This is a genomic window from Microcoleus sp. Pol8_D6 (assembly GCF_036700965.1).
Lineage (GTDB): Bacteria > Cyanobacteriota > Cyanobacteriia > Cyanobacteriales > Microcoleaceae > Microcoleus.
In genome coordinates this window covers 1-57,671 of the sequence record NZ_JAUBPW010000007.1, presented here as the reverse complement: position 1 = coordinate 57,671, position 57,671 = coordinate 1, and the positions used below count along the sequence as shown (strand labels likewise).

Here is a 57,671-nt window from a genome sequence, read left to right as displayed (position 1 = left end):
ACATATATCTCATTCAGTGCAGATGAGGCAGAATGCCACAGACGCGAAAGCCTCCCGAAGACGAGACTTTGTGCCAGATACTAGGAGTAATTGTGAGCAAAAAGTTGACGGTTATGATACCCATTTCAAACAAGAATGCAACTGTCGGTGTGTGATCCACACCATAAAATTCTCAGTGATTCCCCTTAGTAAAATATAAAAGATACCAGATAAAAAGGAATGAGCCACCAGCCGACGATCGGCTAGACATGAAAAAATCAGTCCTCAGATTGACAAACTTTAGCCAACTATAAACAAAAATTAAGGTGACTCCCGAGTGGATGTAGTGCCTGCCAATTTTTCAGGAAGATGAAGAGATACAAAATATTACACCCGCCGGTGCGGGAAAGAAAATTGTGATAATGAATCAGGATGCGAGTAGATTAGGTGTCAGCCGTCAGGGGAAGATAGAAGCAATGGAAATCCAACAACGGAGTAAGGATAAGCCCGATCGCCAGCAACAAAACGCGTCTGATCGGCTCGGTCAATTTTCTACGACAAAAGAACTAGATTCGTCGCTACAAGAATGTTTAGATTTTAAAAGAGTGATCGACCGATCGGCAGTGGCGGTGAGGACGGACGCGCGAGGAATTATCAACTATGTCAGCGATCAACTTTGCTGCATCTCCAACTATTCCCGTGCTGAACTAATCGGCAGCCACTTCGGCATCCTCCATTCGGAATATAAATCTTCGGAATTAATCAAAAATTTGCTGTCAACTGTTGCCAAAGGTGAAGTTTGGCAAGGAGACATTCAGAATAAAGCCAAGAATGGAAGTGATTATTGGGTGTACGCAGCAGTAGTTCCACTGTTGAACTGTAAGGGAAAACCCTGTCAGTATTTGGCGATGGGATTCGACATCACCGATCGCAAAGCCGTTGAAGCAGCCCAAACCGAAGCCAACCGGGCAAAAGACGAATTTCTGGCGATCGCCTCCCACGAACTGCGATCGCCCCTGAGTGCGATTTTGGGATGGGCACAGCTAGCTCGATCGCGCAATTTAAACGAAGCCACCACCAGCCACGCTTTGGAAATCATCGAGCGCAACGCCAAATTACAAAACCGACAAATAGACAATCTCCTCGACCTCTCGCGGTTGCTGCGAGGAAAAATGTGCCTGAACATCGGCCAAGTTCACCTCCCGTCTATCATAGAATCTGCGATTGACACCCTCCGTCCCGCCGCCGATGCTAAAAACCTCCGCGTAGAAAAACATTTCGACCCCGCCATCAGCCATGTTTTGGCAGATGCAGAACGCTTGCAGCAAGTAGTCTGGAACCTCCTTGCAAACGCCATAAAATTCACCCCAGAAGCGACACCATACCCAATTCAAGTGCGAATCGAGCCTACTCCGTCGGGCGTCTTGATTCAGGTCAGCGACAGCGGTTGCGGCATCGATCCGAAATTTCTGCCGCACATCTTTGACTACTTCCGCCCCGCAGACAACTTCCAGACCAAGGAACAAAATCGGCTGGGGCTGGGGCTCTCAATTGTGCAGCAGTTGGTGGAACTGCACGGGGGAAGTGTTTGGGCTTCGAGTCCCGGTATCGGTCAGGGGGCGACCTTTGGGGTGCTGCTACCGATTGCCAACAAAAATGCACCCGACGATCACACTGCTGCGATCACCCAAAGGGAAAGCAGACCCGGATCGGTTTCCAAACCCCTAGCGGGAAAGCAAGTCCTGGTGGTGGAAAGTAGCGCCGAGATCCGGCAATTTCTCAAAACTGGCCTCGAAGCATTTGGAGCCAAGGTAACAGCGGTGGGTAGCGCCGGCGAAGCGATGGCGGAGTTGCAACAGTCGCGCCCCGACGTGTTGGTCAGCGATATGACGGTATCGGGAGCCGACGGCTGCGATTTAATCCGCCGCATCAGAGCAATGGAAATGTCCGAGCACAGGGAACTGCTGCCGGCCGTGGCGCTGACGGGAGGCATTGAGGAAGAAGATTCGGCATCGGCGCTGGAGGCGGGGTTTCAGAGGCATTTGTCGAAGCCGGTGGAAGCGAATCAGTTGGTGAGTGCGATCGCCCAATTGGCTGGACTGACTGGATTCAGCTCCGGAGAGTGGGGTTCGGGAAATATCCGGGCGACCACACCCCAGGCCACGCTGCCGGAACCTAACAGTTTTGACGACAAAAATTATCTGGAACAATTAACAAGTGACAGTAGAGAATTACCGCTGTTGCTGGTAGTAGAAGACAACAATTTTCTGCTGGCTTACCTCCAAACTTTATTAACTCCGTACTATCGAGTCGCTGTGGCGATGGACGGGGTTGAAGGTTTAGAAAAAGCAAAAACTTTGCAGCCAAATTTGATTGTGAGCGACCAAATCATGCCCAGACAAAACGGACTGGATTTGCTCAAGGAGATTCGGAATACGCCAGAATTGAAATCTACTCCGGTAATCTTTTTGACAGCGCGATCGGGGATGGAAGCTCGGATCGAAAGTTTGGATGCAGGTGCTGACGATTATATTTCAAAGCCTTTTGACGAGAGGGAATTGCTCGCTAGGGTGAGAAATTTGTTGCGATCGCACTCAGCAGAACAGCAGTTGGCGGAGCTCAACCGTCAGTTGCAGCAGCAGAAACAGCAGTTAGAAACAGTGAATCGAGCCTTGCAGTATTTGGCAAATTACGACAGTTTGACTGAGGTAAGAAACCGCCACTCTTTTAATGAATACCTCGATACGGAATGGCGACGTTTGGCAAGGGAAGAAGCACCACTGTCTTTGATTATGTGCGACATTGATTATTTCAAACTTTACAACGACACTTATGGTCACCAAGCGGGGGATGAATGTTTGCGGCAAGTGGCGACGGTGATCCAGCAGTCGGTAAAGCGAGCTGCAGATTTAGTGGCGCGTTACGGTGGAGAGGAATTTGTAGTAGTTTTGCCGAATACCGATATTGAAGGTGCGGCTTGCGTAGCTGAAATGATCGCACGACAGGTGCGGGGTTTGCAAATACCTCATGCTAAGTCTGCTGTCAGCGAATATGTGACGCTGAGTTTGGGTGTAGCTTGCTGCATTCCAGAGGCGAGATCGCAGCCGGGGGAGCTAATTGCGATGGCCGATGAGTCGCTTTATCGGGCGAAAGAAGCAGGGCGCGATCGAGTTTCGGTTGCCGCATTTCAAGGATAATATAATAGTTAAATAAACTTGTATGGTGTGTCACAGGGCGATCGTTTCGATTTAAACAGGTTTTTGGGATCGGACGCACCATACAAATGTTCTTGCAAACTTGTGCGAATTAAAATTGCTATAAAATAGTTAAATTAAGTCGTGCCATGACAGCAACCTTAGACAAACCAAAAGACCCGCGCCTAATTCATTCCGGGATTGATTGGCAACAATTCAAGCTAATCGAGCAGGGGTTTTCTGATTCCCCCGGCATCCGACTTTTTTATTTCAAAGGTGAGGTAGAAATTTTGGCAGTTTCGCAAGAACATGAATCTTTCAGCAGGAAAATTGCAGGTTTGCTGATGGACTACTTTGTGGAAAAAGACATCGAGTTTAACCCCTTGGGTAGCTTTACCCAAGAGAAGGGACAGGAAGTCTCAGTACAAACTGATGAATCTTTTTTAATTGGCAAGTCAACAGGTATTACCCCCGATCTTGCCATCGAAGTAGTGTTTGCCAGTGGGGGAGAAAGCAAGTTGAATCGCTACCAACCATTAGGAGTCCCCGAAGTTTGGTTTTGGGAAGACGGGGTGTTTGGTTTGTATCATTTGCGATCGCACGGATATGAAAAAATTGACCAAAGCGAAGTTTTGCCCGGTTTAGACATCAACCTGCTGTCTTGCTGCTTGCTGATGGCTTCTAGGGTGGAAGCAGTTAAGGAGTTTCGGCGCGGGATTACTGCGGTTTAGAGGAAAAGTGGAATTTGGTTTGTAGCTCTTGACAGCTATGTAGTACAACCGTAGTATTAAATAACGGTAGAAAAGCTCGATCGAGCGATACCAGTAAACAAAATTTAGAAAAAACCTATGCAACCCATCCGACAAGGCGACGTAATTCTCACTCCCGTACCGAAAATCGAAGGAGAAAAAAAACCTCACCTAACTCTCGCCGAAGGTGAAGTCACCGGACATTCTCACCAGATTATTGAGGGACAAGCTGAACTTTACGAAAAAGACGGTACTCTGTACTTGCGGGTGCTTTCACCGACAGCTTTATTGAGTCACGAAGAACACCAGGCGATCGCAATTCCCGAAGGTAATTGGATGGTGCGAATTCAGCGGGAATATGAGCCACAAGGTTGGAGGTATGTCGCAGACTAAGGTTAAAAAACTAACGCCAGAACAAGCTGCTTTAATTCCAGTTTATCGGGAAAAGTGGAGAGCGAGATCGCTTTCCACTGGCCCGATAAATCGATCGCAAGCTGCGGAAACAGTTAAATCGGCTTACAGTGCGATCGGCCTCAAAGCACCGGAAATCATTTTTGTCGATCGCCCCTACGAAGCTGCGGATCTAATCGTCAGTCGATTTGACAATCCCAGCAGCGAACTGCGGAGCCAATTCGAGACAAAACTTCGCAGCCCGCTAGAAAAACAACTGCGGGGTTATTTGGGAAGCCAACTAGAAACCGAACTGCAAAACCAACTGCCAACTCAACTGGAACAACGACTTTATACTCAACTGAAAACGCAATTGTGGGAGCCGGAGCGAAATTATTTAGCTGGCGAAATATCAAGCCAATTGCCACCGCAACAGGTGATCGATGAGCGGAGTGGAGAAATCCGGCCAACATTAGGAAAACACCTCAGTAATTGCATTCAACCAGAATTGTGGGCTGCTTATGGGAGTTTGTTGGATTTTTGCATTTCGGTCATAAATTTACCACATTCTTACGGCAGAAATTGGATTGTTTTTCAATCGATTGTCCGGGATTGCGGCTGGATTTATCCCTATGACAAAGTTTGCATTGTCTGCGAAAAGCCGATCGCACTTTCCGTTGACAGCAACCACCGCTTGCACGCCGAAGGAAAACCAGCGGTACAATTTGCCGACGGTGTTTCGATTTACGCCTATCACGGCGTGATTTTACCCGAATGGTACGGCAGGCTGCACCCGCACCAGTGGCAGTCTAAGTGGGTGTTGAAGGAACAGAATGCAGAAGTTCGGCGCGCGTTAATTCAGGGAATTACTTACGATCGCATTTGTCAAGAACTAGCGGTGACAGAATTAGACAGTTGGCAGGAATACACTTTATTAAGCATCGAGTTTGACGATGATTTTGATGACGTGGGTAATCGCAAGCCAGTTTATTTGTTAAAAATGACCTGTCCGAGTACGGGATTTATTCATGCGTTGCGAGTGCCGCCTGATATAGAATCAGCTAAAGAAGCAATTCGCTGGGTAAATTGGGATATTGGCCCAGAGGAGTTTTCCGTACAAACCTGAGTAATACAAATTTAAAAAAGTCTTGCTACAATCCTCACTCTTATACCAATTGTTAAAAGTCACAGAACCCCGCGCCGGACTTAGGCTCAGCCGTTTCCCTAGCCGAGCATCTGTAGTTCACTCAACTGAAAACCTTTATATTGACAACAGCCTTAACCCATGAAACACCGATAAACGTTCCCGCAGTGTGCCAGTTCCCAGGGTGGAATGCACCAACCACCCATCGCCCAAAAACTGTTAATAACATGAAGAAGAAGCCCACCCTCGAATAGAAGGTGGGCTCAGTTCATGCCAGCTTACCGACAGCTAGGCAATCGGGTCTCTTCGCTGGTAGACGTAAAATATCGGAAAAAGATCCGAACGTCCGAAAAAACTTCTCGTCCACCATTAAGCTTCAGTTTACCCAACCGGATCGGGAAAATTGCGCCCGCAGCGATGTGCCCCGGACATCGGGGAAGACTGGGGCTTAAACTTTTCAATAGACTTCTGCAAAAAAGCTCGTCTTGGGGCGGCAGGATGCCTAACCCCTACTTCGCAAAAGAATTCAAATTTTTCGAGAAGTCTCCTAATTCTCCTCTTTAACTTTGATTTGCCAACCGATTAGGCATCGTGATCGTGTGCAAAACGACGGAACAGGAAATCTAGGGCGTAGTTCCGCAAATTGTAGTATTCCGGATCTTCCATCATTTGAACCCGATCGCGCGGACGCGGAAAAGGAATCTCCAAAACTTCGCCAATTGTCGCCGACGGGCCGTTAGTCATCATCACCAGTCGATCGGCCAAAAACAACGCTTCATCAATATCGTGAGTAATCATCAACACCGTACAGCGGTGATCGTTCCAGATTTTCAGCAACTCTTCTTGCAATTCCTCCTTAGTAATTGCGTCCAGAGCACCAAAAGGTTCGTCTAAAATCAGCACTTTTGGGCGAATTGCCAAAGCGCGGGCAATAGAAACCCGCTGCTTCATCCCCCCCGAAATTTGTGGCGGTCTTTTCTCAGCAGCTTCTGTCAATCCCACCATCGCCAAATGCTCTTTGACGATCGCATTTTTTTCCACCTTCGACTTCTCAGGAAATACAGCATTAACCGCCAGATAAACATTTTCAAACACCGTGCGCCAAGGTAGCAAAGCATAACCCTGAAACACCACCATGCGATCGGGGCCCGGCTTCGTAATCCGCTCTCCGTTAATCGACACCGTGCCCTGGCTCGGATGGCTAAAACCCGACACCATATTTAACAGTGTTGATTTGCCACAGCCCGAGTGTCCAATCAGAGTAATAAACTCTCCCTCAGCTACATTCAGATTGACGTTTTCTAAAGCCCTGTAACCGTTTGGGTATACTTTATAAACATTATCCATCACCAAAAAAGGTTGGCGGCGGCCTTTTCCCGGCTGGATTTGAGTTTTGGTGTTCGTCTGGTTTTTAGTGGTGTTGAGCATGGGTTTAGGAAATTGTGATTGGGTGATTTGCGAGGAAAGAAGGAAGAGGCGAGAGGGAAGAACGAAGAGGGAATTACTAACTAGCAATTAGCAGTTAACAATTAACAATTAACAACTAACAACTAACAACTAACAATTAGCAATTACCCTGTTTTTATCTAACTAAAAACCGCTCTAAGCAGCTCGGCGGCCGGAATCGAGTACAACTTCCGCCATCGTGAAATCGCGTTTAATCGCCAGATTGTTGAGATAGCCGATCGGGTCGTCAGCATTAAACACCGAGCCGTCAAACAAGCTGAGAGAACCGCGAGTGTAAGTAATATCAGCCATCCCCAGCTCTCGCGCCGCCGTGCTGAACGCACCGACTCGCACCACCCGCTCCAGAATTTCCACCCAGTTGCGCGGGAACACAGTATCGCCCCAGCGCGCCATCTGCACCATGTGCCAGAGTTGTTCGGTGCGGCTTGGGCGATTCACCCCATCTCCAGAAAACAAGTGGTGGGCGTATTCCCGCATCGGAGTATCGAGGTTGCAAGCAACAGATCTCGGGTCGCCTAGTTGGATGTAACTCTTATCAGTAGCGACGTACTCCCTTCCCGCGACAATTTCCGAAACCTCGGCGGCGTGATTTGGATCGGCGCAGTAGTGACAAGCTTCGAGCAAAGCTTTGACTAGAGCAATGTGAGTGTTGGGATAAGCATTTGCCCAGTCTTCCCGAACTCCGAGAATTTTGCCGGGGTGTCCGGGCCAAAGTTCCAAATCTGTAGCCACTGTAAAGCCGACTCCTTCCATCGATGCCCGCAAGTTCCAAGGTTCGCCGACGCAGAAACCGTCAATAGTGCCGCCCTGCAAGTCAACGATCATTTGAGCTGGTGGGATATTTTTCAGCAACACATCGCGATCCGGGTCAATGCCACCGGAAGCCAGCCAGTAACGCAGCAACAGGTTGTGCATCGAAGAAGGGTGAACGATGCCCATACGGTGGGTTTGCGCGGGCGTTCTCTGGAGCATTTTTTTAAAGTCTGCCAGAGTGTAGATCCCTTGGTCGTAAAAGCGCCTCGCGAGGGTAATTCCATTACCATTGCGGCTCATGGTGAGGGCTGTTACCGTCGGAATCGGCTGCTCTTGGTGGCCCCCCAAGCTCAACCACATCGCCATCCCAGAGGGCATTTGGGCTGCGTCTAAGTAACCTGCGGCGATGCCGTCTACGATGCCACGCCAGCTTGTTTCCCGCACGAGGTGGACTTCATCGAGCCCGTGCTTGGCAAAAAAGCCTTTTTCTTTGGCGACAGCGAGGGGAGCGCAGGCTGCCAGCGGAATAAAGCCGAGTTCGAGGTTGACTTTTTCTAGGCCGTGGCGGGCGATCGCGGGTACTTTCCGCGCCCGCAGTTTTTTGACCCGCTTCTGCTGATTGAGGAAGTAAATCATTTCGCTACGTAGAGCGTAGTAGCTAGGGTGTGAGACGACTTCCATCCGTTTGCGGGGGCGGGGGATGTCTACTTCGAGAATGCCGCCAATCTTCGATTCTGGGCCGTTCGTGAGCATGACAATGCGATCGCTCAGCAACACGGCCTCATCCACATCGTGCGTTACCATCAGAGCGCTAATTTCGTACTCTTGGCAAATTTCCATCAACTTTTCTTGCAAGTTGCCGCGAGTCAAAGCATCCAAAGCGCCGAAGGGTTCGTCTAAGAGTAACAGTTTCGGGCGCAGGGCCAGAGCACGGGCGATCGCCACCCGCTGTTTTTGTCCGCCTGATAGCAGTGCGGGTTGCTTCTCGGCGTGGGGCGTCAAGCCCACCATATCGATGTGTTTTTGAATGATTTCGAGGCGTTCGGCTTTGGGTAAGCCGCTCATTACCGAGTCTACGGCTAGGGTAATATTTTCTCTGACCGTCCGCCAAGGTAGCAGCGAATAGTTTTGGAATACTACCATGCGATCGGGACCAGGCTGGGTGATTCTTTGCCCTTCAATTGTCACCAATCCTTCTGTCGGCATATCCAAACCTGCGACCATATTGAGCAGCGTAGATTTGCCGCAGCCGGAGTGTCCGATTAAGGAGATAAATTCGCCTTTTTTAATTTCTAGATCGATGCCTTTGAGGGCGATGTATGTCCCCCCATCAGAGAGATTAAAGACTTTTTCTAGTTGTTCTACTGCAATCAAAACAGACATGATTTTCTTGCCTTTTTTGTAAGTTTGTTATTTGACTGTTGACTGTTGACTGTTGACTGTTGACTGTTCGCTGTTCGCTGTTCGCTGTTGATATATAACAGCTAATAGTTAATATATTATGACTGGATACAGCAACCTGTTTCTTAAATCAACCAAAAAACTTTTTTTAATCCATTAACAAGAGTTTAAAAAAAAGGTTTCTCAGCCAGGGAGTTCGTAATTGCTGTAACCGTGAACCGTCAAAAGTCAACCGTCAAAAGTCAACCGTGAACAGTCAACATATCTAATTAGCTACTTTCCTTGAGAAGGAGCAATCTTTTGCTGCAACCAAGCCATCATGCGATCGAGCAACAAACCAACAGCCCCAATGTAGAACACCGCTAACAGAATTTCGCTGATGTAGTTTTGCTGGTAAGCATTCCAAATAAAGAAGCCGATACCCGTAATCCCAGACATCACGATTTCCGCAGCAATAATCGCCAGCCAAGCCAAACCGATCGCAATTCTCAATCCTGTGAAGATATAAGGAAGTGCCGACGGAAACAAGATGTTGATGTAATATTCCTGACGAGAAAGTTGCAGCACTTTCGCCACGTTGTTGTAATCGTCGGGAATTTGGCGAACACCTTCAGCCGTGTTGATTAAAATCGGCCAAACTGAAGTGATAAAAATCACGAACAAAGCAGCAGGTTCGTTTTGTTGCAGTGCAGCCAGGGCAATGGGAACCCAAGCCAAAGGGGCCACCATCCGCAAAAACTGAAAAAGCGGATCTAAAGCGCGGTTTAGAAAAGGATTTGTACCTACCAAAACACCCGTACCAATTCCCACAACTGCCGCGAGAGTGTAGCCTTTTGCCACCCGTTCCAAACTCGCCAAAGTCTGCCAAAATAATCCAATTCCGTAGGTTTTGGAGTTCATGAAAGGATACAGCAACAAAATCCGCGTCCGTTCGTCAGTCCAAATGCTGATCGGCCCCGGCAGTTTTATCAGTCCCGTACTTGACAAGAATTGCCAAACCAACAGAAAGCCCAAAACTCCTAAAATTGGCGGCAAGATATTTGGGGAATTCTTCTTCCAAAACTCGCCAAAAGCTCCTTGTGCATTGCCGCCTCTCCGACTTGTACTTACAGCCATGCTGCTAATCTCCTATGTCTGGTGCTGTGTATTTTCGAGACTAAATTTTGAGACTAAATTATGGGAAGCTAAGACCCCATCACACTTTTTTAATTGCCAAACTCTTGAGATAAGCTTCTGGCTTTTCCGGGTTGAATTCTGTGCCGTCAAAGAACTTCTCAACGCCCCGAGACGTACTTTTTGGAATGTCAGCATCAGCAACTCCGGCTAATTTTGCTGCGGCTTTCCACAAATCTTCTCGGTTGACTTTATCGATGATTGTCTTAGAATCTGCCAAGGTGTTAGTTGGCAAGAAACCCCAGCGCACGCTTTCGGTTAAGAACCACAAATCGTGACTCTTGTAGGGATAAGAAACGTTGCCGAGGTCGTCTTTCCAGTACAGCGGACTCATCTTGAAATCGTCGATCGCTGGTTGGCCGTCACCCATGAGGTACTTGCCCTGGTAGGGAGGTGTCAAAACTGCCGGAGCTACGTCAAAGTAGTTTCTGCCAGAAGTAATGGCTACTAATTCTGGGCGATTTTCTGGTTTGTCGCACCACTGCTGCGCTTCGATCAGTCCTGCTAGCAGGGCTTCTGTGGCCTTGGGGTGTTTGTCTACCCAGTCGCCACGAATTGCTAGATACTCTTCGGGGTGATCTTTCCAGATTTGGCCAGTCAGGGCGGACATGAAGCCGATGTTCTCTGTGACGATCCGCAGGGGCCAGGGGTCGCCGGTACTGAAACCGTCCATGCTGCCGGTTTTCATGTTGGCTACGGTTTGCGCTGACGGTACTGTTAGCAACTCGGCTTCTGTGTCGGGATCGATGCCGTTAGCTGCTAGCCAGTAGCGAATCCAAAAGTCTTGGTTGGCTTTGGGGAAGGTGTAGGCTGCTTTGAAGGGCGTGCCTGCTTGTTTGAGGCCTTTCATGTAGTCTTGGGCAGCTTGGTCTAGTTTGAGCCCGATGCCTTTGCCTTGGTGTTTGCTCGCGATCGCAATTCCATTTCCCTGAGTGTTCAACTGGGCTAGAACATACATGGGGATTTGGACGCTGTTTTTGGTAATCAACCCTTTACTAATTTGATAAGGCATGGGCATTTGCCACTGGCCACCGTCAATGCCGCCGCCTGCAGAACCAATTTCTAGGTTATCTCTGGCAGAACCCCAGTTGGCTTGCTTAGCAACTGTTACCTCAGTCATGCCGTATTTGGCAAAAAAGCCTTTTTCTTGGGCAATGATTAAAGGTGCTGCTTCGACGATCGGGATGTATCCCAATGTGATTTTAGTGCTTTCAATTCCTTCGACTCTTTTCTCGTTGGCAACAGCCATTACTGAGGTAGCTGCGGGTATCGCGCCGTCAGCACCGGCAGTGGCACCGGGTTCTGGAGGATTTCCCAAACAGCCTTTGAGCAGTATTGAACTGACGGCAGATGCACCTGCTGTAACGATAAATTTACGCCGAGAAAATTGCTCTGAAAATTTTGTCATAGTCTAGCCTCGCTGCAATTCATAATCTTCTGTAACGACATCACTGAAGTTTATCAATGCGCTTTTTTTCTGTTCGTTAATGGAATTTAGCGAACTGTTTTGAGCGCTGGTTCGCAGGAGGGAGCAAAAGATTTATCGCTAGCATAAGTCTTTAAACTATCCCTGCTGATTTTACACTTTTGATTAACTCAATATCTCGACGATCGGCCGAGCTGTGCGATCTCCCAAAAAGCGAGCAGCACATTTTCTTGGCTTGATAATTAACTCTACCGTACTATTGCAGAAATTCTAAAACAATTATTAAATTTGATTGATAAGTAAATCTTTTAGGATCACGCTATCGATAACGAACCGTTGGAAAGGGCGATCGGGTTTGCTTATCAAAACTGGTTCATACCAAGACTTGCTGAGTAAAGGTTGTAGCGAATGGCGATCGGGGGTCATTCAAACCTATTGTCAATAAGCAGCAAATACCGCCACCAGTGTACATTTACTTTGTTAATATATGTTTACTTTTTTTACGTTAATTGTAGTAAATTATACAGAAATAATTCCTATTATACGATTTTGCTGTTTTCAAAGGGTTAACTCGTTTTCATTGGTGTCCTAAAATTGGCGCTTAATCGTAAGTGATTTACCGGATACAGCAGATTCCATATTTATGAAGTACACCCGCCTCTAGTTAGCTCCTCGTAGGAAGACCGCAGTGCTGTGTCCCTACACTTCACAAACTTGGAATACGCTGTATGATATGGCGTGGGCTTTCAGGTTCGATTTCCGTAAAACAGAGAAACCGGGTTTCTTCAAGAAACCCGGTTTCTAAACACCCGAAATTACTAAGGGATCGCAGTACCTACAAGTTCGATTAGTTGGGCGGGTCAAAGCGGTTGACGGAGAGAGCAACACCGATCATGGGCAGAGCGACACCGAAGCAAATCAACCACTGATCCAGGTTCATCGGAGCCGTCTCAAATATGCGATTGACAAACGGAGAATTAGCAAAGATAATCTGCAAAATTATCGCCAGGACAATTCCCACACCGAGGGCAGGAGCGCCGCTAACTTCTTCCTTAGAACCGCTAAATTTAGCAATCAAAGAAGGCAACAACTGGCTGAGACTCAACAGGTAAAAAATTCTTCCCATTACCAAAGCTTGAATCGCCATTGTCCGGGCCAGTTCCAAGGTGCCCCAAGGAGCTTGGCGTACCCATTCAAACATCCCGAAAATCAGAGTCCAGTTGTAAAGAGAAATAGCGATGATCCGCTTGATCCGATTTCCGGTGAGGAAAGGTTCGTTTACTGGTCGGGGCTGCTGTTTCATGACTCCCGCTGACTTGGGCTCGAAAGCCAGGGGCACAGTCATGGTGATCGAGTTGAGCATATTCAGCCAGAGAATTTGTAGCGACAAAATCGGCAATTCTCGACCGAGGAGGGTGCTGAGCAAAATTGTCATCGATTCTCCGCCGTTGACTGGGAGAATGAAGCTGATTGCTTTGAGCAGGTTTTTGTAAACCGATCGCCCTTCTTCGACAGCAGATTCGATCGACGCAAAGTTATCATCAGTCAAAATCATGTCGGCGGCTTCCTTAGAAACCTCCGTACCGCTGCCCATCGCAATCCCGATATCCGCTTGTTTCAGCGCCGGCGCGTCGTTAACGCCGTCTCCCGTCATCGCCACAATTTCCCCTTTTTGCTGCAAAGCTTCTACCAGGCGGAGTTTTTGTTCTGGGGCGACGCGGGCAAAAACTGAGCCGGCTTCTACAGCTTCGCCGAGTTCCTGCTTGCTCATGGAGGCGAGCTCGGCGCCGGTGTAGGCTACAAGTTCTCTGTGGTGTTTAGTTTTGCGGAATCCCATGCGGCGGGCGATCGCCTTGGCTGTAGCGATGTGGTCGCCGGTAATCATTTTGACTTGGATGCCGGCGGTTTGACAAGCTTGGACGGCTGCGATCGCTTCTGCCCGCGGCGGGTCAATCATGCCTTGCAGTCCCAAGAAAACCAGGCCTGACTCCAAATCCGAGTGATCGACGGAATTTTGGCTTTCGGGTACTGGCTTTTTCGCTAAAGCCAAGACGCGCAAGCCTTGCTTTGCCATTTCATCGACAGAAAGGTGAATTTGTTCGCGATCGACTTCTACCGGATTTCCTTGAGTATCAAGACTGGAACCGCAGCGGCCGAGAATTGATTCTACGGAACCTTTGACGTACAAAATTTTGCCAGTGGGAGTTCGGTGCAGCGTCGCCATGTATTGAAACTGAGATTCAAAGGGAATTGAATCCAGCCGCTGCATTGACTTGGACAAAATTTGCTGGCTCAAATCAGCTTTTTTGCCCGCAGCAATTAACGCTCCTTCTGTCGGATCTCCGACGACTATCCAATTATCGTCTTTAAATTCCAGGTGAGAGTCGTTGCAAAGGAGTCCAGCTTGTAAACATTCTTGCAAAGTTGGAGCTTGGCTGACAGTAATTGGCAGTTGGTTGAGTTGAATTTCACCTTCGGGGCTGTATCCCGTACCCGTAACAGAGTAGGATTCGCCGCCAGAATAGATTTCTTGCACCGTCATTTGGTTTTCCGTCAAAGTTCCGGTTTTGTCGGAACAGATGACTGTAGCGCCGCCGAGGGTTTCCACTGCGGGCAATTTGCGGACGATCGCGTGGCGATTTGCCATCCGGGAAACGCCTACGGCTAGGGTGACGGTAATGACGGCGGGTAAGCCTTCGGGAATTGCACCGACAATCAGGGCGACTGCGGGTTCGACTGCTTCTTTAAAGGCTGAAACTCCCGCAGGGACTGGCCGCCCCAATCTGACTGCGAAGGTCAAGGTTGCCATCCCCAACACGAATAACAGCCAGTTTTGACTGAATTGGTTGAATTTGCGGGTTAAGGGGGTGGTGAGGTCGATGTGCCGATCTAATAGCTGGGAGATTTTGCCGGTTTCGGTTTTATTGGCGATCGCAATTACGATGCCGCTACCTTGACCAAAAGTGACAAAACTGCCGGCATAGGCCATGTTATCCCGTTCTGCTAGCGGCGTTTCTTTTGGCAGAACTATGTCTCCAGATTGTCCTAATTCTTTTTCGACAGCGACTGATTCCCCGGTGAGTCCCGATTCGTCGATTTGCAAGTCGCGGACTTTCACTAAGCGCAAGTCTGCCGGTACTTTGTCGCCGGAAGTCAGGATTACTAAGTCGCCGACAACGAGTTCTTTGGAGGGAATTCTTAATTTTTTGCCGCCCCGAATGACTGTGGCTTCTGTGGTGACAGCTTGGGCTAGGGCTTCAATTTTTTTCTCGGCTCCAGCTTCTTGGATGAAGCTAATAGTAGCGTTGGTGGTTGTTACGCCCCAAATTACGCTAGCGTTTAGCCATTCTCCGATCACTGCTTTGATTAAACCTGCACTCAGCAAGATGATCAGGAGGGGTTGGTTAAATTGCAGGATAAATTTTAACCAGGCTGGTTTCCCTGCTTTAACCGTTAGTTCGTTGGGCCCGAATTTCTGTTGGCGATGGTTGGCTTCTGTCGGTTCTAAACCGCTTTCCAGGTTGGTTTGTAAGATAGTTGCAACCTTGGATATTTCTAGGTAGTGCCAATATTGCTCTGCTACGTCTACATCGTTGGCGGATCTTGATGGCATGATTCTTCCTGAATATTTGGGGTGTCTGACGAGCTTCGATCGCTCCTTAATAGGCACGCTCAATACAACTCATCGCTCGTTGGAGCGTGAATATATTGAGCGGTCTAATTGTTTGTTGATTGCTTTAACAGGCTGTGAGTTATATCTATATTACAATGGATGTGACCGTTTGTGACCAGAGATTTTGGGGATTTTTTCCGGTGCTAAATCTTGTTTGGGACTTGGTGGCTAAGGTGGGGGAAAGTCGATAAAATCCCTTGACATTTTGCCAATTTTAGGTGTGGTTGAAGAAAGAGGGAAGAAGGCAGGAGGCAAAAGAAAAATGCTCCCACTCCCTCTCTCTCCTCCTCCTCCGCTGTCCCACGGACGATCGCATAAATGTTACAACCGAGTTAAGCGACCATATTCGGAACCTATGGAAATAGTAGTGACGCTGGTGCTGGGTTAGGTGCTGTTGGTCTGGGGAATGCGGTTCAGGCGGGTGTTAATTCGATCGTCCGTTACAGAAGAGGATTTGTTTAAGGGCAGAAATTTCCTCGCCCTGGCTTTGGCGATGCACTCGCGTGCGATCGTTTTGACTTGGATGCCGACTGTTTGACAACCTACGAGGGCTGCCCGATCAATTCATGGCTCAAGGCTATCAATTGCTAGTCTGCTCGCCCAAAAGACTAAGCACCCTTTAGACAATTGAATTGAGATTTTGGGCTGCATCGTTCAATTGTTGAGTGCCTACTTTGGTTTGAGTAATACCACTAGCAGTTTCTTTGGCAGATAGGTTGAGGCTGTTCATCGCCTCCACTACTTGTTGAATGGCCACTGCTTGTTGTTGAGCAGTTAGAGAAATTTGTTGATTGTTCAATACCACATTGTTAACAGCATTTGCTATTTCCGAGAAAGCTGCTGCCGTTTCTTGACTAATTTTGGTTCCTTCTTCTACTGTTTTAGTACCTTCCTTGGTCACCGTTACGGTAGAATTTATCGCATTCTTGATATCATCTACTAGGCGGTTAATTTTCGCGGCTGATTTCTTACTTTGGTCTGCTAGTTTGCGGATTTCTGTGGCTATGACAGTAAAACCTTTGGCGTTTTCGCCCGCCCGGACTGCTTCTACTGAGGCATTCAGTGCCAGGATATTTGTTTGATTGGCTAAATCTGTGACATCAGTAGAGATATCGCCAATCTGATGGGTTTGTTCGCTCAATTGCAGAATTTGTGCTGCTATCGCCCCGACATTTTCTTTCAATATTGTCATCGATTCCAGGGTTTGCTCCACTGCTAGGGTTCCCCTTTCAGTGATTTTTAAAGCTTGCCGTGCAGATTCCGCACCAGCGTGGGCTTGCTGGGCTGATTGTTGGGAAGCAGCGCCCAACTCATCCATTGTGGTTGTAGTTTGATTTACAGAGCTCGATTGGTGTGCGGCTGTGCGTTCCTGTTGTTCAACTGTGGCCGCAATTTCTGTGGAAGAACTGGCGATCGTATTTGCTACCTGATTGATTGGTCGGATAATTTTATCAGAAATAAATAATACAATAAATGAACCCAATACTACAGCAACAACCGTACCTCCTATAGAAACAATCGTCGCTAATTGCTCGGACTGTTTTGCTAATTTTGTTCGTTGAACCAGTAAAGCATCTTCTACCTTAAGCATTTCTGCCAGCTTATCCCTAATTTCATCCATAAATATCTTGCCTTTACCTGAAATCACCAAGGCTCTTAGCTTTGGTTCTTTGCCAGCCCTTTTCAGGGATATAGTTTCCGCTAATTCATCTAGTTTTTGCTGAGCCAATTTTTCAATTTCCTCTAATCTTTTAACTTGTTCTGGATTATCTTGTATTAACTTTTTTGTCTCACTTGCTGTTTGATTAAAGGCGATTGTCCCCTTTTTGTAAGGTTCTAAAAATTCCTCCTTACCAGTGAATATAAAACCGCGCTGTCCTGTTTCAGCATCCACTAATTTTTTTTCTATGGCTTGCAAATTTGTCTTGACTACATAAGTGTGCGTTTGCCACTCAATAGCTTCGGCTAAATTATCCATACTCAATTTAGTGGCAAATCCGATGATCATCATTAAGAAAAAAATGGAGCCGAAGCCCAACGGGACTACTTTACTAAGCCGAATAATATTTTGCGACATTTCACTTTTTACTCCTTGATTAGTTATTTACTTTTGGGGGTAAGTTGTAGCCTCAATAATTTCCGGCTCTTTTTCACCAAAGTAGTTATTTAATTCCTAATACTCATTCAGAATTAATGCCCCTTGTTTGGTAGAAAAAACTTCCAGCGCTTCTTTTTGCTTTGTTTGCTTTACCAACTAAACCATTGACTCAGACTTATCAATAAAAATCTGGCAAAACTTAATGTTGAGCAAGCGATGCAGGTCAAGCATTTAGGATTAAGGGTTGTTTTGCCGGCTTCGATTTTGGATAAATCCTGTTTATTCGATTGTAGCTGGAAATTCAGGAACCAAACCCAAACATCGTCAAATTCTCTCCCCCACTCTTGTTATCTCCTACTATTGATTGGGGTTCAAGTCGATCGCATAAATGTTACAACCTAGTTAAGCGACCATATTCTGAACTTATGGAAATATTTGTGACGCTGGTGCTGGGTTCGGTGCTGTTTGTCTGGGGAATGCGCTTCGGGCGGGTGTTAGTTCGATCGTCCGTTACAGAAGAGGATGTGTTTAAGGACAGAAATTCGATCGCCCTGGCTTTCGCGATGCGATTGCCTGCAAACATTTTGACTTGGATGTCGACTGTTGGACAAGCTGGCAGATCAATTAATGACTCAATGCTATAGCAATCCTAAATGATTGGCGTAATTATTGTAGGGGCAATCCCCCGTGGTTGCCCCGATAGATAGGGGGTAGGCACGGGGGCACTACCCCTACAAATTTATCTGAATGATTTAGGATTGCTATATTAATTGCTAGTCTGATAGCCCAAAATACTGAACACTAGACAATTGAATTGAGATTTTGGGCTGCATCGTTCAATTGTTGAGTGACTACTTTGGTTTGAGTAATACCACTAGCAGTTTCTTTGGCAGATAGGTTGAGGCTGTTCATCGCCTCCACTACTTGTTGAATGGCCACTGCTTGTTGTTGAGCAGTTAGAGAAATTTGTTGATTGTTCAATACCACATTGTTAACAGCATTTGCTATTTCCGAGAAAGCTGCTGCCGTTTCTTGACTAATTTTGGTTCCTTCTTCTACTGTTTTAGTACCTTCCTTGGTCACCGTTACGGTAGAATTTATCGCATTCTTGATATCATCTACTAGGCGGTTAATTTTCGCGGCTGATTTCTTACTTTGGTCTGCTAGTTTGCGGATTTCTGTGGCTATGACAGTAAAACCTTTGGCGTTTTCGCCCGCCCGGACTGCTTCTACTGAGGCATTCAGTGCCAGGATATTTGTTTGATTGGCTAAATCTGTGACATCAGTAGAGATATCGCCAATCTGATGGGTTTGTTCGCTCAATTGCAGAATTTGTGCTGCTATCGCCCCGACATTTTCTTTCAATATTGTCATCGATTCCAGGGTTTGCTCCACTGCTAGGGTTCCCCTTTCAGTGATTTTTAAAGCTTGCCGTGCAGATTCCGCACCAGCGTGGGCTTGCTGGGCTGATTGTTGGGAAGCAGCGCCCAACTCATCCATTGTGGTTGTAGTTTGATTTACAGAGCTCGATTGGTGTGCGGCTGTGCGTTCCTGTTGTTCAACTGTGGCCGCAATTTCTGTGGAAGAACTGGCGATCGTATTCACTGCGTCACTAATTGTTTTAGCAATACCTGAAGAGATTAAAAAGGCAGCAAGTAAGGCGATCGTGATGCCTAAGACGGCACCAACCAAAACAGCAGCGACTAAAAATCTGATATTTTCTTCTGCCTTGAAAGTTGCAGCATCCAAAGTTTCATGCTCTTTTTCATTAAAAGAGCGATTTAATTCGTTAAATTCATTGATGATTAATGTCCCTTTTTTTGTGGCAAAAACTTCTAGCGCTTCTTTTTGCTTTCCTTGCTTGACTAAATTAATCATTTGTCCAGCAAAATCATCATATTGTTTTTGTAAGCCCATTAATTTTTGCAATCGCTCTTTTTGGCTGGGATTTTCAATCGTCTTGCCTAGAGATGCTGCTGTTTCTTCAAATGTTTGTAAAGTTTTCTGGTAAGCATTTAAATAATCTCCATCCTTGATCAGAAGATAGCCCCTAGTATCTGCCACCATCTGGGCCATGTAAAAACTCATATAATCTGTCCGTTCTATGGCAATAAGCGAGCTTTTTGTTTGTTTATATGACTCGGCTATCTTACTGGCGCTAGAGAAAACTGGTGCTACTAATCCTACAAATAAAGCAATGGGAACTGCATATCCGAGTAACATCTGGTTTCTCAGCTTTAAGTTGACAAACATAGCAATCTCTCCTTTGGGGGTTAGGTAGCTGAATTATCGGATTGTCAACCATTGATTCACACTCATCAATAAAAACTTGGCAAAACTTAATGTCGAGCAAGCGATGCAGGCCAAGCCTTTAGGATTAACGGTTGTTCTATCTGCTGCGATTTTGGTTGGATAAATCTTGTTTATTCGATTGTAGCGGGAAATTGAAGAACGAAACCCACACATCGTCAAATTCTCTCCCCCATTCTTCTTCTCTCCCACTATTGATTGAGGTTCAAGTCGATCGCATAAATGTTACAACTTAGTTAAGCAACAAAATTATGAGTTCATGGAAATAGTAGTGACGCTGGTGCTGGGTGCGGTGCTGTTTGTCTGGGGAATGCGGTTCGGGCGAGTGTTAGTTCGATCGGGAGTGACGGCTAATGATTTGTTTAAGGGCAGAAATTCGATCGCCCTAGCTTTTTTGGTTTTTTATATTGCCTTGCTGCTACTGGCTCTAAATATGCCTCAAATGCCTGTTTTGCCGATCGAGTGGCGCTTTCACGGGATGCGAGTTACTTGGACTTTGCTACGAGTGATGTTGATGGGAGTCTGCGGTATTGGGTTTAGTATAAGTTGGTTGACAGCGCGACCCCAAGTAATCGCAGTAATCTTAATTGGTTGCTTGGGATTGGGAGGATTTACAGGCGCTGAAAACTATTTCATGGCGCCAATTTACGATGATTTAATAGATAATTTGCAGCCAAACGGTGTATTTCGGCAAACATCTAACAGCAGTTGCGCCCCCGCGGCCCTAGCAACAGTGTTAAGGCGTTGGGGAATCGAGGCGACGGAATCGAGTGTAGCGCGTTTTGCCCGGACGAGTCGCTTGGGAACTTCCATGCCGCAGTTAATTATAGCAGCAAGAGCTTTGGGCGTAAATGCGATCGAACTAAGGCCTACTTGGGAGCAAATTCAGCAAATTAATCGCCCCGGAGTTCTAGCAGTTTGGCTATTTGACGGCCCTCGGAAGCTACCCCACGCGGTCGCTTTGCTGGGCATGAATGACAGTATAGCTGTCATTGGAGACCCGGCACGGGGCAGGATTTTCTATTTAGATAGGGCAACTTTTGCCCAGATTTGGCGCGAGGAATACGTGCCGATTTTCCGGTCTGCAGATATCTTGTTAAGTGACAAACAAGCTATTGACTATTTGAGTAAATTAGGATATAATAGCGGCAATTTAAAAGCAGATATCGAGCGCTTTCAAACAGATAAAAAATTGCAAGTCAGCGGCAACTTAGACCGGATGACGGAATTAATGTTGAGCGGCAGTTTTTTGCAAGAAGTCCCCAGATTGGATGGAAAATAGTTATTGAAAATCGTCAACCGCAGAGGCAAGAGGAATTGTGCAGTTTTTGTTTAAACAATAGTTGATCCATCCGTTCCTAGCGATCGCAAAAATTCGCTCGCACCTTCGTAGCATGGCTGCCAGAAATTACCGTAAACGTAGGCAGTTGCATCTAATTCCTCCTATATTTTTACGGTCGATCGCACCTTGATCACGCCTCACCGTTTTTGACAATTGGTAACAGTTGAATCGCTCATTTTAGGCTCAGACAGCTTGACTTCCCATCCAGGTAAATTCCACCAATTAACTCGCTGATTCGGCTGAATCCAGAAGTTTAGTTGTGTAATCTTACCATCCTCAAATCTGAGTGTGGGAAAGTTAGGATAACTGGTATCATCAGTTTCGCGATAAGTGCGTCCCAGGTAATTTAGGCAGGTAGTTAATCCCTCAGTAATTCCCAATTCTTCGACTCCCGTTCCCTTCAATTTGGCATCATCGTAGCTGAAAGAACCGTCGAATGAATTGCCCGCTAGCCCGCCTTTGGTAACAGTGATGGTGAAATCGTAGGTGACGGGAACTGCGTAGGCTTGGGTTGCATTTACAACTGTGCTCAGAATAGTAGTGGCGATGGCCACCGATAGTTTTGAAATTGCTCGCACACTCGCATCCCGAAACAGAACAACACTATAAATTTTGTTTTCAGCCATCGGGAAACTCCTTAACTACGCTTCTGTCGTAAGTGATTTACCGGATATGATATCATACGTAATCAGTTCAATGCGATCGCAATCGAGTGCCAAGCGAACAAAAATTACCGCATCTGGTTAATCATGTATACTTTTGTGCACTGAAAACCGCGAGAGAAAATACTCGTCTTTAATCCCCCAGAATTAACTGAGTAGATTGAACAATATTCATTCCCGCCGCCGCAAAATTTTGATAAGCTGCATCTGCTTGTTCTGTAAAATCAACAACACCCGGAACCACCACAGGCGAAGTGCAATCTTCCAGCAAATAAACCTTCTTTGCCAAATTCGGATCTCGCGCCAAAATTTCCGTTAACAAATCATCAATTGTCCAAGCAACGCAGTGACTTTTGGCTTGTCCGGCAATAATTACTGCATCAAAATCAAGTAATTTATCAATAAACTTAGCATTCTTTTCCGCAATCGGATTGCCGTCGAATCCATCTAAAACTTCTGGCCGCAAAACCGAATAGTTTTCTGTCAGCGGATTACCGCCTTTGATTTCAAAAATTGCTTGGCTGTTGCGGGCTATAGTATGAAAAAATATTGCTTCTTCCACCGCCGAAACCAGGGCGTGTCCGATGCCACCTAACATTGAGTGATAGGGCCAAATTGTTAGGGGATATTTCCCATCGGCGCTGAGTTTTTTGACGTAGTGGCAAGCCTGTTTTTCCAGTGCTGAAAAATTCCCCCCGCTGATGCTATCGGCGACGGCGGGATTGACTTTCCAGATGCCTTGCTGCACGTCTTCTAAAGTAATTGATGTGGCGGCGGGTAGGGGGTGTTCGCCAGCTTCGTTGATCCAAAAGATTGGATGAAAAATTTGCAAGGCGGTGTGGGTATCCATTGTGGGCGCAATGGTTGTAATTGCATTTAAATTACGGTAAATAAATTCGCACAGCCGCAGGTTGTCATCGACAGCACCACTACCGGAACGGCCACCAACAAATAGTTCAAATTCGGGCAAACAAAAGGTATTTTGGGCATCGATTATCAGCAAACAAATGCGGTTTGTGTCGCTGGATGCTGGCTGGATGGTGTGCTGCTTTGCCCAATCTTTCGCTTGGGCGGCACGTTCTCGGTAGGGGACTCGCCAGACTTCGCCTACTTTTTTGGGGTCAAAATGTTCGGGGATTGGGAGTTGGGCTTTTGGTGTCATAACCTATTGCTTGTATGGGAGTTGACAGTAATAATTTAAGTTTGGAGTATAATGCTGATAAATATTTGCGGGTGAATCATGGCAAAAGAACGAATCCAAGATTATGCTAGGGTAAAATTTAAACGCATAGTGTTGTTTTTTTCGATCGCACTTTTGCTTGCTATCTTAATTGTAGCAACTAGATCTACCTACGTTCAAGATGTTTTGAGAACTCTGTTAATGCGGATCGAGGATTTAGGGTGGTGGGGGCCAGTGGCTTTTGTAGCTACTTATAACTTGGCTACTGTGCTGTTTGTACCGGGTTCGGTACTGACGCTGGGAGGGGGGGCGATTTTTGGTTTGTGGTGGGGTTCGGTTTACGTCTTTGCGGCGTCCACTTTAGGTGCTGTATTTGCTTTTGCGATCGGGCGCTATTTGTGCCGCGATCGCGTGGTAAAATATATGGAATCTCACCCCAAGTTTAAAGCTCTCAATCGCGCAGTTTCCCAACAAGGATTAAAAATAGTTTTTTTGACTCGTCTTTGTCCTTTATTTCCTTTCAATTTATTGAATTACGCTCTGGGAATCACTCAAGTTTCTTTGAAAGATTACGTATTAGGTTCCTTTGGCATGATACCGGGTACAATTATGTACGTTTACTCCGGTTCTTTGGTGGGAGAGGTGGCTGCGATAGGAACAAAAACTGTATATGCAAGTCCTCAAGATTCCGCAGTAAAATGGTTGATTAATATTATCAGTTTTCTTGCTACTGTCGCTGTTACTATCTTGATCACTCGGATAGCGAGCAAAGCTTTGGAAAAAAGTATTTAATTAGGAGAATTTTCCCATGCTGCAGTCAAAAGTTGATCGCGTAACAGTTCCCCCGATGGACGAACACAACCAGAAATTAGTCTCCTATTTGCATCCGCCCGATTGGGTAAATCCGCAGCCGGCTAGTTCTTATAATTTAGTAGTAATTGGCGCGGGACCCGCCGGATTAATTGTTGCTGCAGGTGCGGCCGGTTTGGGCGCGAAAGTTGCTTTGATTGAAAAACATTTAATGGGTGGCGACTGTTTGAATGTCGGTTGTGTACCGTCAAAAGCTTTAATTCGATCGTCCCACACTGTCGGCGATATATGGGAAGCAAGTAAATTTGGTGTTAATGTTTCGGACAGTGTAGAAGTGGATTTTGCCGCTGTGATGGAACGGCTGCGCCGCATCAGGGCGGGAATCAGCGATGTTGATTCTGTTCAACGCTACCAGCACAAATTAGGAGTTGATGTTTTTTTAGGTTCCGCTCGTTTTACTAGCAATAATACAGTAGAAGTTGCAGGTCAAACTCTCCGGTTTAAAAAAGCAGTAATTGCCACAGGTGCAAGGGCGCTACAACCACAAATTCCTGGTTTACCAGAAGCTGGATATCTGACAAATGAAACTGTATTTAACCTGACAGAAAGACCTCAACGTTTGGCAGTAATTGGGGCAGGGCCGATCGGCTGCGAATTGGGTCAAGCCTTTCGGCGGCTGGGTTCGGAAGTCGTATTGCTGCACAAAAATGCTCAGATTTTAGACAAAGAAGATGCGGATGCTGCTAAAATCGTGCAGGAGGCTTTTGTACGGGAAGAAATTCAACTAATACTAGAATCCCAAATAGAGCGCGTTGAGCAAACAAATGCAGGCAAAGTAATTTATTATAAATCTCAAGGTAAGGAAGCATCGGTAACAGTAGATGAAATTATTGTGAGTACAGGGCGATCGCCCAACGTCGAAGGATTGAATCTGGAGGCGATCGGCGTTGAATACGATACACACACAGGTTTATTTGTCAACGACAATTTGCAAACTACTAATCCCCGCATTTATGCCGCAGGCGATATTTGCATGAAACATAAATTTACTCACGCTGCTGATTTTGCCGCGAGAATGGTAATTCAAAACACTCTATTTTTCGGGCGCAAAAAGCTCAGCGCTTTGACGATACCTTGGTGTACTTATACAGACCCGGAAATTGCGCGCGTCGGAATTGGGGAACACGATGCTAAGGAAAAAGGCATTGATATCGATACGTTTTTGATTCCTTTCGATAAAGTCGATCGGGCAATTATTGACGGCGAAGAGGAAGGATTTGTGAAAATTCACGTCAAAAAAGGCAGCGATAAAATATTAGGTGCAACTATTGTAGCGCGACACGCTGGGGATATGATTAGCGAAATTACTTTAGCAATGGTTAACAATATTGGTTTAGGAAAAATTGCTAGCACAATTCACCCGTATCCGACACAAGCTGATGCAATTCGGAAAGCGGGAGATGCTTACAATCGCACTCGTTTGACGCCGTTTGTGAAAAATTTGTTTAACCGCTGGCTGGCTTGGACGCGATAGATAAATAATTGTGGAACAGGTATCTTGCCTGTTCATTATCGGCTTTTATGGGCGGCGTCGAAGCCCACCACAAAATAAAATTCACTCTCTGTGGAACAGGCATCTTGCCTGTTCATAAAAAAAGCTGCCAAATTAGGTGTGTTTTTATCCTTCTGTTTCTGTTTCTGTTTCCAATCCAACACCTTCATACAAAAGTGCGATCGGCAAATCAAACCCAATACTTGATAAAGTGATAATCTCCCCAGCAGTGTAAGAATAGTACAGCCACATTCGGCCCTCTCCCCGACAATAACGCTCAACGAAAATCTTTTGTGAATCAATCAAGATATACTCTTGCAAAGTCGGAATTTTCAGGTAACAAGTAAATTTTTCATCCCTATCTTTAGCACTTGTACTGGGTGAAAGAACTTCGACAATTATTTTAGGATTCTGAATGAATGTGCGGGAATTGAGGTCTTGAGGGTCGCAACTGACTATCACATCAGGGTAGTAGTAACGGCTTTGAAAACTGACTTGCAATTTCACATCTGACACGTTCATCCGACAGCCTCTGGAACGCAGATGCGGGTACAAGTTCCTGTAAAAGTTGAGTGCAAGATCGTTATGGGGAATTGTACTGCCCGTCATGGCAAAAACTTCGCCGTTGACATATTCGTGGCGAATCTCTTGTTGAGCTTCCCATTCGAGATATTCCTCAACGGTCATTTTTTGGGGCGCTTCGGGAATGGCTATCATAACAAAATTTTTTGTAATGTTACTTTGATTATAGCATTAGGCATGGGACAATTGTCATAAAAACCATAGGTCAAAAATCCCCTTCATCTACTTGAAATACAGTCAATCCCAAGCCTCTCCACATATCAACAACTTGCTGGCGATCGTCCAACACAAACTTAACATTATATTTCCCTTCAATATGTCGCCGATAGAACTCCTCTTTAATAATCGCATCCTTCCTCATATCTCCGGTTTTCCGCATATAAAGAGTGGCATAATTAACCTCATACTGCTGCAACCATTTTTCAGTTTGAGGCTGACAGTCATCTGTGCGACCCGACACTACAATAATATTAACGCTGGACTGCCACTTGCGAACGGTATCTAAGACGGGCTGATTGGGCAAATCGCGATCGCACGTAGAAGCATCAAAAGGATTTCTGCCGTTGAGAAGTGCCAGGGTACCGTCCATATCGACAATAATTGCATCCGGCAAATCCGGGTTATATTCCGGCGGCGCAACGGGAACACGCACGTACTTATTGTACATCTTCATAATCACATCTTTGCCCACCGAATTAAGTCTTTTCAAATCCCGTTTAATACATTCCTCTACCGGAACTTGGAGAAAAGAATCATTAACTTCCACAACAGCTTTACCTTTAACCAACTCCTTGATATGCTCGATGTGAGGGCCAAAATTAGTATCATCAACAATGACGTGTTTGCCACTTTCCAAAGCCATCAAAATAATCGTATCTCTCAACTTCACAATAAACTTTTCATTTGCAGGCGACCAATGAGAAGCGTGAGCCATTTCTCTGAGCAAATCTTTATTGCTACGCACCCACTTTGCAGGTTCCGACAGCAGTAATTCCCTAGCAAATTGAGATTTTCCAGAAGCAGGCAAACCGACAAGTACAATAACTCTTTTCATGGTAAGTAGAAGGAAGAAGGAAGTTCGGCAACGGATTCTGTAACGGATGTAACGGATGTCACGAAGAAGGAATAATGCTCATACAGCAAGCTTTTTAGTCACCTGTATCTTAGGTTTAATTAGGTGCATTTACTTCTTTATTTCCTCACCTAAATATAATGTTAATTTTCGTTTGTAGTGAAGATTTTAGGCCTCATTCAAGAAACGACTGTAGTCGTTATTACAAACCTAGATGGATGTAATCTAAACCCAATAGCTCCTCTATTTTATGGATCGTAACATCACGGAGAGCTTCTTTCACTCCCGCAACTCTTCGGGCCCGCAAAGAAAACAAAATCCCGGAATACGGCAAATGTTTTACAGCTAATGCAAAATCTTTCTGAACTTCGATATGTTCGTGCTGTCGGTAAGCTTCCTCGATTTCTTCAACCAAAGATTGATATTTGTCCTTAACTTTTTGATACAACTCACTCCACTCAGGAAAATAAGCTAAAAACTCTTCTCCTTCATTAGTTAAAACAATTTCTATCAGGCGGCGGGTCGAAAACCCTTCGCGCAGATGGGAAATCGCCACATACTGCGGAGACTTAACTTTAACTCTGTTGAAGTTAGCATCGCAGATAATATACCCTTCCGAATCCATCGGATCTAAATGTTGAGCCGCTTCAAGAACTTCTTTCCAGCTAGTTAAAGGATAGGATGCGACCAATTCCCAGCCGTATTTATTGGTCCAAAGACTCGGGTCTGTTTCTACCAGCGTTTGAGTGTTGCGAACCCCGTGCAACACGATTTGATTGTTTTGTTGCTGCACAACTATTCTATTGTAAGGCGTCATCAATTCAAATATAAAACACTGGTCGGTTTCTTGTGGCAATTGATATCCTAATTCTTGCCAGACTTTCCAAAAAAGTTCGGCAAAGCTGAACCCAAAACCGTTAACTTCGCCGGCGGCGTCGGGAGTGCCGCTAGATTGCACTCTCCATTCTCCCTTGTAAAAATACAGTACAGTCAGAGAACCGTCTAGTTTTTCATAAACTTTGGCATTTCTCCAATCAATTGCAGCGGCGTGAATTTCTCCGTAATTAAAAAATTTGTCGTAGGGATAAGAAACTATCTGCCAATCTTGAGATGAATCTAAAATAATGCCTCGGCACTGCTGGACGATTTTTTCGCCCAGGGGAGATTCTATCTGGGAGTATTTCAGACAGACTAAATCGGGATATTGGCGGTGGCGGGTAACTTTGATATGATAAGTTTCGGACAAAGTTTCCAATCCGTGCTGGCGCAAATACTCTTGCAGTTCCACGATCGACTCCTAAATTGCTCGCCTTCTCTATATTATAGATAACTTCATATTCTGGCAACCTTGTCAAGATAGTCAAAAAACATTTTTCCCGGAAAAGCGAGTGTTAATTTGGTATTTTGAATTATGGTTGTACATACGTGAATGCGGTTCGCCGCCCAACTAAACTATTGGAATATTAAGGGAAAAGACCGTGAAGAAGAAATTATTACTTTTGGCTACTTCTGCTTGTGTATTGACGGCTTTAGTACCTCCATCGGTTGTTTTTGGATCTTCGCAATTGTCGCACCGACAATCGGGAACAACACAAATTGCTCAAGGAGGCACTGCGTTTCCGGTAAATGAAGTTTTGCGAAAGTTAAAAGGCAAAACGCAAGTGCCTATTTTTATTCCCAGCAGGATTCCGGTTTCGCAAAAAATGTACTATCCAACTACAGCACAAGCAAACAGCTATAGTATTTCAATCGAGTATAAACCCGATTGTGGCGGTACGACTGTTTGCACTTTTGGGTCAATTCAAGGTCAAAAAGGTGGGGAGTTTACTACAAAACTAGAAGGGGTAACTAAGACGTTAAAAAATGTCAAGCTTGCGGGCGGAGTGAAAGGAGTTTTTCATAACGGTTGCGGGGCTTACTGCACAGCAACTCTTGAGTGGAAAACTCAGGGTTTTATGTATACCGTAGCCATTAAGAACGGACGAGAATCGGATTTAATTTTAATAGGAAATTCTGCTATTCAAGCTGGGAAGCGTTAAGTTTGGCAGTCGGGGAGGCACAACTTCTATATGTAGGGTGCGTAAGGGCGCACCTTACCGTTATTGTATGATATATCTTAACTCGCACTCGCCCCTTACAAGATGCTATTGTTTTTTTTGCGCTGACCTACTTAGGGGGAAATCAGGATGAGGGGAAGATGGCTATTTGCGGCGATTTTTGCTTGTGTGGTAACTGCTTTTACGATTCCCTACCCTTCGGGAACCCCTGCGGGGAACGGGATAGCTTCGCTTCACGCACCTTTGACACCAAACTCAGCGTTAGCAAGGACTGAACTCCCGATTACAGAAATCCGCTGGTTTAATTATTCCCCTGAAGATAGCTGGCAACCGATACAATTTATTGTGCCCGATCGCAACACTGCAACATCTGCCGGCGGCCGCAAGTTGCGGTTGTACGATGTTCATATTGCCAAGATGTTTGAGATTTCTCATTTTCTGTGCGATCGCGCTCGGGCTTCTGAGGGTTACAATTGGTCTTATCAAGCAGAAAATGGCAGTATTGAGATGGGACGCTTCAAAATTACCTGCAATCTCGCCCGTTCCATAGCAACAGCTTACGGCTTAGGAAAACCCGAAATTACAGTGATTCGCCGCAACTTCAACCTGAAGAACGGTCGCCCTTCTTTTGCGCTAGAAAAATACTCGATTCCCACTCTCAACATTGCTAAAAATAGAGTTGTGCAGTGGAGGGATTTTGTGCAAAAGTTTCCCTCAATCCCCGATAACTCAGGTGCAAAACAGGCTAACAGTCGTTTTCCTGCGAGTAACATCTTCAGACAAATCAAAGGCAAAACGCGAGTGCCTATTTTTCTTCCGAGTAGACTTCCTTTATCTGACATTCAGCAACTTGATTTTGATGTGCAAGCCGGTGCCAACGGTTACATTGTGGGAATGTATTTAGGCAAAGGATGCCGTGCGGGAGCTTGTTATTTCGGCACAATCGAAGCTAAAAGAAATGAACCGTTTTCGCCTCCTTCGCGATTGCCGCAGGATACTTACAGAAGCGTTGAATTGGCGGGCGGATTCAGGGGGATTTATTTCAATAATTGCGCTGCTTACTGCACTGCTTTTGTTGAGTGGCAAAGGCTAGGGGTGCTGTACCGAGTCACAAGGAAAAACGCACGGCAGCAAGAAGTTGTCCAGATAGCAAATTCTGCACTTCAAGCAGGACAGCGTTAAATTTTGGTTAGAAATGGAAAAGGTACCCGCCAGCGAAGCTATCTTCCCGCAGCCGTTCCCGAAGGGTAGGGAATCGCCCTTTTGTCAAGGAAGCTGGTAAAAATAAATACGATCGACCTTTTCCCCTCACAGCTACATTTTTCTCTCCCAATCTCGCAACTTTTGAGCTAATTCTTTCTCGCTGCCGCTAAGCTAACTCCTCATGTCAACCAGGTTCATCCGGCTCGACCCTAGGTAAATCGTACATCGCCGGCAGCCTTTGCTTCGGAATGTCGATCGCCCCCGTGCCAGCGACGCCCAATGCAGGATGGGAAACATCATCAAGACTCACTGCTACTGGCAGTCATACGATTTTAGATTTTAGATTGGCAAGGGCTTATTATGTAAAGGTTTGGAGCTTGCCTGCCGTTGCATCCTTTGTTCAAACAGGCGGTCAAAATCTGGTATTTCTATTTGATCGCCCGAATTATCCCAACCAGCAATTAAAGTCCCCACCTGCGGTACGCTAGATCAGGTGAATATATTGGCTGATTTCAAGCTATCCTCCGATCGATCTTATGTCCCCAACCACATCTGCCCCTTCCCGAACCGTTCGCATCGGTTCCCGCAAAAGCCAACTCGCTCTCGTGCAAACCCACTGGGTGCAAGAACAGCTACAGAAACACTTCCCGCAACACACTTTTGAAGTCCACACCATGTCCACCCAAGGGGACATAATTCTTGATGTCGCCCTCGCTAAAATTGGCGATAAAGGACTTTTCACTAAAGAATTAGAAACGGGGATGATTAACAATGAAACGGACTTTGCCGTTCATTCCCTCAAAGATTTGCCTACCAATTTGCCCGAAGGTTTAATTTTAGGATGCGTCACCGAACGGGAAAATCCCGCTGACGCCCTGGTAGTTCACTCTAAGCACAAAGACAAGCAACTCGATACCCTCCCAGAAGGTTCAGTAATCGGCACTTCTTCCCTGCGGCGGCTGGCTCAACTGCGACACCATTTCCCTCATTTTGAATTTAAAGATATTCGCGGCAATCTCAATACTAGACTCGCTAAATTAGATGAGGGCGGTTACGACGCGATTATTTTAGCAGTTGCCGGCCTCGAAAGATTGGGAATGGGCGATCGCATCCACCAAATTATCCCTGCTGATATCTCCCTTCACGCCGTAGGACAAGGTGCTTTGGGCATCGAATGCCGCGCCGGAGACACAGAAATCATGGCAGTGATTAAAGCTCTCGAACACTCGGAAACCGCCCAAAGATGTTATGCTGAACGCGCATTTCTGCGGGAATTAGAAGGCGGCTGTCAAGTGCCGATCGGCGTCAATACCAAAATAGAAAACGGTCAATTAACCTTAACCGGAATGGTATCGAGTCTCGACGGCCAGCGATTCGTCAAAGATACTGTTTCCGGCGCCGCCGAGACTGCTGAAATGCTGGGAATTGACCTCGCTCACCGACTGCGCCAACAGGGTGCTAGTGCAATTTTGGAGGAAATATTTGTCGAAGTTCAACGTGGTTCATAAAACCGATCCGCATCTGTTTGTAAATGCTTTGAGACGCAATATATCGCCTTTTGTAAAATAAAAATAACAGGCGGTTTGCTTTGGCTTTCACAGGTAGAGTAGCAGTCTGATTGTAGATTTTTGATGGGATTTTAGGTAGGACTTGTGCGATAGATTTCAAAAATATCTGACTAATTTAGGACGCTCCGCACGGGTGTTAAGCAACCCGGTTTCTGATGTAAGTCTCGCTGTATAGCCCAAGATTTATGGTAAAAACCGGTTTTTTTTTTCGTAAGTCCTATAATTCTTAACATCCCCATCCACCATCTACAATCAAACATCCAAAATTAATCAGCAATTTATTTCAGGTAAAAGCCCAATATGAGCGCTAGAGAAATTCAATTAAAGCTGGAATTGAAAAAGGTTCAGCAACTATATAGCAAAATGCAAGCAGACCAACAAGCTTTGCAGAAGCAATTGAAAGAGTTCAAAACTCAAGCAGGAAATTTTTCTGATGTAGTCGAGCAAGTCTTGCCGTCCTTAGTTTCAATTTACGTCATGGATTGGGATACAGAAGAAGAGATTTCTTCTGGAAGTGGGTTCTTTGTATCGCCGGACATAATTGTCACGAACTATCACGTTGTAGAAGATATTGCCGATCAAGATTACTTCTATGAAGAAGATGAAATCGAACAGGTTTTAGTCGAAACTCACGACGGAAAATTGAGATTGGCCGAGGTGGTGTTTACTGGTAATGCTGAAGAAGATTTAGCATTACTCTTAATTAGCGATTTTACCTTCGACCCGAACACAGGGGAACAAGTGGACTCTCCCCAAGAATATCCTCCCCTAGAGTTGTCTTTTGATGTGAAAGTGGGAGATAGAGTAATTGCCGTCGGCAATCCTTTGGGGCAGTTTGCTTCAACTGTAACTCAAGGTATTGTGAGTGCAATTCGCGAACCAGAGGAATATGAGGAAGGCGACGATGAAGATGATGTTGCTGAGGTGAAGGTGTTGCAAACTGATGCGGCGATTAATCCGGGAAATTCTGGCGGCCCGTTGATTAATATGGCTGGTCAAGTGGTTGGTGTGAATACCTGGGGATTGGAAGATGCCGACAGTATTAATTTGGCGATCGCCTCGGAAGCTTTGGATGATTTTCTAGCGGGATTTGAGGAGACTTTTGAGGACAATTCTCAGAATTAGTCGGGAGTTTCCGTAATATATGATTCGGGCGATCGACCTTTTTCTGAGAGGGGATGGAAAAGGCGATCGCTATTTCCTTAATTACATTACTGATGGCTTTGCGTTGAGTTTTACTAATGCGTAAAATTTCTCAAACAGCATACTATTTTTGATGTTTACCGTCACTCAGAAAGTGACATATAAATTTGATTAGATCCTGAAAATTGTCGCGGGAGGGAAGTCCCGGCGATCGCTATTTTGTTCACCGCACAGCAACGCGGATGGAAAAAGGGCGATCGCATTCTTGAGTAAACTGCGATCGCTACAGCAACTCAGATTTATAGTTGTTTTTGGCAGGCGCGTTAATATTGTGCCACTCGCCATTTAAACTTAATCTAGACTAACAATCTCAAGGAACACAAAAAAATAATGCGTATTTTATTTGTATCCGCCGAAGCATCACCCCTCGCCAAAGTGGGCGGTATGGGCGATGTCGTCGGCGCTTTGCCGAAATTTCTGCGGCGCATGGGCCACGATGTCCGCATCTTCATGCCCTACTACGGTTTCGTCCCCGACAAAATGGACGTTCCCAAAAAACCTGTTTGGGATGGGTCTGCCATGTTCCAAAGCTTCTCGGTGTTTGAAACTGTTTTGCCGGGAACCGATGTACCTTTATACTTATTACAACATCCATCCTTCTTGCCGCGCCGCGTTTACGGCGGTGTAGATGAAGATTGGAGGTTCACTTTCTTTGCCAATGCTGCGGCTGAATTTGCCTGGAATCATTGGAAACCCCAAATTATCCACTGTCACGACTGGCATACGGGGATGATACCTGTTTGGATGAGCCAAGACCCCGATATCAGCACGGTTTTTACTATTCACAATTTAGCTTATCAAGGGCCGTGGCGCTGGCGTTTGGAGCAGATGACTTGGTGTCCTTGGTATATGCAAGGTCACAATACAATGGCTGCCGCAGTACAGTTTGCCGATCGAGTAAATACAGTTTCACCGACTTATGCCGAGCAAATCAAAACCCCAGCTTATGGGGAAACTTTGGAAGGTTTGCTGTCTTACCTTGGCGGTAAAGTATCGGGCATTTTGAACGGAATTGATACAGAATCTTACAACCCAGCAACTGACAAGTACCTCCATCAACAATTTAGTGTTGATACTATTGAAAAGCGCCCCGCTAATAAAATTGCGCTGCAAGAAGAAGTCGGCTTGGAAGTAAATAAAAATGCCTTTTTGATCGGCATGGTGACGCGGCTGGTAGAACAGAAGGGATTAGATTTGATAATTCAAATGCTCGATCTGTTCATGGCCTATACCGACGCTCAATTTATTGTACTCGGAACGGGCGATCGCTACTACGAAACCCAACTCTGGCAAATGACAGCCCGCTATCCCGGTCGGATGTCCACCCAACTACTTTACAACGAGGCTCTCTCCCGGCGCGTTTACGCAGGCTGCGACAGCTTCCTGATGCCCAGCCGTTTCGAGCCCTGCGGCATCAGTCAAATGCTCGCCCTCCGCTACGGGTGCGTGCCAATGGTTCGCCGTACCGGCGGTTTAGTCGATACCGTTTCCCACAACAACCCGATCGACAATACTGGTACCGGTTACTGTTTCGATCGCTACGAACCCCTCGATTTGTTCACCTGCATGATCAGAACTTGGGAAGGTTTCCGCTACAAAGATAAGTGGAGAGAACTGCAACAGCGTGGCATGAGAGAAGATTTTAGCTGGGATATTTCGGCCCGGAAATACGTCAACTTGTACAGCGATATTTTGGGATTGCCGCCCGAAGGAACCGCACCGGAACCAGAGGCAGAATTGATCGTTGGCAAGGGTTAATTAGTAATGGGTAAGTTGACTGTTGACAGTTGACTGGTGACAGTTGACTGTTGACAGTTGTTATTTGTTAGTTTTTGGTTCCAATGCCCAATGCCCAATGCCCAATGCCCAATGCCCAATTAATCAATAAATAAATCGAGAGGTAAATGACCGTAAGTGCCAGTAACTCCATCTTCTGAGGCAGATTGACACGACACCAAAACGCCCCGGTAAGTTCCGGGATAGCCGTCAACATAATACGACCCCTTCAAAGTATTGAACTTAATATAAACCGAACCCGCAAAGGTCGAGACAGCATTGGAATCTAAAACAGCTTGATATCCCAAAGCTTTCAAATAAGCTTCTAAAGCTAAAAACCCCTCATCCGTAGAAGAAGCGCACACTCCCAACATTTGATAATCCGACAAACTTGCTACCAGCAAAATTGCTTGGCGGAGTGCCTTTTTTTCCAGCGGCGATGCTACAGATTGCATATCTAGACAAGTGAAATCTTTGAGGATTTGCTGTGCTTCTTCAACAGTTAGGGCAGTCGGGTTGTGAGTAGACATGAATTGCTCTGATATTTCCCAAAATTACGATCGACAATCGGGCACTCGTCAACGAATTTCTGTCATTGCAACCCTCAATCGACGGCGGTAACACTTGCACAAGTCCTGATTATAGCCGATTGTGTGCTCTGGCAATCAATTCGGGCGATCGTCTTCAATGGCTTCGCCAACGCCCGTATCGCAGGAAAAAGTTAGTAGTTTTTACCCCCGTTTTCAAGTTTAGATCAGTCCGGGTTTTTTCAGTTTTGCTAGCGCATCTTCAGCAGCATTTTTCTCAGCATCTTGTTTGCGACGGCCCCGGCCAACACCGTACATTTTATCCATGACATACACTTGAGCAGTGAACTCTTTGGCATGATCTGGGCCTTCCTCGTCAATTATTGAATATTCCGGGTTTTGGCCGAATTTTGCCAGAGCCCACTCCTGAAATCGATTTTTAGAGTCTACAAGGTTTTTTTGCTCAGTATCGGACTGAGGATAAACCATGCTATCAGCAACTGGAATAAACAGCTTTTTTACAAAGGTGCGGACAGATGTCATGGTTGAGTCGAGATAGTACGCGCCAATAATCGCTTCAAAAGTATCGCAAAGCAAAGAGGGATTTTGGCGACCTTTATCTCTTTCTGCCCCTTTTCCCAGGCGCATTAACTTGCCTATACCTAGTTGCTCAGCAAACTTTGCTAGCTGATCCTGATCGACTAATCCAGAGCGCAAGCGAGTTAATTGAGCTTCGGTAAAATCTTCATAGCGCTTGTACAAGATTTCGCCGACTAGATAACCTAACAGGGCGTCGCCGAGGAATTCTAGTCGCTCGTTGTGTTCGCCTGCTTCGGGGTGTTCGTTAAGGTAGGAACGGTGAGTGAGTGCGCGAATGAGGAGTGATTCATTTTTAAATTTGGGAATTTTGTACATTTTTATGTCTTGACTTGCTGAGAAATTAATAGCATCGAAAACGTCTCTATATTAGCCGGACTTCTCTCAGTGCGTCTTCAGCCGCACGTTTTTCAGCTTCTTTTTTACTGCGACCACTTCCTTGACCGTACACCTTACTATTTACGCGCACTTCAACAGTAAATTCTTTAGCGTGATCTGGCCCTGCCTCGTTGATTGTGATGTATTGAGGGGTAATTGGCCCGATATTCTGCTGTACCCATTCCTGAAACCGATTTTTTTGGTCTCCAAGAATGTTAGAGTTCGGTTCTGACCCAGAAGAAATAAGTTCTTCCACTACTGGCGTAAATAGCGGTTCTACAAAATCGCGGACTGCCTCAATGCCAGAATCGAGAAAATATGCGCCGATAATTGCTTCAAAAGTATTGCTGAGCAACGACTCTTTAGCAGTACCTCCACTTGTTGCTTCACCCCTGCCTAGCAGCATCCACTGGCCGATATCCAAGGCGACAGCAAACTTTGCCAATTGCTTGTCTTCCACCAACAAGGAACGCAGGCGAGTTAGATCGCCTTCATTTTTATTTGAGTAATGGCGGTAGAGATATTGGCCACTTAGAAAAGTCAGCAAGGCATCGCCTAGAAATTCTAATAGCTCGTTGTCTTTGCTGACTGCTTTAGGATTTTCGTAAAGGTAAGAGCGGTGAGTGAGTGCCTGATTTAGCAGATCGGCTTCCTGAAAAGGTAGCCGTTTTAGTAAATCGCTCAATCTTTCTCTAATGCGGTCTTCTTCAGCAGAAAAATGGCGATTTTCTTGACGAGTTTGTTCTTGAGACAGGAGTTGCAGGACTTCTTGCTGTTGCTTTTCTACTTCTTTAATATCGGCTTGTGGTGCGGAAACAGCTTTTAGTAGTCGGGCAATACTATCCAGGGCGCGATAGGTGTTAGCGGTGGAAAATGGGACTTGGTGTGCCCAATCGTTGCGGACTTGGATAAGTTCAGTTACCAAGCCGTTTCCTGTAGAATTTAGCTTTTCGTGGAAAACTTTATCCCACTGCTTTGACATGACTAACAGCAGCATCGCAACATCTTCACTAAGAATACTGTCTGCTGATTTTTGTTTCAATGGTTTATGCTTAGGTAAGCAGGACTTAGCCTCTTTTTCCCAGCTAGTGCTGTAAAATCCCTGCATTTCCTGTTTAAAATAAGGATACAATCCCTGACATAAGAGGTTTAAAGCTCTGTCAACTCGTTCGCGATTGCTAATAGCCATATGTTGTTTTTACTTGCCTTTCTTATTGCTACATTCAGAGTTGTGAGTTTTTCGTAAAAGCTGATTTTTTCAATAAACTGGCTTATATTTAATTAGTTTATAATCTTTTGCCGATCGCCCTGAACGATCGACTGCTGCGGAGGAAGTCTGCCAAGTGCGAGCGTTTCTTCATTCTGCACGATCGTCGCATCAATTCTCAGCTATAGTCTATTAGGGGAAATTTTACACCAAATGGGATGATACCATAATCCTAAAACAGTGTAATTTTTACCCTATGTTGCGAACTTGCAGAACGTCGCGACGCGACAAATGGTTTAGCTGGCTGAGTGAGTCAATGGAAGCTTGGGATTTTTGCCGTCGGTGGTTCCACGCCACACAAGAAGAAGAAAAAGCCAGAGGCTACAAAGCGCGTTGCAACCTGCTTCTGGTAAAGGTTTTAGGCGTTAATATTGATGCGGTCAAGCGGTGGGGGCCGGGTTTTGAAAAAATGCCAGACCACCACAAGCGTACTTTGTCATACGCTGACACGCTGCGAGAGATGATAGAGGTTGCTGGCAAAAATGAAGATTTTTTGGAGGAGGTACTAGAACGAATCAAAAAAAAATCTAAAAAAATAGGGGAATATTTACACTAAATTGGTGGTATCAAGCGGGCTGGGTGTTGTATTTTTTGGATGTAGCACTCAACTAGCAAAAGCCTTTAATCACTGTGACACAGAGTTTTTTATCCAATTCCAGCAGCGACGCCATTCAACTTCCCGCGTCCCTGCTAACTCCCGACGCAGCAAATCCTGAGAAAGAACCCCTCAAACATCTGCTGATAGGTTCTCCCCAAGCTGTCAGGAGTACAATTTACCTACTCCACGCGCGCGGGTACGCTGAGGTTGGTGTCTGGAGTCCCCTGCTACCAACTGCTAAAAGTGGTGAGGTGATGAGTATTTTTGTGAAATACCTTCGCATCTAATAGATTCAGATTGCATAATGCCCCGGAATTATGCTGTGTGCGAAACAATTAGGGTTTGCTCTTCCGGGGCACTCCAGGCGGAGTGTCACTAGATTTTTGCTATTTTATATTAACTAAAAATTATTTTTCTGACATCCTTCGACCTACGCGCCCTGACTTCAGAAACCCGGTTTCTACGAAATTTTGCGACGAGTCACGAAAAATACAAGAAGAAACCGGGTTTCTCGCCTCCGATGCGATCGCCCGCGAGCCCCTCTCCGTGGGGGATCATCCCGCTGATCTCCGGCATTTGAACAGTCAATGTAAAAATATGTTGCAAACTTTGTACTGCTATGTTAAGTTTAGTTACATAAGGTTGAAATTAAACGAGGTTTCTGGTCATGGAAAACAAAAACGCAAAAGTTGGCTTCACTGAGTTTGCTGAAACCTGGAACGGCCGTTTGGCAATGTTGGGCTTCGTTATCGGCTTAGCTACCGAATTCCTCACCGGTCAAGGCATTCTCTCTCAAATCGGTTTGATGTAATCAGCTTAACTGCATACAATAGCTGAAATTCAGGCGATCGACCCCATCACAAGTGCAAAAGCCCCCCCGCTAATAAGTCCCCTTCACTTCACACCGAAGGGGCTTTTGCATTTTTTATCCAAAAATCCCACAGAGGGCACAAACAAAAATCTTTTCTGTCTCAATATTTATCGCCAGACTAACTCCAGCAAACTAAGCAATTCCTACGGAATCCAAAATCCTCAATTTAGGAGTCAAATTCGCAACCTTCACCAAACCGTCGCGTTTGTGAGTGCGGGCGCTGTTACTACGTAAAATCATCTCCGACAGATCCGGCATTTCCTGCCAGCAGTGCGAGCAGAACCAATAAACGCGATTGTGGCGAGCGTGGCGGAGCAATTGAGAGGAGCAACAAGGGCAACTATTCATGATATTTTAAACCTTTTTTGAAGATATGGAGCGATAACCCAATCATTAGAGAGATTCACGAATGCCTGCACATCTCAATTCCAGGCACAAAAATAAAAAATCTTTTTCACTCACAGCTTTGAGTGTCACGCAAGTAGCACTTTTGAAGGCCCAACAGTAACATTACAATCAAAAGCTGAACACTCCAAGGAGCCCAAGAGAAACCCCAAATAAAACAACCCAGCCCGGCCCAAGCCACAAGAACAAAAATATCTTGAGAGGTTTGCCAGTAAACCCAGACTGCTGCCAGAGAAACTATTAGTAGCAAAATGTAAGCTGAGGGCATAGTCGTCTTCTCCCAATGTGTCTGCCAACAGTCAGGAGCGATCCCTGACGTTCTGCTTAAACATAAAACTAAAACCTGAAGAACTTATGAAGACGAGTGAGTTGTTACAAAAAGTAAAATAATCCTGCTAGCTTATATTTTCCCGATATATCAGTAGGAATACTGTTCTCATGGCTGAGGCCGAATTCGGTTAAATTAACTCACTACCCATAGGGATTTAGGCATCCCTAATTGGTATCAACTTCACCCCAATACCAACAGGGTTGAAACTGATACCCGACTGAGGTTTTTAGTCTTAAGCTGACAGGACGAAAGGTACGGCGCCTAAGTCGCTACATATATCCTGTCCGATCGCCCCGATTGGATCTAAGGAACCATACCAAAGAAACCAAGTTTTTTTAACTTTCTTTGCCTGCGAAACTACTGCTTGAAAAGCTGCACAATTCAATGCGCGCGATCGATCTATTCTTGCTCCCAGCCCAAAGCCTCAGCGACCTGAGCGGCCAAAAACATCGGTTCAAAAGGTTTAGCAATCACGCTCACCACCCCCAAATCCGCGAACATTCGCCTGTCCCCAGCCAGAGCCTTAGCCGTTAATAAAATTACCGGAATGTGCTGCGTAGCATTATTAGCTTGTAACTGTAAAAAAGTAGTAGGCCCGTCTTGGTCGGGCATCATCACGTCCAATAGAATAGCATCAGGCTGTTCGGCAAGAGCCTTAGCAACACCCTCGCGACCCGAACTCGCTGTCAGGACTTCCCAGCCCCCCACCAGTTCAAGACTGACTTGAGCTACTTCCCGAATATCTTCCGCATCGTCAATAACCAAGATGCGCTTGGCAGTCAAAATTAACATTTTTTTATGAATGAGAACTGATCATAGATTAGATGCGAAATGTGAATATTTTGTAAAGCAAATTATCTTACCAGATCGGACTGTACAGTAAATTTTCAAAACTGTATAGCAAATGTTGAAGGAAGAAGGAACAAGGAAGACCTAAGTTGTTATCGACAGCCAGGGTTTCAACTAAGATCGTCCTAACCGTCTGGCGCAGTTGCTGTACAATATCCCACCCAAAAATAGCCGCTTTTCGACCTCAAATTGTGCTTTTTGTCCCCAGTCCCCAAACTGCAGAAAAGGCTGAGATTGTTTATCGATGATTTGATCGAACAATCTACACAAAATCAGTAACTTTGGGTACACCTGCGTAGAAATTAACTTTCACTTGCCAGCCCCTCCGTCAGAAGTGGCAGACTTAAGAAAAAAGTGCTGCCCTCCCCCACAACGCTCTCCACCCACATCCGCCCCCCGTGCTGCTGCACGATACTGCGACAAATAGCCAGCCCCAAACCAGTACCTCCCTTCTGGCGAGAATCAGAAGCATCAACTTGTTGAAAGCGTTCAAAAACCATCTCCAGCTTGTCTGGCGGAATACCCCGCCCTTGGTCTTTCACAGCAATCACGATGTACCACGAGCTCGGAACTGGCAAATGCGGAGGCGCGGCGGCAGGCTCAGGAGATAACAAAGACGGAGACGACACCAACTTGTGCGCTGCTTTTTCTGCCACATCCAGATTGTGGGTCAACTCCCCACTCAGCCAAACCGTAGCGCCGGAGGGAGAAAATTTTATAGCATTACTGAGTAAATTTGTCAAGGCTTGAATTAGCCGATCGGGAACAGCTTCCAATTGCGCCCGCACAGGCTTCACCGACAGAGTAACTCCCGCCTGCTGAGCCATTCCCTGCATCTCGTCAGCCGCCTGCAACATCAGCTCAGCCACATTGCAAGTTTGTTTGATGACAGTGCTGTAACTCGACTCCATCCGCTCTAAATCCAGGATGTCGTTGACCAACCGCACCAAGCGGTCAGTATTAGTGACAGCAATCTCCAGCATCCGCTTAGCTTTTTGGGGGTAAGCGTCCAGCAGACCGCTGTTGAGGAGGCCGAGGGCGCCGTGAATTGAGGTCATGGGCGTCCGCAGTTCGTGGCTGACAACAGAGATAAATTCATCTTTCATGCGCTCGACGGCAAGCCGCTCCGTTATATCTTTAAAATTCACCACAGCTCCAATAATTTCGCCTTCTTCTCGCATCGGAGCGACAACGTACTCAACCGGAAAACTGCTGCCGTCTCGCCGCCAAAAAATCTCATCGGTGACGCGCCGCGCCTCTCCGTCTTCCAAGGTGGCTAAAATTTGAGAACTTACCCGGTTCGGCAGCAGTTTGCCCGCCTGCTGTGCGGCGCAGTGTGGGACAAGTTCAGAGCCTGAATTGATCTTTGTTGCAGGTGACAGTTGCTTGATGGCCCTTGAGCATTCTTCCTGTGCACGGTGTAAGCTTTCATAGAGTGGTCGATCAATCAATTGCTTCGATTCACACCCAGCCATTCTCACCGCCGCAGGATTGACAAAAGTTACTTTTCCCTCTTTGTTCAACCCGCAAATTCCTTCTCCTGCGGAGAACAAAATCATTTCTGTTTGGTGACGGAGTTGTTCAAAGGCTTTTTCGACTCGCTTGCTGTCGCTGATGTCGCGAGAGATTGTCGAAACCCCCGTTACCGCTCCAGTGGCGTCTTTAATCGGAGAAATCGTCAGGGAGACATCTATCTGTTGACCATCTTTCCGCAAGTGTACGGTTTCGTAATGGTCGATGCTGGCTCCCGCCCTAATATTTTCCAATATTTGAGGCATTTCCTTGGGTCGTTCGGGTATGGCTAAAATCTCGATCGACTGGCCCTTGATTTCCGCAGCACAGTAGCCGTAAATCTTCTCTGCTCCTGAGTTCCAGCTCTGAATTGTCCCCGCGAGGGTTTTGCCGACGATGCCGTCGTCGGAAGACTCAACAATCGACGCCAAGCGCACGAGTTCGTCTCTAGTTTGCTTGTGTTCGGTAATGTCGCGACCCAAAATCACTATACTTTTGCGTCTCCCGTCGGGGTGAAATACGGGTACTTTAATCACGTCGTAGATTTTCACAGTACCGTTTGAGCGGAGAATTACTTCTTCTCCCCTAGAAAGCTCGCCTTTTTCCCACGCTTCTCTATCGCTAACCTCGCACGCCTGTAGGGCCTCGCGGTAAAAACTGCTGAGTTCTCCTAGTTGAGAATCTTTGAGACCGCGGTAGTCTATTTTTTCTAGGTCGAACACTTCCAAAATCGCTTGATTTGCCTCCAGCCACCTGCCCTCGCCATCTTTGAAGCAGACAATATCTGGCATGGCATTGATCAGCGAGTTGAGATAGGAGTTTTCTCGCAGTGCAGTTTCTACCTCCGCCCGCTTGGCGATTTCCCGTTGCAGGTTTTCGTTTGCCATTTGCAGCGAGTCCTTTAACAAACTTTCTGTAAAATTCCGTTCTTTAATTACTTCTTGAAGTCTGTGGAGTTCTACCGACAGTCGCCTGCGGGCCAACAAATTCTCTACCCGCAAGTGCAGTTGGGTGGGTTCGACAGGACTTACTATCACCTCGTCTATTCTGCGTTCGAGTTGTTTAATCTGCTGCGAAAATGGCTGCTTAGCAAGAGCAGGCGTTTGGGATTTACTAACCAGCAAGAACGGTAAAAATATCGGCTCGGCGGCAGTTTTTAATGCTTCTACCAGCGGCCCGATGCGATCGAAATTTGCCTCGTCGAGAATGCACAAGTCAAAAGCGATTTGGGAAATGGGAAATTCGGAGTTGGGATCTAAAGCGCGATCAAGTACGATCACCTCATGCTCGGTGTTGAGGTGGGCGATCGGCAAATTAAGTTGTTGGTGGCGATCGACCAATAGTAAAATGCGGCTCATGAGTTTGTTAATTTGCCCATGCCTAATGATATGATGTGCGGTAAATTAAGTATTCGTTAGTAGTGAGGGCTAAAGTCCTATTTTTTATGAGGATTGAAGCCCTCACTACCCACAAGTTTTATAGGGCTAGATCGACCGGACGCGATCCGAATGATGAAGGCATTAGGCAGCCAGAGTAGAAGCCCCTATTCAATAATAATTGATAATTATTTAATTGTTTGTTCCTTCAAACAAGGGCTAATGACTAATGACTGTTGGCAGGGGCGGGTTTATATGTATTTGGGTTAGCAGTTCTACTTTGCTCGTGAAACCCGCCCCTACACCCTAATGACTAAGGACTAAGGACTAATGACTAATGACTTTTTACGGCATTCCGATCGGAATCAAAGAATCGAACGGCATACAGCTAGAGTAACGACTCCCTTCCGATAAAACCGCAATCAGCCTCACCTGCCAGTCGGGCATAATCTGCAAATCCGCCCAGGGCACTGCTACCTCCAAACATTTATCCACTCCCACTTGGGCGCGGCTAATGCGGGGCTGCCACTCATCCCCATCTTCTGCTTCCTGAAACCAAATCGATTTCGTCAGCAAATTAATCTCTAACTGATGGTGGTATCTATAGTTTAGCGGTGCTTCGTCAGGCAAACCCAACAGCGGAATCAGACTGTTGTTCATTGTGTGATCGGGATAAAACCAGAACAAATTTAACTGCTGCGGGCAATCAATTCCCGGTCGCACCCCTACCTTGAAGTCGGCACGAATGTAAAAATTCAAGTGGTCAACCCCGTACCAAAGGCGCTGAATGGCCGAACTCCGGTGCATCGTACCCCTTGCTCCCCCAACTTCAATCCGGCCGGCTTTGTCCCAATCCTGTTCGTTGCCGATACCGTCAATTACCGGGTGAATAAAGCTCAGCGGCAGGTGGTCGCCTTGAACCTCGTGCACCTCTACTTGCCGTCGCACTTCTGGGGGTACGGGCTCGCCGAGAGCTTCGTAAATTCCCGCTACGTGTTCCCGAAATAGCTGGTCGAACATAGCATCTTGGTTGGACGTGTGGCCTTCGCCAAACCACCAGAACCAGTCGGAACCTTCGGCAGCGTAAAGCGCTTCCCAAGCTTCTGGGTTGTTTTCTTCTGTGGCCTCTGGATGGTTTGCCAGCAGTTGTCTCGCAGGCCCTAACAAGTCCCAAGCGCGATTTTTCGCGGGATCGCCGATCCAAGTTGTCAGGGAACCGTCTACCCACGAACCTGTGTGCAGTTGGGCTGCGGGAATTGTTTCGGTTGCTGGGAATTTGTCAAGAAATTCCGAGACGGTGACTAATTTGATATCTGGATTGTCGCTGAGAGTTTGATAGAGGGATTCTAAGAATGGTTTGCCGTCTTGGGGATAGAATTCCCAGCAATTTTCGCCGTCTAGAGCGATCGTCACTAACCAGGGATTTTCTAAAGCTGTTTGACCGTCGGGTTGTCGGTGTTTGAGAGTTCTGCCGATCGCTTCTAAGTGTCCCACTAAATCTGATGCTGCTTTTTCCGGTTCCATCGAACCGTAAGTAAACCCAATCAAGTCGGACAATCTGTGGTCTCTAAATACTATGGCTAAATCGCCGTCAGGAGTTTCTAAACGGTAAGGGCGATATAAGAATTCTGGTTCGTAGACATTCCCTGTCGCGTCGCGGTGGAAAAAGTGTTTAATTGTCCACCCCAATACTGCTTCGTCCGAGACTATCCATTTAAAGCCTTGTTTGGCAATGTAGGGCAAAATTTCCGGGCTAACTGCTTGTTCCGACGGCCACAAACCGCGCGGTTGGCAATCAAACCGGTCTTCATACATTTCCCAGGCTTTTCTCAGGTGTCGGGGAATATCTTCTGCCCACTGAAACCGGTGTTGTGGCAGCGTCATGTTTGGAATAGCTATGCGGCCGCCATTAGTGTCGGCAAGCAGCGGTAAAATCGGGTGCGTGTAGGGGGTTGTGGAGACTTCCAACTGTCCCTCAGCTTGCATTTTACGGTGCTGGGGAATGATGCGAGCGAGGATTTCTTTTTGTTTTGAGTAGATGTTTTTTCTGTCTACCAAACTAAAATTTTGTCCTTGTTTTAGCCACCCTGCAATATCGGGATCGTCCCAAAACAGCGGGTCAATCCAAGCTAAATTGTGCCACGCCAGCAAGTCGCTAAAATCCTGCAATTTCCAGTTTGCCAAACACCACTGAATGCCTTTTTCCTGTCGCTGAGTGTAGAGTTGAGCGTAGCGGGGGTGCGGCTGAATCAGGGTGTGGTAATTGGCGTCAAAGAAGTGTTCTAAAATGAACTCTTGTTCTTCGATATTTAAAGTTTCTGCTGGCTTTAATGTCACCGCCAAATAAGGGTCTAATGCTTTGTCTGCGAGGCAGTCTTCTATCTGCAAAATCAAGGATGGAACCAAGTTTACGGTTTGATGCAGTTTGGGATATTTTGCCAGCATTAGCACTAAATCCAAGTAGTCTTTGACTCCGTGCAAGCGCACCCAAGGCAGTCGGTACTGGGCGGCTCCTGCGCTAGCTGATACTCTGGATTTATAGAGCGGTTGGTGTTGGTGCCAAATGAAGGCTACATAAAGGGGGTGAGACATTGCATTTAGTAATTGGTAATTGGTAATTGGTAATTGGTAATTGGTAATTGGTAATTGGTAATTAAATTAGGTAATTGGTAATTGGCAATTAAATTAGGTAATTGGCAACTGTCAACTGGTAATTAGCAACTGTCAACCGTCAACCGTCAACTGCCAACTACCAATTGCCAACTACCAATTGCCAACTGACTAATTACATTACCTGTTCGACTTCAGCAATTTCTGGAATAGCCTCGCGCAGGCGACGTTCAATGCCCATTCTCAGAGTCATTGTGGAACTCGGACAAGAGCCACAAGCTCCTTGCAGTCTCAGGTGTACCACGGGGCCGTCAATTTCTACGAGTTCGACGTTGCCACCATCGGATATCAGGTAGGGCCGCATTTCATCGAGAACTGTTTCGACGTTATCTCTGGTTAGTGCTAGTGTCATATTTCGCCTCTGTGATGATTTCTTGCAGTTGATGAAAGTTCGATTTGACTCAAGGACAGCATTCTCAACCCGCGCGGGATTTAAGAAACCGGGTTTTTTGATCAAAGACTTAGGCACTCAGGTGAGCCCGCGGCAGGAAACCCGGTTTCTGTCACGCTGATGCTCGATCCCAATTAGCTCTCTCGTTCGATCGTAGCGTTACTTGTCGCCAAATCAAGTTGATTCTGATACGTTAATCAAAAAAACCCGTTTTATTTAAGAAATCGGGTTTTTGATCGCGCTACACTACTGCTGGTTCTAGCAGTTTGACATTGGAGTAGTTGAACTCGGTTGTTGTCAGTTGACCTTTTTCTTTGGCTCGAACTACTTGCTTGGTCATGACATAATAGTCGCCTATCTTCTCAAAGGTATCTTCAAATTCTAGTTCTTTGATGATTTCGTTGGTTTGAGGGTTGCGGAAAACGGCATCGTAGTGGCTGGCCAAAGAACCTTCGGGTGTCTCTAAGCTTTTGTGCGTGTCAATTACGAAAGCCATGCGGCCCATCACCCGACTGACTTGACAAATTGAGAGACCTCGGATTTTATAATTCGATCCCATTGAGTCGCCTTGCACCAAGATGTCCACAGCGTCGGTGCTGTCTTTCTCGCCCAGGGTGAAGCTATTTTTGCCGTGAGATTTTTCAAATGTCGAGCGTTTGCGGTGGGTGACAATATCGCGCATTTGGGTGTAGACGCTTTGCTGCACTTCCTCATCTTCAATGCCGCTGACTTCCACGCTCATGTCGGGTTTGATGGAAACATGACCCGTATATACTTCGTCGCCCTGTTTGAGTTCAATATCGGCACTGTAACCGGGAAAATTGGCATCCCAGGTATAGCGGTGTTCGTAAGCAGCGCGAAACAAATCGCGAGCGTTGGCTTGCTCTGTCATAAATCCCTCTTTCTCTTGACACCCATCTAGTTTAGCTTAACCGCGAGAAGCCCCACATTCACTGGGTAGGGGAGTTACCCGCACTCCTGGCGAGCACTTCTTGGGGGTGGGGCTGGGCTGGCAATTAGGGCGCAACAAGAATTTACTTTCTCTATCGGTTGCTATGATTTGAAGATAAAGTCCCAAAATGCGTGCTTATTGAGAGGGCGATGGGTCGATCGCCAGACACCAGTCTTAGTTATGGGTTATGTTGAAAAAACTTGTGTCCGCTTTTTAGGGGTTGCACCCGCAGGCAACTATTAGATTCCCCCCTTAATAAAATGCTAGAAACTGTCTACAAACACTTAGAAACATTGCAGGAACAAGCTAGGGAATTGCCACACCCCCAACAGGCAATTTTTACAACAATTTTGGAAAATTTATCAAATTCTCTACAAGAAATGGCAGGCAGCCGCTTGTTTGAAAGCGCCACAAATAACGCCGCAAAGCTGGTTGAACTTGAAAAAAATAATCGCCTATTGGAACGCACTGTAGCCCAGCAAGTAGGGCAAATTAGACAGCTACGGGAGCAGTTGGAAAAACAAATCAGCCAGCATCGCAGGGACAATCAAGCATTAACTAAAAGTGAAGCCAAACTGCAAGCTATGCTGCGTAATTCTCCGGATCTAATTAGCATTATTGGCTCCGACGGACGAGTTCGATACCACAGCGGATCTCTACAGCGGCTTTTGGGTTACAATCCCGAAGAAAGAATTGGCAAATTTCATGGCGAGTTAATCCATCCAGACGATTTGCTGGCTTGGCAGACGTATTTTGGTAAGTTGTTAGAAGCTCCCGGAATTGGGGGGACAATTGAATATCGGAAACGCCATGCTGACGGTTCTTGGATCTACATGGAGTCGATAGGTAACAGTTTGCTTTACGATTCTAGCGTGCAGGGAATTATAATTAATTCGCGGGAAATAGGGGAACGAAAGCAAGCGGAAATTGCAGTCCGAGAGTCGGAACTTCACTACAGAGTTATGTCGCAAATTACTTCGGATTTTGCCTATTCTTTTAAGGGGCAGCCCGACGGCAAGTTCGCCTGCGAGTGGGTGACAGAAGCTTTTGAGCGCTGCACCGGTTGCGTTCCTGAAGAATTAGAATCGTTTGGTTGGTGGAACTCTGAACTCGTTCATCCAGACGATAGGGAAATGTTAATTAAACAGTTAGAAGGCTGTACTTTCAGCCGCACTGGAGCTAATGAGTATCGCATTATTAATCAAAAAGGCGAGGTGCGCTGGGTGCGGGACTACTGGCAAGTGGTGTGGGACAAAACTGCTGAACGGGTTGTCCGTTTGTGGGGTGCTTGTCAGGAAATTACCGATCGCAAGCAAGTAGAATTGAAACTACAACTCGTTAACCAAGTTTTGCAAGCCCAGATAGCATCGGCGCCACTGGCGATTAACTGTACCAGCAATGACGGCAATACCGTTGTTTGGAACCGCGCCGCCGAACAACTTTTTGGCTGGACTGCGGCTGAGGTTTTAGGAAAACCTTTACCGAATATTCCTGAAGGCCAAAAGCAAGATTTTTACGCGCTGCTAAAGTCTGCGTCTAATGGCAAACCGCAAAACGGTTTGGAAATATCTTTGTTGAAAAAAGATGGTAGTTCGATCAATGTTTGGCTTTGGGCCGCGCGTGTGCGAGATGCGGGCGGCCAGACTGTCGGCAGTATCAACATATTTTCTAATCTTTCAGAACGCAAGCGCATAGAGGAAGAGCGCCAAAAACTAGCAGCGATGAAAGATATGGAGGAACCTTTTTGGGCGCGCTATGTCAGCCCTCCAAAAACTCCGAAAAAAAAGGGCGGCGGGTAATTCTATCAAGCACAAGTTAAAAGCATTAACAGTGCAAAAGTGTAATCTTATGCTTGCAATATCCTTTCCGGTCAAATAACCTATTTGATGTGAGTCGTTCGAGCGGACATAATATGATAAATACACCGCGCTAAGCTGTTGTGCATTTAAATAGGGTGTGAGGATTTGGTGAAAGGGAACAGGAAAGGGGAAACGGGGAACAGACAATATGTAATTTAAATGCTCGACAGCTTACTACGTGTAGTAGTTGCTATGCTGTACTGTGTAAAACTATAATTCCCTAAAAATAATTGATGAACCAGCTATCGAATTTATTGAGGGAATCTATCGATAAAGTGTCAGGTTTTTCCTGGTAAAACTTGTGGGAACGTAAATATTAGACTTGTTAAATACGCCACTAGAAGGTTTACTGATGCCCCGATTTTTCCTGACTCCTGAAAGTGGCTAACTCTGCGTGAGTTTGGCAAGCTTCACTTAACTCAATGTAATCTAAAATATTGGAAATTACCTGAGAAAGGTGGATAGCCGAACGGTGAGCTTCTTGGATAAAATCTCTCTCCTCTATGGGATTGTCAGCTTGGTCGTCTATGGTTAGTTGTAGATAGCCGATGATGTGATTTAGGGGAGTGCGGAGCTCGTGGGACGCCTTCAACAAAAATTGCTTTTTGAGCTGGGATAGTCCTTGTACTCGCTTGGTGCGCTCTTGGTAGAGGGTAGCAAGGGCGATCGCACTTCCTACTTGCTCGGCAAGTTCTTGTGCGAATTCGATCTGGGATTGAGTCCAAAGTCGATCGGTCTTACCCTTTCCCGACGATCGACCTTTGCACTGATGCAAGCTAATTATGCCGTTAGGTTGCTCTTGGTAAGCGGTAGCCACCACTAGCAGCGACTGCGGCCCAAAAGAGTCATTGGCTGCAAAGGACTCTACTACCACCGGTTCGAGGGTGGCTAGAGCTTGAAGGAAATGAGGTGCTGCTGTGAGCGAGATTTCCATTCCCAGCATGGGTAAAAATGGTTCTTGGCAGTATTCAGCAGCTACTTTGACTTGCAGGCTAGAACTTTCATAGGGACAAAGGATACAGCGGCTGACGCCTAGTGTTTCTCCCAGACTGTTAACTGTTTGCTGCCAGATGGTATTGAGATCCAAGGTGCGACGAATATTTCTGCCAATTTGGAGTAAAAGCTTTTGCGATTGAGCTGATATTTGCTGATTCATAGCAACCCTTTTTCTACTAGACTGGCAAAAGTTTACCACTCCGGCAACAGAGCAGGGAGTTACTTAATTTGCCAGCCTGCCGCTGTCCGACTTATTGATTACGTAATTCTACTTAAATATTGCCACAGACCGTCAAACATTACTAAGTATTTGCGGTGTCTTTACAAGATCTTTATGATTTTCACATAGAACGGAGAGCGTCCTGTTTTCGTGAACTACCCAGCGCTGACATAAAGGTACAGCGTGATTCTGACTTCAACGGGGATTGGGTCAACTTAGACTTGCGTCCCAGTCTCGGACTCACATCCCCTCCTCTACTCAGCAGTCCTGCTTCCCAAGACTGATAGCATTATGAGTCCTTCTGCTCTAATATTTGCTGAAGCGTTGCCATCTCTATCGTGATGGGTACCCCAACTAGTACAAGTCCAGGCCCTAACATCTAATGGCATTTCACTCACCTGATAGTGGCAGTTTGAACAGAGTTTCGAGCTAGGGAAGCATCGGTAAATCTCTACCAACACTTTACCTTCACGGTCTAGTTTGTACTGCAAGAAATTGACAAACATCCTCCAACCTACATCAGAAATTGCTCTCTTCTAGTTTGTGGTTACGAACCATGCCCTTTGTGTTGAGACTTTCGACTACGATGACTTGGTGATCGTCAACAAGCTTTCAATGGTAGCTTATGTAAGTAGTCTTGACGGACATTGCTAATTCGTTCGTGAACCCTAGCAACCAGTTTCCTGGCTTTATTTCTAGACTTGCTTCTTTTCTCCTTTCTGGGTAATTTTTGCTGCTTTTTTTTCAGGTTGCGTTCATGTTTTGCTAAGAAATGAAAAATTAATAACTTGATTAATGAGTGAGTTTAGGTACGGCTCGATAATTGCATTTGGGTAAATATTCATCAAAAACAATTTTTCTGTTTTTTTTGAAATCATCAGTCACCTTTTGACCAATTTTATAGATTTTATCTGCCACATTTACAACTACAGATAGACCATCGTTAGTTAGTGTGAGTTTTTTCCATGAGACTCTTGACTAAATTTAGACTTGTAAAAAATACTCTTTGACCAGCTCTGGTAATATGAGGGAAGAGTCGATGTTTAATGGGATTATATTTAAATATATAGGGATGATAATGAGCCATTTTGAGATCAATTACGATTTTATATACTAACTTTTGTAAATATTGTTTAAAGATATAATGATTAGCATTATTGCTGCCGCCACCATCACACTTAGCTCAAATCAAATTGGGATTAGGATAGGTAGCTTTTTCATAATTGTTCCACCAGTGTTTGATGGATTCACAACCAAATTCACTGGTCTCCTTACTGTTACCTAATGTTACGTACCCTCGATTTTTTTGGCAATCGTAAATTTCATGTGGAATCACTTTCCCGCAACCTAAACTCCAAAAATCATGGTCTAAAGTAATGACAGGTTCGGTTGTATAAAGAGTACCAGGACGATATAAATTACCTAAAATTTCTTTCTTTTTGGTATCAAAACTAATAATGGGATTGCCTGCTTCTCCATACTGTGTGTCGAGCATGGCAATATTGTAAAATTGAGCATTACGATTTTTATTAGTTCCTTTCCTATTGTTTGCTTTTTTTGTGCTTTTTGGTTGACATATCCATGCTTTTTTAAGAGTTTATTTACTAGGGAAGACTGATAATAAATCCGACCGACTTCAGTCCCTAAGCTATTTCTTTATGTGTTAAATTAGTCCCTTAAATTAACTCATTCATTGGGTCTCCGGCTGTCGCAAATTTTAAAATTTATAAAAATGCGGCATCAATTCCGATTTGGCTAGAAAAAATACTTTTTCTCCCCTCGCCACAATTTATAATTCTTGAATTATTGACTGTCTCTATCTGTTGCTCCATTTTTTTTAAATATTCAATTCCATGAACCACGGTATTGCGACTACATCCCCAAAGTCGTATTATATAGCTAATTCCACCCCAGCCCAATTTTTGAGCCTCTATCCCTACATACCTTCTTTTATCCTTCTCTGATAAAGAGTTATAAAACTTCTTCATTTTAGAGTCAATTGAACTCGAATAAAACGTGGGTTTAAAGGTAAAATAGTGTACGGTAATAAAAAAATTGTTGCAAGTTGCTCGGGTGTTTTGGTAAACTCAGCGATCTAGCCTTGTTCTTGATTATATATAATAATTCATCAAGTTATTGATTTTTTATTCCAAAGCATGATTGCCCCAAATTATCGTGACTATGATTAGATTGCGGTCTGGCCATTGAGTTCTTTCGAGAGCAACGGCTACATATTTTTTAGTTGAGAATGTTAATTTTGAACGGTTTCTCCGTTGCGCTCTATTAAATCTTTGCTCTCTAAATTCAGACTTTAAAGCCACTTTGATTATAGGAAACCACAGCAACTTGGCCGCAAGCTGGGGGAGCTTAAGAAATCGCTGGAGACTTCAGACGCGAATATTGTATTGAATCGGTTGTGGAAAGATGTTAGCCAATCTTGATAATCTGACTTGTCGATGGCTTTGAAGCATCAGAACTAAGAGTTCTAAGGTGAGTGCTTGACTCTCGCTCAAGTTGATTCGTAATAACTTTTGGTATAATGTCTTTAGTATTTTTTGTGGGGTGGCTCCCAAAGCCACTCGCTTTTTTACGACTTCTCCATTATCTCAAACAATTGCCCCGTCTGGGTTTTCCCTCGGTTGTCACCCTCTCAGCCTGAATTCTTACCTAACGGATAAGTTGCGATCGCTATCCTCAAGATATAATCGCGATCGCAACTTCACGCTCACCCTTTACCTTCCAATCCCCACATATTGGAAACCAGCCGCTTCTAAAGCCTTCTTGTCTAAGAAATTGCGGCCATCAATCATCACCGGATGATTCATCAACTTTGCCATTTTCTCGTAATCTAAATTACGAAACTGTTCCCAGTCAGTCACCAACACCAAAGCATCGCAACCGTCTGCCAACCTTTCCGGGTCAGTTTCTACCAAAACTCCCGACAAACCGTGACGCATCCCCGTTTGAGAAACAATCGGATCGTAAGCTTTAACTTTCGCTCCCAATCGGTTCAAACTCTCGATTAAATTCAGCGCCGGAGCATCTCGCAAATCGTCAGTATCCGGCTTGAAAGTCAAACCCAAAAGTCCGACGGTTTTACCTTTGAGAATCTTCAAAACGTGCTGCAACTTTTCAATAGCAATCAACCGCTGGCGTTCGTTAACTTCCACGGCCGCTTTTAGCAAATGCGCCTCGTAACCGTAATCCTCAGCCGTGTGAACTAAAGCCGAGACATCTTTGGGGAAACAAGAACCGCCCCAACCAATGCCAGCTTGGAGAAACTTGTTGCCAATCCGTGAATCTAAGCCGATACCTCGGGCAACTTGACTAACATCTGCACCGACGCGATCGCAAATATTAGCAACTTCATTAATAAAGCTAATCTTCGTAGCTAAAAAAGCATTAGCTGCGTACTTAATCATCTCCGCTGAACTGATATCAGTCATCACCACAGGAACCTCCGGCAAAGACGGATTTTCTGCAAACTTGCGATCGACAATCGGCCGATATAACTGTAGCATCATATCCATAGCCCGCTGAGAGTTGCTGCCAAGAACAATGCGATCGGGATTAAAAGTATCGAAAACAGCACAGCCCTCCCGCAAAAACTCCGGGTTGCTAACCACATCAAATTGAACACCTGTTTTTGCTGCGACTTCCTCACCAGTAGCGCCCTCACCGCTTTGAGGCTTTTGACGTTCTGCTAAACCGTCTAGTACAATTCTTCGCACCCAATCCCCCGAACCGATGGGCACTGTCGATTTGTTTACGATTACTTTGTAATCGCCGTCGAGGTGAGCTCCAATGCCACGAGCAACCGCTTCCACGTAGCGAGTATCGCTTTCCCCAGTAGGCAATGGAGGCGTCCCCACGGCAATAAACAAAATATCCCCGTGAGCCACTCCTGCTGCTAAATCCGAAGTAAATTCTAGATTGCCAGACGCAGATGCAGAAGACATTAATTCAGACAGTCCAGGTTCAAAAATAGGCGACTGTCCCGACTTCATTAATTTAACTTTTTCTTCGTTGTTGTCTACGCAAATCACGTGGTGGCCGATGTGGGCCAAACAAGTGCCGGTGACTAAGCCAACATATCCTGTACCGATGACGCAAACGTGCATAGAAATCTCCTCAAAGCTAGTAAATAAATCAGGTAGGAATTGGGAATTGGGAATTGGGAATTGGGAAGATTTTTTCCATCCCTCACTCTCCCAGTCTCTACTTTTGGTTTCCCTCGATGCGAGCCCGAAAATCCTTTATAGTCAACTCTAAACCTTGATCCAGCGGCACAGTTGGCTCCCACCCCAACCAATTTTTAGCACGAGTAATATCCGGTTGTCTCTGTTTTGGATCGTCTTCGGGCAGCGGTTTAAAGATAATTTCTGCCCCTGGATTAATCGCGTTTTGAATTTTTTGTGCCAGTTCCAATATAGTGTATTCGCCGGGATTTCCCAAATTCATCGGCCCGATTTGGTCGCTATTCATCAAACGAATAAATCCTTCCACCAAATCAGAAACGTAGCAAAAACTACGTGTTTGGGAACCGTCGCCGTATACAGTCAGCGGTTGGTTTCGCAAAGCTTGAGCAATAAAATTGCTTACTACTCTGCCGTCATTTTCCAACATCCGGGGGCCGTAGGTATTGAAGATTCGCACAACTCGAATGTCTACTCCATTTTGACGGTGGTAATCAAAAGATAAGGTTTCAGCTACTCGCTTGCCTTCGTCATAACAACTGCGAATTCCTATACAATTAACGTTGCCGCGATAATCTTCTGTTTGCGGGTGGACATCAGGATCTCCGTACACTTCGGAAGTGGAAGCGAGAAAAAATCTTGCTTTTACCCGTTTTGCCAATCCCAACATATTCATCGTGCCGATGACGTTTGTTTTAATTGTCTTGACAGGGTTGTACTGATAGTGTATGGGGGAAGCGGGACAAGCCAGATGATAAATCTGATCTACCTCTAACCGAATCGGTTCCGTGATGTCGTGGCGGATCAGCTCAAAATACGGGTTGTCCAGCCATTTGAGGATATTGCGTTTAGTCCCGGTGTAAAAATTATCCAGGCAGACTAACTCGTGTCCTTGGGCCATTAAGCGATCGATTAGGTGGGAACCGAGGAAACCCGCACCGCCTGTGACTAAAATTCTCATTGTGGAAACTGCCGTTCTGTTTAGGGGTAGGACTGGAGTACAAAAATTCAGTCGCTCGAATGAAACTTACTAATAGAATAACAAAATTGCGATCGCCAATGTAAATACTTATGCGTCACTTTTATCAAATCTTTAATTAACTTAGCATTTTCAAATAGTTTGAACAAAGTGCTATAATTCGCAAATGTCGATAGCAATTTTTATTTAAGTTTTAATATTTCCGAAAAAACACTCTTGACATTAGTTCTTTTATTTGTTAGTGGTTATTGGTTATTTGATGACTTCGGTCTGAGGTTGGGCGATGCCCTAGGGAATAGCTGCGCTTCACGGCTTTATTTGAAAAAACCAGGGTCGATTTATCTGAAAAGCAATATGAGAGAAATTATGTCGATTTCGCGAAGAGAATGTCTGCCACTTTCAACTCAGGGTTGCACCCGTTCAATTGGGATTTGTGGAGATTGCAGCCAGAAATAAACCAGGTTCATTGTGTAGCCTTTAGTTTTACAGTTTCTCAGGAATCGAGCGAAGTTACGATCGGCTAAAGTTGTCTCGAAGGCGAAATCCGTGTCAGAGTCTGATAAAGTTCGCAGTCTTTGTATCATTAAGCGTCCTGCGAGGATGGCGACTGACTCAGCAGTGAATTAGGACATTCCGGCCACGATCGCATCTGCATTTACATATTCCAAACATTCTAAAAAATAGGGTAATAATCTCAGGGAAACTGTAGTTTTACCTGAACCGTTAGGGCTGCCAATAATGTAAATATTGGGCATAATTGTAGTTCAACTTTTATTCATACTTTTATAACTCAAATTCAATGTTTATGGATACCGTCCTTGATTAATCAAAACTTGACGCTCAAGTATGCGATTTGGAGCATTGAGTTTGAGTAATCTTGCAGTAGCTTGACCAATCTGAGTGATGCCTTCTATTCTGCCATCATTAAGAACAAAATGTTCGTCCCATACCAGACGGCGTGGATTAAACAAAGGGACAATTTCGTCATTAATTGGGTCTATAGTAGCTAGATCGGAACCTTTATAGCGGTTACAAGATAAACAAGAAAGAGCGAGATTCTCAGCACGAGTTTGACCCCCATGTTTTAAGGCAATGATATGGTCTACTTCATGGCTGTAGATTGAAACATCTTGATGAATCCGGCAATATTCACAGTGTCCTGAAGCTCTTTCAATAACTAATCTGCGGAGTTCGGCAGGAATTAAACTAGAAGTCATTTATCAAGTCGCTGAATAGGCTCTGGCTTTTAGTAAAATCATCAGATGTTCTAGCTGTTCGTAAACATCTAATTCTGCTATTTCCATTGGATTTAGGGTCGATTCGCGGTTTTTCTCAAGCAAAGTTTGGAGGCGTGTCTGAGCCTGTTGTGAAACCTTGAAATTAACAATGTCTTGTGGAATTGGACTCTTTATCAAAAAGTCAAGGATTTCTTGATAAACTGTAGGAATATCCCCACTATGAGTGGTGATTTCCTGCTCGATAGTTGTGGGCTTTTTAGTTAGTTCTAGAAGTTCCCAAAGCAATTCTGGCAAGCGATTTTGCAGAGGTTCTAGACGTTGAGCCAGTTCGTCGGGAATTTGAAGGGTAATTGTTGCCATGTTTTTTAGTGACTGACGCTCTCATTGAATCGTAGCACAATAGAAGTACGATCGCCCTTTTTTGAGAAATGCAGTGTGCGATCGCCCCGCGCGATCGGGTAAAAGTGCGATCGCGCTTCCTGATTTTAGTCGCTACACCCTACCAATCTGTTGAATTGTGGCAAAATTTTAGTTACCGTTGTTATCGTTGATGTCTAGATTTTGTATTGAGAGTTCTGAATCTGGTGAGGTTGGTATTCGCAGGTTTATAAAAAATACTAAGCTGTTGTGCATTTAAAACGCATATTGTATTATACAATATAACCATATTTATGAAAAGTCAATGCCGAGTAAAA

Annotated in this window: 49 protein-coding genes and 2 pseudogenes; 18 read left to right on the top strand and 33 right to left on the bottom strand. The window is 45.5% G+C overall.

The window, feature by feature from the left end:
* Positions 1–401 precede the first annotated feature (401 nt).
* The 4 genes from QUA10_RS04800 to QUA10_RS04785 all read left to right on the top strand — a co-directional run bounded on the left by QUA10_RS04800 (position 402) and on the right by QUA10_RS04785 (position 5,438).
* Complete coding sequence (locus QUA10_RS04800) at positions 402–3,176, top strand: diguanylate cyclase domain-containing protein (protein WP_333082176.1); 2,775 nt, start codon at positions 402–404, stop codon at positions 3,174–3,176.
* 146 nt (positions 3,177–3,322) lie between these two features.
* Complete coding sequence (locus QUA10_RS04795; RefSeq protein WP_333082177.1) at positions 3,323–3,904, top strand: Uma2 family endonuclease; 582 nt, start codon at positions 3,323–3,325, stop codon at positions 3,902–3,904.
* A 117-nt stretch (positions 3,905–4,021) separates the two neighbouring features.
* The gene (locus QUA10_RS04790) at positions 4,022–4,315 is read left to right on the top strand and encodes a hypothetical protein (RefSeq protein WP_333082178.1); all 294 of its coding nucleotides are present in this window, start codon (positions 4,022–4,024) and stop codon (positions 4,313–4,315) included.
* Entirely contained in the window at positions 4,302–5,438 is a 1,137-nt protein-coding gene (locus QUA10_RS04785) for a DUF6745 domain-containing protein (RefSeq protein WP_333082179.1), read from the top strand. The genes QUA10_RS04790 and QUA10_RS04785 overlap by 14 nt, the downstream gene beginning before the upstream one ends.
* A 600-nt stretch (positions 5,439–6,038) precedes the next feature.
* Here QUA10_RS04785 and QUA10_RS04780 read toward each other — a convergent pair.
* The 5 genes from QUA10_RS04780 to QUA10_RS04760 form a co-directional block, all read right to left on the bottom strand.
* A complete protein-coding gene (locus QUA10_RS04780; RefSeq protein WP_333082180.1) occupies positions 6,039–6,884 on the bottom strand; it encodes a nitrate ABC transporter ATP-binding protein in 846 nt (281 codons plus the stop codon).
* A gap of 174 nt (positions 6,885–7,058) precedes the next feature.
* The gene (locus QUA10_RS04775) at positions 7,059–9,059 is read right to left on the bottom strand and encodes a nitrate ABC transporter ATP-binding protein (protein WP_333082181.1); all 2,001 of its coding nucleotides are present in this window, start codon (positions 9,057–9,059) and stop codon (positions 7,059–7,061) included.
* A gap of 291 nt (positions 9,060–9,350) precedes the next feature.
* On the bottom strand, positions 9,351–10,193 hold the full coding sequence (ntrB, locus tag QUA10_RS04770) for a nitrate ABC transporter permease (protein WP_333082183.1): 843 nt from the start codon (positions 10,191–10,193) through the stop codon (positions 9,351–9,353).
* Between the two features lie 79 nt (positions 10,194–10,272).
* A complete protein-coding gene (locus QUA10_RS04765) occupies positions 10,273–11,658 on the bottom strand; it encodes a CmpA/NrtA family ABC transporter substrate-binding protein (RefSeq protein WP_333082184.1) in 1,386 nt (461 codons plus the stop codon).
* A gap of 865 nt (positions 11,659–12,523) precedes the next feature.
* Positions 12,524–15,289: an HAD-IC family P-type ATPase gene (locus QUA10_RS04760; RefSeq protein WP_333082185.1), complete on the bottom strand. Its 2,766-nt coding sequence runs from the start codon at positions 15,287–15,289 to the stop codon at positions 12,524–12,526.
* A gap of 466 nt (positions 15,290–15,755) precedes the next feature.
* Here QUA10_RS04760 and QUA10_RS04755 point away from each other — a divergent pair, with 466 nt between their 5' ends.
* Positions 15,756–15,887: a hypothetical protein gene (locus tag QUA10_RS04755; RefSeq protein ID WP_333082186.1), complete on the top strand. Its 132-nt coding sequence runs from the start codon at positions 15,756–15,758 to the stop codon at positions 15,885–15,887.
* A gap of 81 nt (positions 15,888–15,968) precedes the next feature.
* On the opposite strand, the gene QUA10_RS04750 is transcribed toward QUA10_RS04755, so the two are convergent.
* Positions 15,969–17,426 (bottom strand): CHASE3 domain-containing protein, encoded by a 1,458-nt coding sequence (locus tag QUA10_RS04750; protein ID WP_333082187.1) that lies wholly within the window; start codon positions 17,424–17,426, stop codon positions 15,969–15,971.
* A gap of 446 nt (positions 17,427–17,872) precedes the next feature.
* Here QUA10_RS04750 and QUA10_RS04745 point away from each other — a divergent pair, with 446 nt between their 5' ends.
* Positions 17,873–18,091, top strand: coding sequence for a hypothetical protein (locus QUA10_RS04745; protein ID WP_333082188.1), 219 nt, complete (start codon positions 17,873–17,875; stop codon positions 18,089–18,091).
* A gap of 157 nt (positions 18,092–18,248) precedes the next feature.
* On the opposite strand, the gene QUA10_RS04740 is transcribed toward QUA10_RS04745, so the two are convergent.
* The gene (locus QUA10_RS04740) at positions 18,249–19,700 is read right to left on the bottom strand and encodes a methyl-accepting chemotaxis protein (protein WP_333082189.1); all 1,452 of its coding nucleotides are present in this window, start codon (positions 19,698–19,700) and stop codon (positions 18,249–18,251) included.
* A gap of 316 nt (positions 19,701–20,016) precedes the next feature.
* Between QUA10_RS04740 and QUA10_RS04735 the strand changes: the two genes are divergently transcribed.
* Positions 20,017–21,039 (top strand): cysteine peptidase family C39 domain-containing protein, encoded by a 1,023-nt coding sequence (locus QUA10_RS04735; RefSeq protein WP_333082190.1) that lies wholly within the window; start codon positions 20,017–20,019, stop codon positions 21,037–21,039.
* A gap of 197 nt (positions 21,040–21,236) precedes the next feature.
* Here QUA10_RS04735 and QUA10_RS04730 read toward each other — a convergent pair whose 3' ends face one another.
* Together QUA10_RS04730 and QUA10_RS04725 are read right to left on the bottom strand one after the other, a co-directional pair.
* On the bottom strand, positions 21,237–21,725 hold the full coding sequence (locus tag QUA10_RS04730; protein ID WP_333082191.1) for a hypothetical protein: 489 nt from the start codon (positions 21,723–21,725) through the stop codon (positions 21,237–21,239).
* Between the two features lie 169 nt (positions 21,726–21,894).
* Positions 21,895–22,923: an isochorismatase gene (locus QUA10_RS04725; RefSeq protein WP_333082192.1), complete on the bottom strand. Its 1,029-nt coding sequence runs from the start codon at positions 22,921–22,923 to the stop codon at positions 21,895–21,897.
* A gap of 78 nt (positions 22,924–23,001) precedes the next feature.
* On the opposite strand from QUA10_RS04725, the gene QUA10_RS04720 reads away from it, so the two are divergent.
* Together QUA10_RS04720 and QUA10_RS04715 are read left to right on the top strand one after the other, a co-directional pair.
* Positions 23,002–23,733 carry a TVP38/TMEM64 family protein gene (locus tag QUA10_RS04720; protein WP_333082193.1) on the top strand — a complete coding sequence of 244 codons (732 nt, stop codon included), beginning with the start codon at positions 23,002–23,004 and terminating at the stop codon, positions 23,731–23,733.
* A gap of 16 nt (positions 23,734–23,749) precedes the next feature.
* Positions 23,750–25,285, top strand: coding sequence for a mercuric reductase (locus tag QUA10_RS04715; protein WP_333082194.1), 1,536 nt, complete (start codon positions 23,750–23,752; stop codon positions 25,283–25,285).
* 144 nt (positions 25,286–25,429) lie between these two features.
* Here QUA10_RS04715 and QUA10_RS04710 read toward each other — a convergent pair whose 3' ends face one another.
* The 3 genes from QUA10_RS04710 to QUA10_RS04700 form a co-directional block, all read right to left on the bottom strand.
* Positions 25,430–26,020: a Uma2 family endonuclease gene (locus tag QUA10_RS04710; RefSeq protein WP_333082196.1), complete on the bottom strand. Its 591-nt coding sequence runs from the start codon at positions 26,018–26,020 to the stop codon at positions 25,430–25,432.
* 70 nt (positions 26,021–26,090) lie between these two features.
* Positions 26,091–26,939, bottom strand: coding sequence for a phosphatase domain-containing protein (locus tag QUA10_RS04705; RefSeq protein WP_333082197.1), 849 nt, complete (start codon positions 26,937–26,939; stop codon positions 26,091–26,093).
* 220 nt (positions 26,940–27,159) lie between these two features.
* Positions 27,160–28,245 (bottom strand): RNA ligase, encoded by a 1,086-nt coding sequence (locus QUA10_RS04700; RefSeq protein WP_333082198.1) that lies wholly within the window; start codon positions 28,243–28,245, stop codon positions 27,160–27,162.
* Between the two features lie 190 nt (positions 28,246–28,435).
* Between QUA10_RS04700 and QUA10_RS04695 the strand changes: the two genes are divergently transcribed.
* A complete protein-coding gene (locus tag QUA10_RS04695) occupies positions 28,436–28,996 on the top strand; it encodes a hypothetical protein (RefSeq protein ID WP_333082199.1) in 561 nt (186 codons plus the stop codon).
* Between the two features lie 147 nt (positions 28,997–29,143).
* Positions 29,144–30,196: a hypothetical protein gene (locus QUA10_RS04690; RefSeq protein WP_333082200.1), complete on the top strand. Its 1,053-nt coding sequence runs from the start codon at positions 29,144–29,146 to the stop codon at positions 30,194–30,196.
* 205 nt (positions 30,197–30,401) lie between these two features.
* On the opposite strand, the gene QUA10_RS04685 is transcribed toward QUA10_RS04690, so the two are convergent.
* Positions 30,402–30,527: a hypothetical protein gene (locus QUA10_RS04685; protein ID WP_333082201.1), complete on the bottom strand. Its 126-nt coding sequence runs from the start codon at positions 30,525–30,527 to the stop codon at positions 30,402–30,404.
* A gap of 226 nt (positions 30,528–30,753) precedes the next feature.
* Between QUA10_RS04685 and hemC the strand changes: the two genes are divergently transcribed.
* From hemC to glgA, 3 genes are all read left to right on the top strand, one after another.
* On the top strand, positions 30,754–31,725 hold the full coding sequence (hemC, locus tag QUA10_RS04680) for a hydroxymethylbilane synthase (RefSeq protein WP_333082203.1): 972 nt from the start codon (positions 30,754–30,756) through the stop codon (positions 31,723–31,725).
* A gap of 360 nt (positions 31,726–32,085) precedes the next feature.
* Positions 32,086–32,910, top strand: coding sequence for a S1C family serine protease (locus QUA10_RS04675; RefSeq protein ID WP_333082204.1), 825 nt, complete (start codon positions 32,086–32,088; stop codon positions 32,908–32,910).
* A gap of 408 nt (positions 32,911–33,318) precedes the next feature.
* Positions 33,319–34,746 carry a glycogen synthase GlgA gene (glgA, locus tag QUA10_RS04670; RefSeq protein ID WP_333082205.1) on the top strand — a complete coding sequence of 476 codons (1,428 nt, stop codon included), beginning with the start codon at positions 33,319–33,321 and terminating at the stop codon, positions 34,744–34,746.
* Positions 34,747–34,865: 119 nt separating this feature from the next.
* On the opposite strand, the gene QUA10_RS04665 is transcribed toward glgA, so the two are convergent.
* The 3 genes from QUA10_RS04665 to rnc (QUA10_RS04655) form a co-directional block, all read right to left on the bottom strand.
* On the bottom strand, positions 34,866–35,294 hold the full coding sequence (locus QUA10_RS04665) for a DUF1824 family protein (protein WP_333082206.1): 429 nt from the start codon (positions 35,292–35,294) through the stop codon (positions 34,866–34,868).
* A gap of 219 nt (positions 35,295–35,513) precedes the next feature.
* On the bottom strand, positions 35,514–36,206 hold the full coding sequence (gene rnc, locus QUA10_RS04660; protein WP_333082207.1) for a ribonuclease III: 693 nt from the start codon (positions 36,204–36,206) through the stop codon (positions 35,514–35,516).
* A 46-nt stretch (positions 36,207–36,252) separates the two neighbouring features.
* Complete coding sequence (gene rnc, locus QUA10_RS04655) at positions 36,253–37,455, bottom strand: ribonuclease III (protein WP_333082208.1); 1,203 nt, start codon at positions 37,453–37,455, stop codon at positions 36,253–36,255.
* Between the two features lie 274 nt (positions 37,456–37,729).
* On the opposite strand from rnc (QUA10_RS04655), the gene QUA10_RS04650 reads away from it, so the two are divergent.
* The 3 genes from QUA10_RS04650 to QUA10_RS04640 all read left to right on the top strand — a co-directional run bounded on the left by QUA10_RS04650 (position 37,730) and on the right by QUA10_RS04640 (position 38,942).
* Positions 37,730–38,089, top strand: a complete 360-nt coding sequence (locus QUA10_RS04650) for a hypothetical protein (RefSeq protein WP_333082209.1) — start codon at positions 37,730–37,732, stop codon at positions 38,087–38,089.
* Positions 38,090–38,163: 74 nt separating this feature from the next.
* Positions 38,164–38,418 (top strand): hypothetical protein, encoded by a 255-nt coding sequence (locus tag QUA10_RS04645; RefSeq protein WP_015176458.1) that lies wholly within the window; start codon positions 38,164–38,166, stop codon positions 38,416–38,418.
* Positions 38,419–38,798: 380 nt separating this feature from the next.
* Complete coding sequence (locus QUA10_RS04640) at positions 38,799–38,942, top strand: chlorophyll a/b-binding protein (protein WP_333082210.1); 144 nt, start codon at positions 38,799–38,801, stop codon at positions 38,940–38,942.
* A gap of 192 nt (positions 38,943–39,134) precedes the next feature.
* On the opposite strand, the gene QUA10_RS04635 is transcribed toward QUA10_RS04640, so the two are convergent.
* The 6 genes from QUA10_RS04635 to QUA10_RS04610 form a co-directional block, all read right to left on the bottom strand.
* Entirely contained in the window at positions 39,135–39,350 is a 216-nt protein-coding gene (locus QUA10_RS04635; protein WP_333082212.1) for a hypothetical protein, read from the bottom strand.
* A 787-nt stretch (positions 39,351–40,137) separates the two neighbouring features.
* Positions 40,138–40,530 (bottom strand): response regulator, encoded by a 393-nt coding sequence (locus tag QUA10_RS04630; protein WP_242715629.1) that lies wholly within the window; start codon positions 40,528–40,530, stop codon positions 40,138–40,140.
* Positions 40,531–40,889: 359 nt separating this feature from the next.
* The gene (locus QUA10_RS04625; protein ID WP_333082214.1) at positions 40,890–43,457 is read right to left on the bottom strand and encodes a PAS domain S-box protein; all 2,568 of its coding nucleotides are present in this window, start codon (positions 43,455–43,457) and stop codon (positions 40,890–40,892) included.
* A 363-nt stretch (positions 43,458–43,820) separates the two neighbouring features.
* Positions 43,821–46,067, bottom strand: coding sequence for a glycoside hydrolase (locus QUA10_RS04620; protein WP_333082215.1), 2,247 nt, complete (start codon positions 46,065–46,067; stop codon positions 43,821–43,823).
* A gap of 193 nt (positions 46,068–46,260) precedes the next feature.
* Positions 46,261–46,497 carry a NifU family protein gene (locus QUA10_RS04615; RefSeq protein WP_006632519.1) on the bottom strand — a complete coding sequence of 79 codons (237 nt, stop codon included), beginning with the start codon at positions 46,495–46,497 and terminating at the stop codon, positions 46,261–46,263.
* Between the two features lie 280 nt (positions 46,498–46,777).
* Positions 46,778–47,428, bottom strand: a complete 651-nt coding sequence (locus QUA10_RS04610; protein ID WP_333082216.1) for a DUF3386 domain-containing protein — start codon at positions 47,426–47,428, stop codon at positions 46,778–46,780.
* Between the two features lie 320 nt (positions 47,429–47,748).
* Between QUA10_RS04610 and QUA10_RS04605 the strand changes: the two genes are divergently transcribed.
* Positions 47,749–49,287 (top strand): PAS domain S-box protein, encoded by a 1,539-nt coding sequence (locus QUA10_RS04605; RefSeq protein WP_333082217.1) that lies wholly within the window; start codon positions 47,749–47,751, stop codon positions 49,285–49,287.
* 406 nt (positions 49,288–49,693) lie between these two features.
* Here QUA10_RS04605 and QUA10_RS04600 read toward each other — a convergent pair whose 3' ends face one another.
* The 11 genes and pseudogenes from QUA10_RS04600 to QUA10_RS04550 form a co-directional block, all read right to left on the bottom strand.
* Positions 49,694–50,503, bottom strand: a complete 810-nt coding sequence (locus QUA10_RS04600) for a GAF domain-containing protein (protein ID WP_333082218.1) — start codon at positions 50,501–50,503, stop codon at positions 49,694–49,696.
* A 314-nt stretch (positions 50,504–50,817) separates the two neighbouring features.
* A complete protein-coding gene (locus QUA10_RS04595; RefSeq protein ID WP_333082219.1) occupies positions 50,818–51,069 on the bottom strand; it encodes a zinc ribbon domain-containing protein in 252 nt (83 codons plus the stop codon).
* Positions 51,070–51,164: 95 nt separating this feature from the next.
* A complete protein-coding gene (locus tag QUA10_RS04590; protein WP_333086185.1) occupies positions 51,165–51,311 on the bottom strand; it encodes a transposase in 147 nt (48 codons plus the stop codon).
* Positions 51,312–51,506: 195 nt separating this feature from the next.
* A pseudogene (locus QUA10_RS04585) lies at positions 51,507–52,064 on the bottom strand (ISAzo13 family transposase).
* A gap of 223 nt (positions 52,065–52,287) precedes the next feature.
* Complete coding sequence (locus tag QUA10_RS04580) at positions 52,288–52,551, bottom strand: hypothetical protein (RefSeq protein WP_333082220.1); 264 nt, start codon at positions 52,549–52,551, stop codon at positions 52,288–52,290.
* 162 nt (positions 52,552–52,713) lie between these two features.
* Positions 52,714–53,115, bottom strand: a pseudogene (locus QUA10_RS04575) (IS4 family transposase); the annotation flags it as partial.
* Positions 53,116–53,295: 180 nt separating this feature from the next.
* Positions 53,296–54,684 carry a UDP-glucose/GDP-mannose dehydrogenase family protein gene (locus QUA10_RS04570; protein WP_333082221.1) on the bottom strand — a complete coding sequence of 463 codons (1,389 nt, stop codon included), beginning with the start codon at positions 54,682–54,684 and terminating at the stop codon, positions 53,296–53,298.
* A gap of 97 nt (positions 54,685–54,781) precedes the next feature.
* Complete coding sequence (locus QUA10_RS04565; protein ID WP_333082222.1) at positions 54,782–55,720, bottom strand: UDP-glucuronic acid decarboxylase family protein; 939 nt, start codon at positions 55,718–55,720, stop codon at positions 54,782–54,784.
* 641 nt (positions 55,721–56,361) lie between these two features.
* On the bottom strand, positions 56,362–56,493 hold the full coding sequence (locus QUA10_RS04560) for a hypothetical protein (protein ID WP_333082224.1): 132 nt from the start codon (positions 56,491–56,493) through the stop codon (positions 56,362–56,364).
* 48 nt (positions 56,494–56,541) lie between these two features.
* On the bottom strand, positions 56,542–56,955 hold the full coding sequence (locus tag QUA10_RS04555) for an HNH endonuclease signature motif containing protein (protein WP_333082225.1): 414 nt from the start codon (positions 56,953–56,955) through the stop codon (positions 56,542–56,544).
* Between the two features lie 3 nt (positions 56,956–56,958).
* A complete protein-coding gene (locus tag QUA10_RS04550) occupies positions 56,959–57,336 on the bottom strand; it encodes a hypothetical protein (protein WP_333082227.1) in 378 nt (125 codons plus the stop codon).
* Positions 57,337–57,671 lie beyond the last annotated feature (335 nt).

Excerpts from the sequence above, each read along its gene's own strand:
- ntrB (WP_333082183.1), bottom strand. The coding sequence starts at position 10,193 with ATGGCTGTAAGTACAAGTCGGAGAGGCGGCAATGCACAAGGAGCTTTT.
- QUA10_RS04620 (WP_333082215.1), bottom strand. The coding sequence starts at position 46,067 with ATGTCTCACCCCCTTTATGTAGCCTTCATTTGGCACCAACACCAACCG.
- QUA10_RS04745 (WP_333082188.1), top strand. The coding sequence starts at position 17,873 with ATGGAAATATTTGTGACGCTGGTGCTGGGTTCGGTGCTGTTTGTCTGG.
- QUA10_RS04650 (WP_333082209.1), top strand. The coding sequence starts at position 37,730 with ATGTTGCGAACTTGCAGAACGTCGCGACGCGACAAATGGTTTAGCTGG.
- QUA10_RS04630 (WP_242715629.1), bottom strand. The coding sequence starts at position 40,530 with ATGTTAATTTTGACTGCCAAGCGCATCTTGGTTATTGACGATGCGGAA.
- QUA10_RS04785 (WP_333082179.1), top strand. The coding sequence starts at position 4,302 with ATGTCGCAGACTAAGGTTAAAAAACTAACGCCAGAACAAGCTGCTTTA.
- QUA10_RS04560 (WP_333082224.1), bottom strand. The coding sequence starts at position 56,493 with ATGCCCAATATTTACATTATTGGCAGCCCTAACGGTTCAGGTAAAACT.
- QUA10_RS04675 (WP_333082204.1), top strand. The coding sequence starts at position 32,086 with ATGAGCGCTAGAGAAATTCAATTAAAGCTGGAATTGAAAAAGGTTCAG.
- QUA10_RS04725 (WP_333082192.1), bottom strand. The coding sequence starts at position 22,923 with ATGACACCAAAAGCCCAACTCCCAATCCCCGAACATTTTGACCCCAAA.
- QUA10_RS04665 (WP_333082206.1), bottom strand. The coding sequence starts at position 35,294 with ATGTCTACTCACAACCCGACTGCCCTAACTGTTGAAGAAGCACAGCAA.
- QUA10_RS04795 (WP_333082177.1), top strand. The coding sequence starts at position 3,323 with ATGACAGCAACCTTAGACAAACCAAAAGACCCGCGCCTAATTCATTCC.
- QUA10_RS04760 (WP_333082185.1), bottom strand. The coding sequence starts at position 15,289 with ATGCCATCAAGATCCGCCAACGATGTAGACGTAGCAGAGCAATATTGG.
- QUA10_RS04625 (WP_333082214.1), bottom strand. The coding sequence starts at position 43,457 with ATGAGCCGCATTTTACTATTGGTCGATCGCCACCAACAACTTAATTTG.
- QUA10_RS04765 (WP_333082184.1), bottom strand. The coding sequence starts at position 11,658 with ATGACAAAATTTTCAGAGCAATTTTCTCGGCGTAAATTTATCGTTACA.
- QUA10_RS04550 (WP_333082227.1), bottom strand. The coding sequence starts at position 57,336 with ATGGCAACAATTACCCTTCAAATTCCCGACGAACTGGCTCAACGTCTA.
- rnc (WP_333082208.1), bottom strand. The coding sequence starts at position 37,455 with ATGGCTATTAGCAATCGCGAACGAGTTGACAGAGCTTTAAACCTCTTA.
- QUA10_RS04790 (WP_333082178.1), top strand. The coding sequence starts at position 4,022 with ATGCAACCCATCCGACAAGGCGACGTAATTCTCACTCCCGTACCGAAA.
- QUA10_RS04690 (WP_333082200.1), top strand. The coding sequence starts at position 29,144 with ATGAGGGGAAGATGGCTATTTGCGGCGATTTTTGCTTGTGTGGTAACT.
- QUA10_RS04565 (WP_333082222.1), bottom strand. The coding sequence starts at position 55,720 with ATGAGAATTTTAGTCACAGGCGGTGCGGGTTTCCTCGGTTCCCACCTA.
- QUA10_RS04605 (WP_333082217.1), top strand. The coding sequence starts at position 47,749 with ATGCTAGAAACTGTCTACAAACACTTAGAAACATTGCAGGAACAAGCT.
- QUA10_RS04710 (WP_333082196.1), bottom strand. The coding sequence starts at position 26,020 with ATGATAGCCATTCCCGAAGCGCCCCAAAAAATGACCGTTGAGGAATAT.
- QUA10_RS04735 (WP_333082190.1), top strand. The coding sequence starts at position 20,017 with ATGGAAATAGTAGTGACGCTGGTGCTGGGTGCGGTGCTGTTTGTCTGG.
- QUA10_RS04750 (WP_333082187.1), bottom strand. The coding sequence starts at position 17,426 with ATGTCGCAAAATATTATTCGGCTTAGTAAAGTAGTCCCGTTGGGCTTC.
- QUA10_RS04705 (WP_333082197.1), bottom strand. The coding sequence starts at position 26,939 with ATGAAAAGAGTTATTGTACTTGTCGGTTTGCCTGCTTCTGGAAAATCT.
- QUA10_RS04800 (WP_333082176.1), top strand. The coding sequence starts at position 402 with ATGAATCAGGATGCGAGTAGATTAGGTGTCAGCCGTCAGGGGAAGATA.
- QUA10_RS04595 (WP_333082219.1), bottom strand. The coding sequence starts at position 51,069 with ATGTTTGTCAATTTCTTGCAGTACAAACTAGACCGTGAAGGTAAAGTG.
- QUA10_RS04615 (WP_006632519.1), bottom strand. The coding sequence starts at position 46,497 with ATGACACTAGCACTAACCAGAGATAACGTCGAAACAGTTCTCGATGAA.
- rnc (WP_333082207.1), bottom strand. The coding sequence starts at position 36,206 with ATGTACAAAATTCCCAAATTTAAAAATGAATCACTCCTCATTCGCGCA.
- QUA10_RS04730 (WP_333082191.1), bottom strand. The coding sequence starts at position 21,725 with ATGGCTGAAAACAAAATTTATAGTGTTGTTCTGTTTCGGGATGCGAGT.
- QUA10_RS04775 (WP_333082181.1), bottom strand. The coding sequence starts at position 9,059 with ATGTCTGTTTTGATTGCAGTAGAACAACTAGAAAAAGTCTTTAATCTC.
- QUA10_RS04755 (WP_333082186.1), top strand. The coding sequence starts at position 15,756 with ATGCGGTTCAGGCGGGTGTTAATTCGATCGTCCGTTACAGAAGAGGAT.
- QUA10_RS04610 (WP_333082216.1), bottom strand. The coding sequence starts at position 47,428 with ATGACAGAGCAAGCCAACGCTCGCGATTTGTTTCGCGCTGCTTACGAA.
- QUA10_RS04780 (WP_333082180.1), bottom strand. The coding sequence starts at position 6,884 with ATGCTCAACACCACTAAAAACCAGACGAACACCAAAACTCAAATCCAG.
- glgA (WP_333082205.1), top strand. The coding sequence starts at position 33,319 with ATGCGTATTTTATTTGTATCCGCCGAAGCATCACCCCTCGCCAAAGTG.
- QUA10_RS04580 (WP_333082220.1), bottom strand. The coding sequence starts at position 52,551 with ATGAAGAAGTTTTATAACTCTTTATCAGAGAAGGATAAAAGAAGGTAT.
- QUA10_RS04720 (WP_333082193.1), top strand. The coding sequence starts at position 23,002 with ATGGCAAAAGAACGAATCCAAGATTATGCTAGGGTAAAATTTAAACGC.
- QUA10_RS04640 (WP_333082210.1), top strand. The coding sequence starts at position 38,799 with ATGGAAAACAAAAACGCAAAAGTTGGCTTCACTGAGTTTGCTGAAACC.
- QUA10_RS04555 (WP_333082225.1), bottom strand. The coding sequence starts at position 56,955 with ATGACTTCTAGTTTAATTCCTGCCGAACTCCGCAGATTAGTTATTGAA.
- hemC (WP_333082203.1), top strand. The coding sequence starts at position 30,754 with ATGTCCCCAACCACATCTGCCCCTTCCCGAACCGTTCGCATCGGTTCC.
- QUA10_RS04600 (WP_333082218.1), bottom strand. The coding sequence starts at position 50,503 with ATGAATCAGCAAATATCAGCTCAATCGCAAAAGCTTTTACTCCAAATT.
- QUA10_RS04635 (WP_333082212.1), bottom strand. The coding sequence starts at position 39,350 with ATGAATAGTTGCCCTTGTTGCTCCTCTCAATTGCTCCGCCACGCTCGC.
- QUA10_RS04570 (WP_333082221.1), bottom strand. The coding sequence starts at position 54,684 with ATGCACGTTTGCGTCATCGGTACAGGATATGTTGGCTTAGTCACCGGC.
- QUA10_RS04740 (WP_333082189.1), bottom strand. The coding sequence starts at position 19,700 with ATGTTTGTCAACTTAAAGCTGAGAAACCAGATGTTACTCGGATATGCA.
- QUA10_RS04715 (WP_333082194.1), top strand. The coding sequence starts at position 23,750 with ATGCTGCAGTCAAAAGTTGATCGCGTAACAGTTCCCCCGATGGACGAA.